At 71.7% G+C, this 55155-nt stretch carries 59 protein-coding genes (2 of these 59 running past the window's edge); 47 read left to right on the top strand and 12 right to left on the bottom strand.

The window, feature by feature from the left end:
• The 15 genes from rplF to truA form a co-directional block, all read left to right on the top strand.
• Positions 1–285, top strand: partial view of a 50S ribosomal protein L6 gene (rplF, locus tag IE308_RS32160; protein WP_110629827.1) — the 3' portion only. Its footprint begins 255 nt before the window's first position; the window shows 285 of its 540 coding nt (coding positions 256–540); its start codon lies beyond the left edge, outside the window; its stop codon occupies positions 283–285.
• A 3-nt stretch (positions 286–288) separates the two neighbouring features.
• A complete protein-coding gene (gene rplR / locus IE308_RS32155; RefSeq protein WP_110629828.1) occupies positions 289–669 on the top strand; it encodes a 50S ribosomal protein L18 in 381 nt (126 codons plus the stop codon).
• 41 nt (positions 670–710) lie between these two features.
• A complete protein-coding gene (gene rpsE, locus IE308_RS32150; RefSeq protein WP_003992370.1) occupies positions 711–1316 on the top strand; it encodes a 30S ribosomal protein S5 in 606 nt (201 codons plus the stop codon).
• 2 nt (positions 1317–1318) lie between these two features.
• Positions 1319–1501 (top strand): 50S ribosomal protein L30, encoded by a 183-nt coding sequence (gene rpmD, locus IE308_RS32145; protein ID WP_003998814.1) that lies wholly within the window; start codon positions 1319–1321, stop codon positions 1499–1501.
• A gap of 2 nt (positions 1502–1503) precedes the next feature.
• Positions 1504–1959 carry a 50S ribosomal protein L15 gene (gene rplO, locus IE308_RS32140; protein ID WP_110629829.1) on the top strand — a complete coding sequence of 152 codons (456 nt, stop codon included), beginning with the start codon at positions 1504–1506 and terminating at the stop codon, positions 1957–1959.
• Positions 1960–2132: 173 nt separating this feature from the next.
• Positions 2133–3446: a preprotein translocase subunit SecY gene (gene secY, locus IE308_RS32135; RefSeq protein ID WP_110629830.1), complete on the top strand. Its 1314-nt coding sequence runs from the start codon at positions 2133–2135 to the stop codon at positions 3444–3446.
• A complete protein-coding gene (locus IE308_RS32130; RefSeq protein WP_190220598.1) occupies positions 3446–4108 on the top strand; it encodes an adenylate kinase in 663 nt (220 codons plus the stop codon). The genes secY and IE308_RS32130 overlap by 1 nt, the downstream gene beginning before the upstream one ends.
• Before the next feature lie 126 nt (positions 4109–4234).
• Positions 4235–5071, top strand: coding sequence for a type I methionyl aminopeptidase (map, locus tag IE308_RS32125; RefSeq protein WP_190220753.1), 837 nt, complete (start codon positions 4235–4237; stop codon positions 5069–5071).
• 151 nt (positions 5072–5222) lie between these two features.
• Entirely contained in the window at positions 5223–5444 is a 222-nt protein-coding gene (infA, locus tag IE308_RS32120) for a translation initiation factor IF-1 (protein WP_003948620.1), read from the top strand.
• 29 nt (positions 5445–5473) lie between these two features.
• Positions 5474–5587 (top strand): 50S ribosomal protein L36, encoded by a 114-nt coding sequence (gene rpmJ / locus IE308_RS32115; protein WP_003998809.1) that lies wholly within the window; start codon positions 5474–5476, stop codon positions 5585–5587.
• 199 nt (positions 5588–5786) lie between these two features.
• Complete coding sequence (rpsM, locus tag IE308_RS32110) at positions 5787–6167, top strand: 30S ribosomal protein S13 (RefSeq protein WP_010036675.1); 381 nt, start codon at positions 5787–5789, stop codon at positions 6165–6167.
• 65 nt (positions 6168–6232) lie between these two features.
• Positions 6233–6637 carry a 30S ribosomal protein S11 gene (gene rpsK / locus IE308_RS32105; RefSeq protein ID WP_003956432.1) on the top strand — a complete coding sequence of 135 codons (405 nt, stop codon included), beginning with the start codon at positions 6233–6235 and terminating at the stop codon, positions 6635–6637.
• Between the two features lie 146 nt (positions 6638–6783).
• Positions 6784–7806: a DNA-directed RNA polymerase subunit alpha gene (locus tag IE308_RS32100; protein WP_003966937.1), complete on the top strand. Its 1023-nt coding sequence runs from the start codon at positions 6784–6786 to the stop codon at positions 7804–7806.
• 84 nt (positions 7807–7890) lie between these two features.
• The gene (gene rplQ, locus IE308_RS32095) at positions 7891–8391 is read left to right on the top strand and encodes a 50S ribosomal protein L17 (RefSeq protein ID WP_110629833.1); all 501 of its coding nucleotides are present in this window, start codon (positions 7891–7893) and stop codon (positions 8389–8391) included.
• A gap of 72 nt (positions 8392–8463) precedes the next feature.
• Positions 8464–9318, top strand: a complete 855-nt coding sequence (gene truA, locus IE308_RS32090; protein ID WP_190220597.1) for a tRNA pseudouridine(38-40) synthase TruA — start codon at positions 8464–8466, stop codon at positions 9316–9318.
• Between the two features lie 36 nt (positions 9319–9354).
• Here truA and IE308_RS32085 read toward each other — a convergent pair whose 3' ends face one another.
• Entirely contained in the window at positions 9355–10227 is an 873-nt protein-coding gene (locus IE308_RS32085) for a hypothetical protein (RefSeq protein WP_190220596.1), read from the bottom strand.
• 256 nt (positions 10228–10483) lie between these two features.
• On the opposite strand from IE308_RS32085, the gene rplM reads away from it, so the two are divergent.
• The 3 genes from rplM to glmM all read left to right on the top strand — a co-directional run bounded on the left by rplM (position 10484) and on the right by glmM (position 13005).
• On the top strand, positions 10484–10927 hold the full coding sequence (rplM, locus tag IE308_RS32080; RefSeq protein WP_110629836.1) for a 50S ribosomal protein L13: 444 nt from the start codon (positions 10484–10486) through the stop codon (positions 10925–10927).
• A 42-nt stretch (positions 10928–10969) separates the two neighbouring features.
• Complete coding sequence (gene rpsI / locus IE308_RS32075) at positions 10970–11482, top strand: 30S ribosomal protein S9 (protein ID WP_110629837.1); 513 nt, start codon at positions 10970–10972, stop codon at positions 11480–11482.
• A 164-nt stretch (positions 11483–11646) separates the two neighbouring features.
• The gene (glmM, locus tag IE308_RS32070; protein WP_190220595.1) at positions 11647–13005 is read left to right on the top strand and encodes a phosphoglucosamine mutase; all 1359 of its coding nucleotides are present in this window, start codon (positions 11647–11649) and stop codon (positions 13003–13005) included.
• A 72-nt stretch (positions 13006–13077) separates the two neighbouring features.
• Here the strand turns inward: glmM and IE308_RS32065 are convergent, their stop codons facing one another.
• On the bottom strand, positions 13078–14007 hold the full coding sequence (locus tag IE308_RS32065) for a DUF389 domain-containing protein (RefSeq protein WP_190220594.1): 930 nt from the start codon (positions 14005–14007) through the stop codon (positions 13078–13080).
• Between the two features lie 46 nt (positions 14008–14053).
• Positions 14054–15022: a type I pantothenate kinase gene (coaA, locus tag IE308_RS32060; RefSeq protein WP_190220593.1), complete on the bottom strand. Its 969-nt coding sequence runs from the start codon at positions 15020–15022 to the stop codon at positions 14054–14056.
• A gap of 169 nt (positions 15023–15191) precedes the next feature.
• On the opposite strand from coaA, the gene glmS reads away from it, so the two are divergent.
• From glmS to IE308_RS32010, 10 genes are all read left to right on the top strand, one after another.
• Positions 15192–17039, top strand: coding sequence for a glutamine--fructose-6-phosphate transaminase (isomerizing) (gene glmS / locus IE308_RS32055; protein WP_110629841.1), 1848 nt, complete (start codon positions 15192–15194; stop codon positions 17037–17039).
• Between the two features lie 255 nt (positions 17040–17294).
• Positions 17295–18383 (top strand): acyltransferase family protein, encoded by a 1089-nt coding sequence (locus IE308_RS32050; RefSeq protein WP_190220592.1) that lies wholly within the window; start codon positions 17295–17297, stop codon positions 18381–18383.
• A 45-nt stretch (positions 18384–18428) separates the two neighbouring features.
• The gene (locus IE308_RS32045) at positions 18429–19967 is read left to right on the top strand and encodes a hypothetical protein (RefSeq protein WP_190220591.1); all 1539 of its coding nucleotides are present in this window, start codon (positions 18429–18431) and stop codon (positions 19965–19967) included.
• A gap of 10 nt (positions 19968–19977) precedes the next feature.
• Complete coding sequence (locus tag IE308_RS32040; protein WP_110629844.1) at positions 19978–20349, top strand: holo-ACP synthase; 372 nt, start codon at positions 19978–19980, stop codon at positions 20347–20349.
• Positions 20350–20365: 16 nt separating this feature from the next.
• The gene (locus IE308_RS32035) at positions 20366–21808 is read left to right on the top strand and encodes an NAD(P)H-hydrate dehydratase (RefSeq protein ID WP_190220590.1); all 1443 of its coding nucleotides are present in this window, start codon (positions 20366–20368) and stop codon (positions 21806–21808) included.
• Positions 21809–21988: 180 nt separating this feature from the next.
• Positions 21989–22867, top strand: a complete 879-nt coding sequence (locus IE308_RS32030; RefSeq protein WP_190220589.1) for a L,D-transpeptidase — start codon at positions 21989–21991, stop codon at positions 22865–22867.
• Positions 22868–22918: 51 nt separating this feature from the next.
• On the top strand, positions 22919–24088 hold the full coding sequence (gene alr, locus IE308_RS32025; RefSeq protein WP_190220588.1) for an alanine racemase: 1170 nt from the start codon (positions 22919–22921) through the stop codon (positions 24086–24088).
• Positions 24089–24180: 92 nt separating this feature from the next.
• A complete protein-coding gene (locus IE308_RS32020; RefSeq protein WP_190220587.1) occupies positions 24181–25422 on the top strand; it encodes an alpha/beta fold hydrolase in 1242 nt (413 codons plus the stop codon).
• Positions 25388–25900: a tRNA (adenosine(37)-N6)-threonylcarbamoyltransferase complex ATPase subunit type 1 TsaE gene (tsaE, locus tag IE308_RS32015; RefSeq protein ID WP_190220586.1), complete on the top strand. Its 513-nt coding sequence runs from the start codon at positions 25388–25390 to the stop codon at positions 25898–25900. Before IE308_RS32020 ends, tsaE begins: the two co-directional genes overlap by 35 nt.
• A gap of 135 nt (positions 25901–26035) precedes the next feature.
• A complete protein-coding gene (locus IE308_RS32010; protein ID WP_190220585.1) occupies positions 26036–26230 on the top strand; it encodes a hypothetical protein in 195 nt (64 codons plus the stop codon).
• A 30-nt stretch (positions 26231–26260) separates the two neighbouring features.
• Here IE308_RS32010 and IE308_RS32005 read toward each other — a convergent pair whose 3' ends face one another.
• Positions 26261–26812, bottom strand: coding sequence for a hypothetical protein (locus IE308_RS32005; protein ID WP_190220584.1), 552 nt, complete (start codon positions 26810–26812; stop codon positions 26261–26263).
• Positions 26813–26969: 157 nt separating this feature from the next.
• Here IE308_RS32005 and tsaB point away from each other — a divergent pair, with 157 nt between their 5' ends.
• From tsaB to IE308_RS31985, 4 genes are read left to right on the top strand one after another with little or no spacing between them, the layout of a single operon-like run.
• Entirely contained in the window at positions 26970–27626 is a 657-nt protein-coding gene (gene tsaB / locus IE308_RS32000; protein WP_110629852.1) for a tRNA (adenosine(37)-N6)-threonylcarbamoyltransferase complex dimerization subunit type 1 TsaB, read from the top strand.
• Between the two features lie 20 nt (positions 27627–27646).
• Positions 27647–28120 (top strand): ribosomal protein S18-alanine N-acetyltransferase, encoded by a 474-nt coding sequence (gene rimI / locus IE308_RS31995; protein WP_110636932.1) that lies wholly within the window; start codon positions 27647–27649, stop codon positions 28118–28120.
• Entirely contained in the window at positions 28113–29198 is a 1086-nt protein-coding gene (gene tsaD, locus IE308_RS31990) for a tRNA (adenosine(37)-N6)-threonylcarbamoyltransferase complex transferase subunit TsaD (protein WP_190220583.1), read from the top strand. Before rimI ends, tsaD begins: the two co-directional genes overlap by 8 nt.
• Entirely contained in the window at positions 29195–29452 is a 258-nt protein-coding gene (locus IE308_RS31985) for a hypothetical protein (protein ID WP_110629854.1), read from the top strand. Before tsaD ends, IE308_RS31985 begins: the two co-directional genes overlap by 4 nt.
• 10 nt (positions 29453–29462) lie before the next feature.
• Here IE308_RS31985 and IE308_RS31980 read toward each other — a convergent pair whose 3' ends face one another.
• Both IE308_RS31980 and IE308_RS31975 read right to left on the bottom strand, forming a co-directional pair.
• Positions 29463–30425 carry a hypothetical protein gene (locus tag IE308_RS31980; protein WP_190220582.1) on the bottom strand — a complete coding sequence of 321 codons (963 nt, stop codon included), beginning with the start codon at positions 30423–30425 and terminating at the stop codon, positions 29463–29465.
• On the bottom strand, positions 30422–31867 hold the full coding sequence (locus IE308_RS31975; protein WP_190220581.1) for a M48 family metalloprotease: 1446 nt from the start codon (positions 31865–31867) through the stop codon (positions 30422–30424). Before IE308_RS31975 ends, IE308_RS31980 begins: the two co-directional genes overlap by 4 nt.
• 195 nt (positions 31868–32062) lie before the next feature.
• On the opposite strand from IE308_RS31975, the gene IE308_RS31970 reads away from it, so the two are divergent.
• From IE308_RS31970 to IE308_RS31955, 4 genes are all read left to right on the top strand, one after another.
• On the top strand, positions 32063–33118 hold the full coding sequence (locus IE308_RS31970) for a LacI family DNA-binding transcriptional regulator (RefSeq protein ID WP_110629857.1): 1056 nt from the start codon (positions 32063–32065) through the stop codon (positions 33116–33118).
• An 83-nt stretch (positions 33119–33201) separates the two neighbouring features.
• Positions 33202–34572, top strand: a complete 1371-nt coding sequence (locus IE308_RS31965; RefSeq protein ID WP_190220580.1) for a glycoside hydrolase family 10 protein — start codon at positions 33202–33204, stop codon at positions 34570–34572.
• 154 nt (positions 34573–34726) lie between these two features.
• Entirely contained in the window at positions 34727–35080 is a 354-nt protein-coding gene (locus tag IE308_RS31960; protein ID WP_110629859.1) for a YciI family protein, read from the top strand.
• Between the two features lie 43 nt (positions 35081–35123).
• Positions 35124–36416 carry an RNA polymerase sigma factor gene (locus tag IE308_RS31955; protein ID WP_190220579.1) on the top strand — a complete coding sequence of 431 codons (1293 nt, stop codon included), beginning with the start codon at positions 35124–35126 and terminating at the stop codon, positions 36414–36416.
• A 15-nt stretch (positions 36417–36431) separates the two neighbouring features.
• On the opposite strand, the gene IE308_RS31950 is transcribed toward IE308_RS31955, so the two are convergent.
• Positions 36432–37607 (bottom strand): class I SAM-dependent methyltransferase, encoded by a 1176-nt coding sequence (locus IE308_RS31950; protein WP_190220578.1) that lies wholly within the window; start codon positions 37605–37607, stop codon positions 36432–36434.
• A gap of 91 nt (positions 37608–37698) precedes the next feature.
• Between IE308_RS31950 and IE308_RS31945 the strand changes: the two genes are divergently transcribed.
• The 4 genes from IE308_RS31945 to groL all read left to right on the top strand — a co-directional run bounded on the left by IE308_RS31945 (position 37699) and on the right by groL (position 41794).
• A complete protein-coding gene (locus IE308_RS31945) occupies positions 37699–38682 on the top strand; it encodes a polysaccharide deacetylase family protein (protein ID WP_190220577.1) in 984 nt (327 codons plus the stop codon).
• Positions 38679–39428, top strand: a complete 750-nt coding sequence (locus tag IE308_RS31940) for a polysaccharide deacetylase family protein (protein WP_110629863.1) — start codon at positions 38679–38681, stop codon at positions 39426–39428. Before IE308_RS31945 ends, IE308_RS31940 begins: the two co-directional genes overlap by 4 nt.
• A 309-nt stretch (positions 39429–39737) precedes the next feature.
• Positions 39738–40046, top strand: coding sequence for a co-chaperone GroES (gene groES / locus IE308_RS31935; protein ID WP_014178834.1), 309 nt, complete (start codon positions 39738–39740; stop codon positions 40044–40046).
• Between the two features lie 122 nt (positions 40047–40168).
• Positions 40169–41794 carry a chaperonin GroEL gene (groL, locus tag IE308_RS31930; protein WP_110629864.1) on the top strand — a complete coding sequence of 542 codons (1626 nt, stop codon included), beginning with the start codon at positions 40169–40171 and terminating at the stop codon, positions 41792–41794.
• Positions 41795–41859: 65 nt separating this feature from the next.
• Here groL and IE308_RS31925 read toward each other — a convergent pair whose 3' ends face one another.
• The 3 genes from IE308_RS31925 to IE308_RS31915 all read right to left on the bottom strand — a co-directional run bounded on the left by IE308_RS31925 (position 41860) and on the right by IE308_RS31915 (position 44143).
• On the bottom strand, positions 41860–42552 hold the full coding sequence (locus IE308_RS31925; protein WP_190220576.1) for an ester cyclase: 693 nt from the start codon (positions 42550–42552) through the stop codon (positions 41860–41862).
• An 85-nt stretch (positions 42553–42637) separates the two neighbouring features.
• The gene (locus tag IE308_RS31920) at positions 42638–43411 is read right to left on the bottom strand and encodes an SDR family NAD(P)-dependent oxidoreductase (RefSeq protein ID WP_110629866.1); all 774 of its coding nucleotides are present in this window, start codon (positions 43409–43411) and stop codon (positions 42638–42640) included.
• A 51-nt stretch (positions 43412–43462) separates the two neighbouring features.
• Positions 43463–44143 (bottom strand): MOSC domain-containing protein, encoded by a 681-nt coding sequence (locus tag IE308_RS31915; RefSeq protein ID WP_110636935.1) that lies wholly within the window; start codon positions 44141–44143, stop codon positions 43463–43465.
• An 80-nt stretch (positions 44144–44223) separates the two neighbouring features.
• Here IE308_RS31915 and IE308_RS31910 point away from each other — a divergent pair, with 80 nt between their 5' ends.
• Positions 44224–45132 (top strand): LysR family transcriptional regulator, encoded by a 909-nt coding sequence (locus tag IE308_RS31910; protein ID WP_110629867.1) that lies wholly within the window; start codon positions 44224–44226, stop codon positions 45130–45132.
• Between the two features lie 71 nt (positions 45133–45203).
• Here IE308_RS31910 and IE308_RS31905 read toward each other — a convergent pair whose 3' ends face one another.
• Positions 45204–45533: a WhiB family transcriptional regulator gene (locus IE308_RS31905; RefSeq protein ID WP_110629868.1), complete on the bottom strand. Its 330-nt coding sequence runs from the start codon at positions 45531–45533 to the stop codon at positions 45204–45206.
• 380 nt (positions 45534–45913) lie between these two features.
• On the opposite strand from IE308_RS31905, the gene IE308_RS31900 reads away from it, so the two are divergent.
• The 4 genes from IE308_RS31900 (at position 45914) to IE308_RS31885 (ending at position 50454) form a co-directional block, all read left to right on the top strand.
• A complete protein-coding gene (locus IE308_RS31900; protein ID WP_003948568.1) occupies positions 45914–46525 on the top strand; it encodes a response regulator transcription factor in 612 nt (203 codons plus the stop codon).
• A gap of 430 nt (positions 46526–46955) precedes the next feature.
• Positions 46956–47546 carry a sigma-70 family RNA polymerase sigma factor gene (locus IE308_RS31895; protein WP_110629869.1) on the top strand — a complete coding sequence of 197 codons (591 nt, stop codon included), beginning with the start codon at positions 46956–46958 and terminating at the stop codon, positions 47544–47546.
• 164 nt (positions 47547–47710) lie between these two features.
• On the top strand, positions 47711–49213 hold the full coding sequence (gene guaB / locus IE308_RS31890) for an IMP dehydrogenase (RefSeq protein WP_190220575.1): 1503 nt from the start codon (positions 47711–47713) through the stop codon (positions 49211–49213).
• Between the two features lie 116 nt (positions 49214–49329).
• Complete coding sequence (locus IE308_RS31885) at positions 49330–50454, top strand: GuaB3 family IMP dehydrogenase-related protein (protein WP_110629871.1); 1125 nt, start codon at positions 49330–49332, stop codon at positions 50452–50454.
• 549 nt (positions 50455–51003) lie between these two features.
• Here the strand turns inward: IE308_RS31885 and IE308_RS31880 are convergent.
• A complete protein-coding gene (locus IE308_RS31880) occupies positions 51004–52212 on the bottom strand; it encodes a nucleotide sugar dehydrogenase (protein ID WP_110629872.1) in 1209 nt (402 codons plus the stop codon).
• 246 nt (positions 52213–52458) lie between these two features.
• On the opposite strand from IE308_RS31880, the gene IE308_RS31875 reads away from it, so the two are divergent.
• Both IE308_RS31875 and IE308_RS31870 read left to right on the top strand, forming a co-directional pair.
• Positions 52459–54165: a glycerol-3-phosphate dehydrogenase/oxidase gene (locus IE308_RS31875; protein ID WP_190220574.1), complete on the top strand. Its 1707-nt coding sequence runs from the start codon at positions 52459–52461 to the stop codon at positions 54163–54165.
• A gap of 195 nt (positions 54166–54360) precedes the next feature.
• Positions 54361–55155, top strand: the 5' end (the start) of a protein-coding gene (locus IE308_RS31870) for a serine/threonine-protein kinase (protein ID WP_190220573.1). It continues 1242 nt past the right edge of the window; the window shows 795 of its 2037 coding nt (coding positions 1–795); its start codon is at positions 54361–54363; the stop codon falls past the right edge of the window.

The following is a 55155-nucleotide window of genomic DNA, read 5'->3' as shown; positions in this document are numbered from 1 at the left end:
AAGAAGCTCGAGATCAGCGGTGTCGGTTACCGAGTGACCGCCAAGGGTGCGAACCTCGAGTTCGCGCTCGGCTACAGCCACCCGATCACCGTCGAGGCCCCCGAGGGCATCACCTTCAAGGTGGAGACCCCGACCCGTTTCTCGGTCGAGGGCATCGACAAGCAGAAGGTCGGCGAGGTTGCGGCCAACATCCGCAAGCTGCGCAAGCCCGACCCGTACAAGGCCAAGGGCGTCAAGTACGAGGGCGAAGTCATCCGCCGCAAGGTCGGAAAGGCGGGTAAGTAAGCCATGGCATACGGGCAGAAGATCCTCAAGGGCGACGCCTACAAGCGCGCCGCGATCAAGCGCCGTCACATCCGGATCCGCAAGAAGGTGTCCGGTACGGCGGAGCGTCCCCGTCTGGTCGTGACCCGCTCCAACCGCCACATCGTGGCGCAGGTGATCGACGACCTGAAGGGCCACACCCTGGCGTCGGCGTCCTCTCTGGACGCGTCGATCCGCGGTGCCGAGGACAAGTCCTCGCAGGCCAAGAAGGTCGGCGCCCTGGTCGCCGAGCGTGCCAAGGCCGCCGGTGTCGAGGCTGTCGTGTTCGACCGTGGTGGCAACCAGTACGCCGGGCGCATCGCCGCCCTGGCGGACGCCGCCCGCGAGGCCGGGCTCAAGTTCTGAGCCGGTTCCGTAGCTAGCGGAAACAGAGAGAGGTAATTCCAATGGCTGGACCCCAGCGCCGCGGTGGCGGTGCCGGTGGCGGCGAGCGGCGGGACCGGAAGGGCCGTGACGGCGGCGCTGCTGCCGCCGAGAAGACCGCGTACGTTGAGCGCGTGGTCGCGATCAACCGCGTCGCCAAGGTTGTGAAGGGTGGTCGTCGCTTCAGCTTCACCGCGCTGGTCGTGGTGGGCGACGGTGACGGCACCGTGGGTGTCGGTTACGGCAAGGCCAAGGAGGTGCCGGCCGCCATCGCCAAGGGCGTTGAGGAGGCCAAGAAGCACTTCTTCAAGGTCCCCCGGATCCAGGGCACCATCCCGCACCCCATCCAGGGTGAGAAGGCTGCCGGCGTCGTCCTGCTCAAGCCCGCGTCCCCCGGTACCGGTGTTATCGCCGGTGGTCCGGTGCGTGCCGTGCTCGAGTGCGCCGGTATCCACGACGTGCTGTCGAAGTCGCTCGGCTCCGACAACGCCATCAACATCGTGCACGCGACCGTGGCGGCCCTGAAGGGCCTGCAGCGTCCCGAGGAGATCGCGGCCCGCCGCGGTCTGCCCCTCGAGGACGTCGCCCCCGCGGCTCTGCTGCGTGCGCGTGCCGGGGCGGGTGCGTAATCATGGCGCAGCTCAAGATCACGCAGGTCAAGTCCTACATCGGCAGCAAGCAGAACCACCGTGACACCCTGCGGTCGCTTGGTCTCAAGGGGATCAACACCGTGGTCGTCAAGGAGGACCGCCCCGAGTTCCGCGGCATGGTGCACACCGTCCGCCACCTCGTGACGGTCGAGGAGGTCGACTGATCATGGCGGAGAACAACCCGCTCAAGATCCACAACCTCCGTCCCGCCCCGGGCGCCAAGACCGCCAAGACCCGTGTGGGTCGTGGTGAGGCGTCGAAGGGTAAGACGGCCGGTCGTGGTACCAAGGGCACCAAGGCCCGCTACCAGGTTCCGGAGCGCTTCGAGGGTGGCCAGATGCCGCTCCACATGCGCCTCCCGAAGCTGAAGGGCTTCAAGAACCCGTTCAAGACCGAGTACCAGGTCGTGAACCTTGACAAGCTGGCCGCGCTCTACCCCGAGGGTGGCGAGGTCACCGTCGAGGGTCTGGTGGCCAAGGGTGCCGTTCGCAAGAACGCGCTCGTCAAGGTGCTCGGCCAGGGCGAGATCTCCGTGGCGCTGCAGGTGACGGTCGACGCCGTCTCCGGCTCCGCCAAGGAGAAGATCACCGCCGCCGGCGGTACGGTCACCGAGCTCGTCTGAGCTCCGATGACGTAGTACGTCAACCGGGGATATCCCACATTTGGGGTATCCCCGGTTGGTCGTTCCTAGGGAGGCAGTGTCGCCGGTAAGGTAGCCTGCACTGCTCTTTTCTGTATTCGTCGAACCTCAAAGACCGCCCTTGACGCAGTTGCGCGGGGGTCGCAGGAGGCACCGTGCTCACCGCGTTCGCCCGGGCGTTCAAGACGCCCGACCTGCGCAAGAAGCTGCTCTTCACGCTCGGCATCATCGTGGTCTACCGGGTCGGTACCCACATCCCGATCCCGGGCGTCGACTACAAGTCCGTCCAGCAGTGCGTGGACGAGGCTTCCGGCAACCAGGGCCTGTTCGGCCTGGTCAACATGTTCAGCGGCGGCGCGCTGCTGCAGATCACGGTCTTCGCGCTGGGCATCATGCCGTACATCACGGCGAGCATCATCCTGCAGCTGCTGACCGTGGTGATCCCGCGCCTGGAGGCCCTGAAGAAGGAGGGCCAGGCCGGCACGGCGAAGATCACGCAGTACACCCGCTACCTGACCGTGGCGCTCGCCATCCTGCAGGGCACCGGCCTGGTGGCCACCGCCCGCAGTGGCACCCTCTTCTCCGGCTGCACCGTGGCGTCCAGCATCGTGCCGGACCGCGCGATCTTCACCACCATCACCATGGTCATCTGCATGACCGCCGGTACGGCCATCGTCATGTGGCTCGGTGAGCTGATCACCGACCGCGGCATCGGCAACGGCATGTCGATCCTGATGTTCATCTCGATCGCCGCCACCTTCCCGTCCGGCCTGTGGGCCATCAAGAAGCAGGGCACCCTGGCCGACGGCTGGATCGAGTTCGGCACCGTCGTCCTCGTCGGCCTGGTCATGGTCGGTCTCGTCGTCTTCGTCGAGCAGGCCCAGCGCCGCATCCCGGTGCAGTACGCCAAGCGCATGATCGGCCGCCGCGCCTACGGCGGGACCTCGACCTACATCCCGCTGAAGGTCAACCAGGCGGGTGTGATCCCCGTCATCTTCGCGTCGTCGCTGCTCTACATCCCGGCACTGATCGTCCAGTTCTCCAACTCCACGGCGGGTTGGGCGACCTGGATCAAGTCGAACCTCGCGAACACGGCGGCCACGCCGCACATCGTGCTGTACTTCCTGCTGATCGTGTTCTTCGCCTTCTTCTACGTCGCCATCTCCTTCAACCCCGAAGAAGTCGCCGACAACATGAAGAAGTATGGTGGCTTCATCCCGGGCATCCGGGCTGGCCGACCGACCGCTGAGTACCTTTCGTACGTGCTCAACCGGATCACCTGGCCGGGCTCGCTGTACTTGGGCCTGATTGCTCTCGTGCCGACGATGGCGTTGGTTGGTTTCGGGGCGAACCAGAACTTCCCCTTCGGCGGGACCAGCATCCTGATCATCGTGGGTGTGGGGCTCGAGACGGTGAAGCAGATCGAGAGCCAGCTCCAGCAGCGCAATTACGAAGGGTTCCTCCGCTGATGCGAATCGTCCTCGTCGGGCCGCCGGGTGCCGGAAAGGGCACGCAGGCCACGCGTCTTGCCGAGCAGCTGCGCGTACCGCACATCTCCACGGGCGACCTGTTCCGCGCCAACATCAGCCAGCAGACGGAGCTCGGGAAGCTCGCGAAGTCCTACATGGACGCCGGCAATCTCGTTCCCGACGAGGTCACCATCGCGATGGCCAAGGACCGCATGGAGCAGCCGGACGCCGAGGGCGGCTTCCTGCTGGACGGCTTCCCGCGCAACGTCTCGCAGGCGGAGGCGCTGGACGAGCTGCTGACCACGGAGAGCATGAAGCTCGACGCGGTGCTCGACCTGGAGGCGCCCGAGGAAGAGGTCGTCAAGCGCATCGCAGGCCGCCGCATCTGCCGCAACGACTCGGCGCACGTCTTCCACGAGACGTACAAGAAGCCGGCCAAGGACGGCGTGTGCGACGTGTGCGGCGGCGAGCTGTACCAGCGCGACGACGACTCCGAGGACACCGTCCGTAAGCGGCTGGAGGTCTACCACACGCAGACCGAGCCGATCATCGACTACTACAAGGCCCAGGGCCTGGTGGTGACGATCTCGGCGATGGGTCCGGTGGACGAGGTCACGCAGCGGGCGCTGGAGGCGCTGAAGCGCGAGGACGACGGCCAGTAAGCGCCGTCTGCTTCCGGCCGTGGCGCCCCCGAGGGCGTCACGGCCGTACTGTTGTGTGTGGCACGTGGCGGGGTACGCGCGTGCCGGTAACCGGTTGACGTGAGTGACGGAGAGCGCAGGCTTCCCATGGTGCAGATCAAGACGCCCGAGCAGATCGCCAAGATGCGGGCGGCGGGCCTGGTCGTCGCCGCCATCCACGCGGCCACCCGCGAGGCCGCGGTGCCCGGCGCCTCGACGAAGGACCTGGACGAGGTCGCCCGCAAGGTCCTCGCCGAGCACGGCGCGAAGTCCAACTTCCTCGGCTACGGCGGCTTCCCCGCGACCATCTGCACCTCCGTGAACGACGTCGTCGTGCACGGCATCCCGTCCGAGGACGTCGTCCTCAAGGACGGCGACATCATCTCCATCGACTGCGGCGCGATCGTCGACGGCTGGCACGGCGACGCCGCGTACACGGCGTTCGTGGGTTCCGGTCACGCCCCCGAGCTGATCGAGCTGTCCCGGGTGACCGAGGAGTCGATGTGGGCCGGCATCGCGGCCATGAGGCAGGGCAACCGGCTCGTCGACATCTCCAAGGCGATCGAGACGTACATCCGCCGCCAGCCCAAGCCGGGCGGCGGCCGCTACGGCATCATCGAGGACTACGGCGGCCACGGCATCGGCACCGAGATGCACATGGACCCGCACCTGCTGAACTACGTCGACCGGCGCCGCGGCAAGGGCCCGAAGCTGGTCCCCGGTTTCTGTCTCGCGATCGAGCCGATGGTCTCGCTGGGCACGCCGAAGACCGAGGTCCTCTCCGACGACTGGACGGTCATCACCACCGACGGCACCTGGTCCTCCCATTGGGAGCACTCCGTCGCCCTCACCGAGCAGGGCCCCCTGGTGCTCACCGCCCCCGACGGAGGCAAGGCGAAGCTCGCCGAGTACGGCGTGACCGCCGCTCCCGATCCGCTGGCATGAGGATCACCCCTGCGGGGCAGACTTCCTCGTTTCGCCTTTCCGGGTGTGCTGACGTAGACTGACTCGTCGGCTCTTGTGCACCCGCATGCCTGCATGCTCACCAACGGTGCACGACAGAGTCGATCAAGGTAGTCGATTCGAAGGGCGAAGCGTGGCCAAGAAGCAAGGTGCCATCGAGATCGAGGGCACTGTCGTCGAGTCTCTGCCGAACGCCATGTTCAAGGTCGAGCTCCAGAACGGCCACCAGGTCCTGGCACACATCAGCGGCAAGATGCGTATGCACTACATCCGCATCCTCCCTGACGACCGGGTCGTGGTGGAGCTGTCTCCTTACGACCTGACGCGTGGCCGGATCGTCTACCGCTACAAGTAGATCCCTCTGACGCGGAGAACCTCAATCCCATGAAGGTCAAGCCGAGCGTCAAGAAGATCTGCGACAAGTGCAGGGTGATCCGCCGTCACGGTCGGGTCATGGTCATCTGCGAGAACCCGCGCCACAAGCAGCGCCAGGGCTGACGCACGACCACACACCCTCTGCACCTCTATCGCAGAGATTCGCGCGACGCGAGCTGAATTTGTTCATACGCAGGGCCCAAGCGACGCGAGCGTCGGCTTGACACCCCCGGTTCGGAGGCCGGGGACCCAGTCCGTACCTGATACGGCGGCTGGGAACCGGTTCTGCGGCAGACCTCCGAAGATCACCAGGAGCCATTGAATGGCACGCGTTTCCGGTGTCGACATCCCGCGCGACAAGCGCGTGGAGATCGCCCTGACCTACGTGTTCGGCATCGGCCGGACCCTTTCCCAGCAGACGCTGGCCGCCACCGGCGTGGACCCGAACACCCGTGTTCGGGACCTCTCCGAGGAGCAGCTGGTCGCGATCCGCGAGTACGTCGACAACAACATCAAGACCGAGGGTGACCTCCGTCGCGAGATCCAGGCCGACATCCGCCGCAAGGTCGAGATCGGCACGTACCAGGGTCTGCGCCACCGCCGCGGTCTGCCTGTCCGTGGTCAGCGCACGAGCACCAACGCCCGCACCCGCAAGGGCCCGCGTCGCGCCATCGCCGGCAAGAAGAAGCCGGGCAAGAAGTAGTCCGCAGCGGACGCCTGTCCACGGTCTTCGCTGTAGGACCGACCACCTCCCGTAGGAGTTAAGAGATGCCCCCCAAGGGTCGTCAGGGCGCTGCCAAGAAGGTGCGCCGCAAGGAAAAGAAGAACGTCGCTCACGGCCACGCGCACATCAAGAGCACGTTCAACAACACGATCGTCTCCATCACGGACCCGTCCGGCAACGTGATCTCCTGGGCCTCCGCCGGCCACGTCGGCTTCAAGGGCTCCCGGAAGTCCACGCCGTTCGCCGCGCAGATGGCCGCCGAGTCGGCTGCCCGCCGCGCCCAGGAGCACGGCATGCGCAAGGTCGACGTGTTCGTGAAGGGCCCGGGTTCCGGTCGTGAGACCGCGATCCGCTCCCTGCAGGCCACGGGCCTCGAGGTCGGCTCCATCCAGGACGTCACCCCGACCCCGCACAACGGCTGCCGTCCGCCGAAGCGCCGCCGCGTCTGACGCACGGCTCCTTCTCGGGCTTCCGGGCGGTACGGCTCCTTCGGGTCGTGCCGCCCGTACCCTTGCAGTACCCGCGCTTCTCACGGGTGCGGTTTCCGTCGGGCGTCATATAGCGGGCGTCCACGAAAGAAGGATCTGATCCACACATGCTGATCGCTCAGCGTCCCTCGTTGACCGAAGAGGTCGTCGACGAGTTCCGCTCCCGGTTCGTGATCGAGCCGCTGGAGCCGGGCTTCGGCTACACCCTCGGCAACTCCCTGCGTCGTACGCTCCTCTCCTCGATCCCGGGTGCGGCGGTCACGTCCATCCGCATCGACGGCGTTCTGCACGAGTTCACCACCGTGCCGGGCGTCAAGGAGGACGTCACCGACCTGATCCTCAACATCAAGCAGCTGGTCGTCTCCTCGGAGCACGACGAGCCGGTCGTGATGTACCTGCGCAAGCAGGGCCCGGGTCTGGTCACCGCCGCCGACATCGCGCCCCCGGCCGGTGTCGAGGTGCACAACCCCGACCTCGTCCTCGCCACGCTCAACGGCAAGGGCAAGCTGGAGATGGAGCTGACCGTCGAGCGCGGTCGCGGCTACGTCTCCGCGGTGCAGAACAAGCAGGTGGGCCAGGAGATCGGCCGTATCCCGGTCGACTCGATCTACTCGCCGGTTCTCAAGGTCACCTACAAGGTCGAGGCGACCCGTGTCGAGCAGCGCACCGACTTCGACAAGCTGATCGTCGACGTCGAGACCAAGCAGGCGATGCGTCCGCGTGACGCCATGGCCTCCGCCGGCAAGACCCTGGTCGAGCTGTTCGGTCTCGCCCGCGAGCTGAACATCGACGCCGAGGGCATCGACATGGGTCCGTCCCCGACGGACGCCGCCCTCGCCGCCGACCTGGCGCTGCCGATCGAGGAGCTGGAGCTCACGGTCCGCTCCTACAACTGCCTCAAGCGTGAGGGCATCCACTCCGTGGGTGAGCTCGTCGCCCGCTCCGAGGCCGACCTCCTGGACATCCGCAACTTCGGTGCGAAGTCCATCGACGAGGTCAAGGCGAAGCTGGCCGGCATGGGCCTGGCCCTGAAGGACAGCCCGCCCGGATTCGACCCGACCGCCGCCGCCGACGCCTTCGGCGCCGACGACGACGCGGACGCGGGTTTCGTGGAGACCGAGCAGTACTGATCGGTCATTGCCGGTGAGCATCCGCTCATCGGGTTCCTGACCCCGGTACCTGATACGGCCGGGGCAGACACACAGGAGAGAGAAATGCCGAAGCCCACCAAGGGTGCCCGTCTGGGCGGCAGCGCCGCGCACGAGAAGCTCCTCCTCGCCAACCTGGCGAAGAGCCTCTTCGAGCACGGCAAGATCACCACGACCGAGGCGAAGGCCCGCCGTCTGCGGCCGTACGCCGAGCGTCTGATCACCAAGGCGAAGAAGGGCGACCTTCACAACCGCCGTCAGGTGCTCCAGGTCATCACGGACAAGAGCGTCGTCCACACGCTCTTCACCGAGATCGGCCCGCGGTACGAGAACCGTCCCGGTGGCTACACCCGCATCACCAAGATCGGCAACCGTCGTGGCGACAACGCGCCCATGGCGGTCATCGAGCTGGTCGAGGCGCTGACGGTGCAGCAGAAGGCCGTGGGCGAGGCCGAGGCCGCCACCAAGCGTGCGGTCAAGGAGGCCGACGAGGCGAAGGCCGAGGAGACCACGGTCGAGGAGACCGAGGCCACCGAGGCTCCCGCCGAGGAGTCCAAGGACGCCTGAGGCTCTGCCTGACGTGAAGCGGGTTCGCCCTTCGGGGCGGGCCCGCTTTCGCGTACCTGAGAGGATTTCCGTGTGAGTGACGAAGTACAGCCCGGGTACGTCCGTGTCCGTCTCGACCTGTCCTACGACGGCACCGACTTCTCCGGGTGGGCCCGGCAGGCCGGTGGGCGGCGGACCGTGCAGGGGGAGATCGAGGACGCGCTGCGTACGGTGACCCGGTCGCGGGAGACGTACGAGCTGACGGTCGCCGGCCGCACCGACGCCGGGGTGCACGCGCGGGGGCAGGTGGCGCACGTGGACCTGCCCGAGGGGGTCTGGCGTGAGCACCACGAGAAGCTGCTGAAGCGGCTCGCGGGACGCCTGCCGAGGGACGTGCGGGTCTGGGCCCTCAGGGAGGCGCCGGCCGGCTTCAACGCCCGTTTCTCCGCGGTCTGGCGCCGGTACGCCTACCGCGTCACCGACAACCCGGGGGGCGTGGACCCGCTGCTGCGGAACCATGTGCTGTGGCACGACTGGCCGCTCGACGTGGACGCCATGAACGAGGCCGCGCGGGGGCTGCTCGGGGAGCACGACTTCGCCGCGTACTGCAAGAAGCGCGAGGGTGCCACGACCATCCGTACGCTGCAGGAGCTGAGCCTGGAGCGGGGCGACGACGGGATCGTCACCGCGACCGTGCGGGCCGACGCCTTCTGCCACAACATGGTGCGCTCGCTGATCGGGGCGCTGCTGTTCGTGGGGGACGGGCACCGCGGCCCCGAGTGGCCGGCGAAGGTGCTGGCCGCGGGTGTCCGCGACTCGGCCGTGCATGTCGTACGGCCGCACGGGCTGACGCTGGAGGAGGTCGGCTACCCCGCCGACGAGCTGCTCGCGGCCCGTAGCCGGGAGGCCCGGAACAAGCGCGTGCTCCCGTCGGCGGGGTGCTGCTGACCTGCGGATTCCGCCGGTTCCGCGGTTCCGCCGGTGCTACTGGTTCGCCGCCGCCGAGGCCTGGACCTCGCCGCGGCGGCGGATCTGCCGGAAGGCGAAGTCGGCCAGATCGTTGCCGGTGCGCATGACCGCCGTGTCCTTCTTGGTGACGTCCTTGCCGGAGGTGAAGCCGGTGAGGGTGAAGTAGGCGTAGCGGCCGTAGGAGTTGGTCGTGGAGAAGCAGACGGCGCCGTTGCAGAAGTTCTTCACGCCCTTGCCGGTGAGGGCCTTCACGATGCTCTTGTCGTCGGCCTGCTTCTTGGCCTTCAGGGCCTGCGCCTCGGTGTCGAAGACGGCCACGCCGACCGTCGAGGCGATGCCGTCGACGGTGTAGGAGACGCGCATCACCAGGGTGCAGCCGTTGGCGGTCAGCACCTTCGGCAGGGTGCCCGCGGAGGCTCCCGCGCAGGACTTCGTGGAGTCCGTCGGGCCCTTCTGGTACACGGCCGAGCCCACGGTCAGCCGGGTGCCGGGGAACATGCCCTCGGGTGTGAGCGGCGCGGTGTCCTTCTGCTTGCTGGAGACGAAGTCCTTCGGGTCCAGCGGCGGAGGCGCGCTGGTCGGGGCGAAGGAGGGCGCCGTCGGGGTCGGGCTGGGCAGGTCGCTCGACGGCAGGGCGGTGGGGTCGCCCTTCGGGCTGCCGTTGGCCGAGACCACGGCGACGGCGACGGCCGCGCCGACCGCGAGGGTGGCGAGCGCGCCACCGCCGACGAACAGCAGCCGGCGGCGCTTGTTGCGCGCCTCCGACGCCTCGGCGAGCGCGGCCCAGTCCGGTGTGTCACCGGTGCCGCCGCTGCTCCACGGCTGCTCGGATTGCGGTTTCCAGGGATCCCACTGGGGCTGCTGAGGTCCCCCCTGCCCAAAGCTCATGGGGCGCATCTTAGACGGGGGACGGGGGTGGTCCGCGGCGGTCCCGTTTTGACCCGTCCGGGTCGCCCCGGTATTCTGCTTGTTCGTTGTGTATTGGCTTGCTCATTCTCACGGGACGGGCCCTTACACCGGTCCACCGGGCCGATGACCAGCGACCCCACGCACGCGGTTTGCGTCGCCGCCGTGGGTCAAGGCTGTCGTGATCGTTTCGGTGACCTTGTCTAGGACCATTCACTCGAAGCGAAGGCTACGAACCGTGCGTACGTACAGCCCCAAGCCCGGCGATGTGACGCGCCAGTGGCACGTCATCGACGCTCAGGACGTTGTCCTGGGTCGTCTCGCCACCACTGCCGCCACGCTCCTCCGGGGCAAGCACAAGCCGATCTACGCGCCGCACGTCGACGCTGGTGACTTCGTCATCATCATCAACGCCGACAAGGTGCACCTCTCCGGCAACAAGCGGACCCAGAAGATGGCGTACCGCCACTCCGGCTACCCGGGTGGTCTGCGCTCCGTCCGCTACGACGAGCTGCTCGAGAAGAACCCCGAGAAGGCCATCGAGAAGGCCGTCAAGGGCATGCTCCCCAAGAACACGCTGGGCCGTCAGATGCTCTCGAAGCTGAAGGTCTACAAGGGTGACCAGCACCCGCACGCTGCCCAGCAGCCGGTGCCGTTCGAGATCACCCAGGTCGCGCAGTAAGTCCGGCCACCCCCTAAGACTGAAGAGAATCTGAGGAGAATCGTGGCCGAGACCACTGCCGAGCAGCCGATCGAAGAGATCGACATCGAGAGCTACACCACCGAGTCCGAGGTCCCCGTCGAGGGCGAGTACACCTCGGAGTCGCTGGCTTCCCGCTTCGGCGAGCCCCAGCCGGCCGCCGGCCTGGGCCGCCGCAAGGAGGCCATCGCCCGTGTCCGGATCGTCCCGGGCACCGGCAAGTGGAAGATCAACGGTCGCACCCTTGAGGACTACTTCCCCAACAAGGTGCACCAGCAGGAAGTGAACGAGCCCTTCAAGGTGCTCGAGCTCGAGGGCCGTTACGACGTCATCGCCCGCATCTCCGGCGGCGGCGTCTCCGGCCAGGCCGGTGCGCTCCGTCTCGGTGTCGCCCGCGCCCTGAACGAGGCCGACGTGGACAACAACCGCGGCCCGCTGAAGAAGGCCGGCTTCCTGCGCCGCGACGACCGCGCGGTCGAGCGGAAGAAGGCCGGTCTGAAGAAGGCCCGCAAGGCCCCGCAGTACAGCAAGCGCTAAGCTTCGCTGCCTCTGCACGCAACGCCCCGGCGGCACGCCATGTGCTGTCGGGGCGTTCGTTTATCACCGGCGTGGGGCGTATAACGGCACAAGACGTTCAAAGGCTTGTGTGATGGGATGCCGCCGCGCCTTTTGCAAGACATGACGCTTCCTCAGGAGGACACGTGGGACGACTCTTCGGCACGGACGGCGTGCGGGGCGTTGCCAACGCGGATCTGACGGCCGAGATGGCACTCGGTCTGTCGGTCGCGGCGGCGCACGTACTGGCCGAGGCGGGCACCTTCGAGGGCCACAGGCCGACCGCCGTGGTCGGACGGGACCCGCGTGCGTCCGGGGAGTTCCTGGAGGCCGCCGTGGTCGCGGGCCTCGCCAGCGCCGGGGTGGACGTCCTCAGGGTCGGCGTGCTGCCGACGCCCGCGGTCGCCTATCTGACCGGGGCGCTCGGGGCGGACCTCGGCGTGATGCTCTCCGCCAGCCACAACGCCATGCCGGACAACGGCATCAAGTTCTTCGCGCGCGGCGGCCACAAACTCGCCGACGAGCTGGAGGACCGTATCGAGGCGGTGTACGACGGCCACCGGCACGGCGAGCCGTGGGACCGGCCGACCGGTGCGGGCGTGGGCCGGGTGCGCGAGTACAAGGAGGGCTTCGACAAGTACGTCGCCCACCTCGTCGGCGTGCTGCCGAACCGGCTCGACGGGCTGAAGATCGTCCTCGACGAGGCGCACGGCGCCGCCGCCCGGGTCTCCCCGGAGGCGTTCGCGCGGGCCGGCGCGGAGATCATCACGATCGGCGCGGAGCCCGACGGCCTGAACATCAACGACGGCTGCGGCTCGACCCACCTGGACCTGCTGAAGTCCGCGGTCGTGCAGCACGGCGCGGACTTCGGCATCGCCCACGACGGCGACGCCGACCGGTGCCTCGCCGTGGACCACACCGGCGCGGAGGTCGACGGCGACCAGATCCTCGCCGTGCTGGCCCTGGCCATGCGGGAGCGGGGCGCGCTGCGCTCCGACACCGTCGTCGCGACCGTCATGTCCAACCTCGGCTTCAAGCTGGCGCTGGAACGGGAGGGGCTGAAGCTCGTCCAGACGGCGGTCGGCGACCGCTATGTGCTGGAGGAGATGAAGCAGCACGGCTACGCGCTCGGCGGCGAGCAGTCCGGCCACGTGATCATCCTCGACCACGCGACGACCGGTGACGGCACGCTGACCGGCCTGATGCTCGCGGCTCGGGTCGCGCAGTCGGGACGGACGCTCCGGGAGCTGGCGTCCGTGATGGAGCGGCTGCCGCAGGTGCTGATCAATGTGCCCGACGTGGACAAGTCGCGGGTGAAGACCTCCGGTGAGCTGGCGGCGGCGGTGGCCGACGCGGAGCGGGAGCTGGGGGAGACCGGGCGGGTGCTGCTGCGCCCTTCGGGGACCGAGCCGCTGGTGCGGGTGATGGTGGAGGCCGCCGACATCGAGCAGGCGCGGTCGGTGGCCGGGCGGCTCGCGGACGTGGTGAAGTCGGCGCTCGGCTGATCGGCTGATCGGTGCCGGGCCGGGGGGTGCGGGGTTCCGCGCCCCCGGCCCTGGGGCCTGTTGCGACAAGTCCTAGGCGCGCTGCCGGTACCGCTTCCAGAAGTACTTCTGCGCCAGCAGGGTCAGCGTCCCCGCCAGGATGATGCCCAGCAGGTTCAGCAGGAGCTGTTCGCTGGATCGCACCGTCTGGTTGGTGTCGCCGTAGATCAGGGCCACCGCCGCGTTCGCCGCGGCGGGGACCGTGGTGACGGAGATGGCGACACCGACCAGCGCGCCGGACTTGGCCGAGGTCAGCGAGAGGGTGCCCGCGGCCCCGGCGAGGACCGCCACGACGAAGGAGAACCAGTCGGGGGCGTAGATGAAGCCGGTGTTCGGGCGGGCCGCCTCCAGCTGCGCCTCGGTGAACAGGCCGACGGCGTCCATGAAGAGGCCGAACGCGGCCGTCAGCGCCATCGCCGCGGCGAAACCGGCGAGCAGCGCGATCAGGGAACGGGCGGCCAGGCGCGGGGTGCGCTGCACGATCGCCGTGCAGATGCCGGCCAGCGGGCCGAACTCGGGGCCGACGGCCATCGCGCCGACGATCAGGATCGCATTGTCCAGGACGACACCGCAGGCCGCGATCATGGTGGCCAGCGTGATGAAGGCGACGTAGGTGACGGAGAGCGTGGACTCCTCGTGCGTGGCGTCGACGAGGTGTTCCCACAGCACGGCGTCCGCGGGCTCGCCGGGGGCTTCCGCCTCGGCCTTGTCGGCCCGCTTGGACAGGGACAGGTCGATGTTCTCGACGGCGATGGAGCCGGTGCGGTCCAGGCCCAGTTCCTGCAGGCCGGTGAGGAGTTCGTCGCCGGCCTCGCGGGCCACGTCGCACAGGACGACGTCGCCGGACGGGTTGCGCGCGGCGCCCGGCAGCACCACGACATGGGTGGTGCCGACCGTCTTCTCGATCAGGCGGACGACCTCGTCGGTGGTGTCCGCCGGGGTGATCAGGCGCAGATGCAGCATGCCGCCTTTCTAACAGGCGTCCCCGCCCCCGGCGCAGCCGCCGTCCCTACAGTTTGCGCAGGCGCAGTCGCTGCACCGTGTGGTCGGGGCCCTTGCGCAGGACGAGGGTGGCGCGGCCGCGGGTGGGGGCGATGTTCTCGATCAGGTTGGGCTTGTTGATCGTGCGCCACAGCGTGCGGGCGTAGTCGAGGGCCTCTTCCTCGGAGACCTGGGTGTACTTGCGGAAGTACGAGTCCGGCTTCTGGAAGGCGGTCTGCCGCAGCTTCTTGAAGCGGTCGAGGTACCAGCGCTCGATGTCCTCGGCGCTCGCGTCGACGTACACGCTGAAGTCGAAGTAGTCGGCGAGGCCGACGCGGGTGCGGCCGTCCTTGCCGGGCAGGGCGGGCTGCAGGACGTTCAGGCCTTCGACGATCAGGATGTCGGGGCGGCGCACGACGAGCTTCTCGCCGGGGACGATGTCGTAGATCAGGTGGGAGTAGACGGGCGCGGTGACCTCGTCCTTGCCTGCCTTGATGTCGGCGACGAAGCGGGTGAGGGCGCGGCGGTCGTAGGACTCGGGGAAGCCCTTGCGGGACATCAGGCCGCGGGCCTGGAGTTCCTTGGTGGGGAGCAGGAAGCCGTCGGTGGTGACCAGCTCGACGCGCGGGTGCTCAGGCCAGCGGGAGAGCAGCGCGCGCAGCAGGCGGGCGACCGTGGACTTCCCCACGGCGACCGAGCCGGCGACGCCTATGACGAACGGGGTGCCGGACTGGGAGCCCTGCTCGCCGAGGAAGGTGTTGAGCGCTCCTCTGAGGCCGTCCGTGGCGCCGACATAGAGGTTGAGCAGGCGGGAGAGCGGGAGGTAGATGTCCCGCACCTCGTCGAGGTCGATGACGTCACCGAGGCCGCGCAGCTTCTCGACCTCCTCGGCGGTGAGCGGCAGCGGCGTCTTGTCGCGCAGCGCGCTCCACTCGGCACGGGTGAGATCGACGAAAGGAGTCGCCTCCGGCCGCTGCCGGTGGGCGCTCCGGGGCATCGAGGAGACCGGAGAGATCACATTCCATTGTTAACGGAGTTTGAACGGGATGGGAGGTGGGGTCGGTCACGCCGGCCGGCCGCGGTGGCGTTCGTACCACGGTGGGAATTTCCGAATTCGGGCACGCGAAGGCCTTTTCCGGCGGCGGAGGGGCCGTAGGCTGCCGCGCATGTGCGGAATCGTGGGATACGTGGGATCGCAGTCGGCACTGGAGGTCGTGACGGCCGGGCTGAAGCGGCTGGAGTACCGGGGGTACGACTCGGCGGGTGTCGCCGTGCTCGCGGATGGCGGGCTGGCGGCGGCGAAGAAGGCCGGGAAGCTGGTCAACCTGGAGAAGGAGCTGGTCGACCGGCCGCTGCCGACGGGGACGACCGGGATCGGGCACACGCGGTGGGCGACGCACGGCGGGCCGACCGACGCCAACGCCCATCCGCACCTGGACAACGCGGGCCGCGTGGCCGTGGTGCACAACGGCATCATCGAGAACTTCGCCGCACTGCGGGCCGAGCTGGCCGAGCGCGGGCACGAGCTGACGTCCGAGACGGACACCGAGGTCGTGGCGCATCTGCTGGCGGAGGAGTTCTCCGCGACGGCGGACCTCGCGGAGGCGATGCGGCTGGTGTGCCGGCGGCTGGAGGGCGCGTTCACGCTGGTCGCGGTGCACGCGGACGAGCCGGACGTGGTCGTCGGCGCGCGCCGGAACTCGCCGCTGGTGGTGGGCGTTGGAGAGGGTGAGGCCTTTCTCGCCTCGGACGTCGCCGCGTTCATCGCCCACACGCGGTCGGCGATCGAGCTGGGTCAGGACCAGGTGGTGGAGCTGCGCCGGGACGGCGTCACGGTGACCGGTTTCGACGGCAGCCCGGCCGAGGTGCGGTCGTACCACGTCGACTGGGACGCGTCGGCCGCGGAAAAGGGGGGCTATGACTACTTCATGCTCAAGGAGATCGCCGAACAGCCCAAGGCGGTCGCCGATACGCTGCTGGGGCGGATCGACGCGTCCGGCTCGCTGACCCTGGACGAGGTCCGTATCGCGCCGGAGGTGCTGCGCGAGGTCGACAAGGTCGTCATCGTCGCCTGCGGTACGGCGTTCCACGCCGGCCTGATCGCCAAGTACGCCATCGAGCACTGGACGCGGATCCCCTGCGAGGTGGAGCTGGCCAGCGAGTTCCGCTACCGGGATCCGATCCTCGACCAGCAGACCCTCGTCATCGCGATCTCGCAGTCCGGCGAGACGATGGACACGCTGATGGCGCTGCGGCACGCCCGGGAGCAGGGCGCGAAGGTGCTGGCGATCTGCAACACCAACGGCTCGACCATCCCGCGCGAGTCGGACGCGGTGCTGTACACGCACGCCGGGCCGGAGGTCGCGGTCGCCTCGACCAAGGCGTTCCTGACGCAGCTCGTCGCCTGCTACCTGGTGGCGCTGTATCTGGGCCAGGTCCGCGGCACCAAGTGGGGCGACGAGATCCGGGCCGTGATCCGGGACCTGGCGCAGATCTCCGGCGAGGTCGAGCGGGTGCTGGAGACGATGGAGCCGGTGCGGGCGCTGGCGCGCTCGCTGGCGGAGAAGAACACCGTCCTCTTCCTCGGCCGGCACGTCGGCTACCCGGTGGCGCTGGAGGGCGCGCTGAAGCTGAAGGAGCTGGCCTACATGCACGCCGAGGGCTTCGCCGCCGGTGAGCTGAAGCACGGGCCGATCGCGCTGATCGAGGAGGACCTGCCGGTGGTGGTCGTGGTGCCGTCACCGCGCGGCCGCTCGGTCCTGCACGACAAGATCGTCTCCAACATCCAGGAGATCCGGGCCCGTGGCGCCCGCACGATCGTCATCGCGGAGGAGGGCGACGAGGCGGTGGAGCCGTACGCCGACCACCTCATCCGCATCCCCGCCACGCCGGTCCTGCTCCAGCCGCTGGTCGCGACGGTGCCGCTGCAGGTGTTCGCCTGCGAGCTGGCGACGGCCCGGGGCAACGAGGTGGACCAGCCGCGGAACCTGGCGAAGTCGGTGACGGTGGAGTAGCGGCGGCCCGGTGACGGCAGATCTGCCCGGACGGACGCCACCACAAGTGTGGCGTCCGTTCGCAGATGCGACCAAAGTGGGACAGTCGCTCTTGCGTGGCCTGTGGTGTCCATGGCTAGGCTGTGCGGATTGCCCCCGACATTGGTGGACCTCTCCATGACCACAACCCCCGAAGTGGCTGCGCGCCAGGCCCAGGTCGACTCCCCGCCGAGCCGTGCCTCACCTGTGACGCCGCTTCCTACCAGGCTGGCCTCTTTGACCAGTTTGCGCTTCTTCGCGGCGTTTGCTGTGTTCACCCACCACTTCAACGGGATCAGTGCCGGCGGCGGTGTCTGGCACGTACCGATGATCTTCCCCTATTCGAAGATCGGCGTGCACGGGGTGACGTTCTTCTTCGTCCTCTCCGGCTTCCTCCTCACCTGGAGCCATAAACCGGGCGCCGCGAAGAAGGTCTTCTACTGGCGTCGCGTCGGGCGCATCTACCCCGCCCACTTCGTCGCCGCGGGCCTCGCCCTCCTCGTCTTCTACGGCATGGGCACCGACCGCACCGACCTGTTCAGCGTCGTCACCTCCCTGCTGCTGGTGCAGACGTGGTTCCCGCACGTGGTGCCGAACCTGCCCGGCAACCCCGTCACCTGGACCCTCAGCGTCGAGCTGCTCTTCTACGCGCTGTTCCCGCTGTGCATCGGCCGGCTGCGCCGGATGCGGACCCGCGGCCTGGCGCTGCTGACCTTCGCGGGCCTGGCCGGCATGTGGGCCGTGAACTGCTTCGCCGACCACTACCTGAACCACCACGACGCCTTCTGGGTCATGCGGCACCCGATCGTCTACCTGCCGCAGTTCCTCATCGGCGTCACCTTCGCCATCGCGCTGCGCCGCGGCCACCGCGTCCCGCTGCGGCCGTTCGCCGCGGTGCTGCTGATCCTGGCCTACACGGTGGTGTACACCCGCGCCGACGACTGGGCCGGCAAGTTCGTCGCCCACCAGATGGAGACCACGGTCCGTCCCGTCGTCGCCATCCTCTCGGTGCTGCTGATCGCCGCGTGCGTGCAGAACGAGGCCGCGGGCCGCTCCCGGCTGCTGACCAAGCGCTACCTGATCCTGCTGGGCGCCAGCTCCTACGCCTTCTACCTGGTCCACCAGACCGTGAACCAGTTCATCCGCCTGTACTGGCGCGGCCACCCCGACGCCAACGAGGCGATCGTCTACCTCCTGGGCGTGTTCCTGATCTCCCAGGCGCTGGCGTGGCTGCTGTACCGGTACGTGGAGGAGCCCGCCCAGGTGTGGTGGTCGAAGCGGGGGCCGAAGTCCCGGCCGCGGCCGGCGGTCACCACGGCCGCGTAGACAGCTCTCGTACAACCCTCCGGCGGCTCGCGGGTCTGAGATGACATGAGCGGACGCGCGGGCAAGCCGGGGCCGAAGCGGGCGTACGTCGCCGTGGTGTGCGCGGTGCTGCTGGTGGCCGCGATGGCGGGCGCGGTCGTCGCGCTGCGGGGCGACGGCGGCCCGGCGCCCCGGTCGGCCCCGGCCCCGCTGCCCTCCGGTTCCCTCCCGGTCGTCGGCGACGTGCCGGGCACGCGGCCCGCGCCGACGCCCACGGACAAGGGCACCCCGGACCCGAACGGCGTCCTGAGCTTCCGGGACGCCCCGCCGGACACCTTCTACCTGCCCCGGACGGTCGGCTCCGACGACCCGGACGACGCCCCGCCCTACCCCTTCTCGCTGCTGGCCGCCGCGGCCTCCGGCCCCCGGGGTCGCGGCGCGGTCAAGGACGTGACGGTCGACTTCGACCTGACGGCGCTCCGCGGACTGGCCGACATCGCCTGGAACGAGCCCCAGCACCGCTGCGCTCTCTCCGGCTACCGCGTCACCTGCGACCTGCGCACCATCACCTACGGCGAGACCGTCTCCTTCGACCGCCCGTTCCGGGTCCGGCCCAGGCCCGGCCTCGCCCTCGGCGGCGCCGGAACCGTCCAGGTGACCGTCCGCGCCGCCAACGCCGCCACGCTCCGGCACACCACCCGTGTCGTGGTCGGATGGCCGTACCTGGCGGCCGGACCGGACCGGACGGCCACCCAGGTGGCCCCCGGCAGCGAGGTGAGCCTGACGCCCGCCTTCGCCAACCGGGGCGACACCGACGTGGCCGGCGGGGTCACCCTCGCCATCTCCGTCGACAGGACGCCGTACCCCGAACAGCAGTCCTTCCTGCGGACGCGGTACGGCAACTGCCGCTACGACAAGCCCGTCGACGCCACCAAGGCCCTGTGCGCGTTCCCCGGCCCACTGCGGGCGGGGGAGGCCTTCGAGACCGACGGCCCCTTCACCGCGACGGTCGGCGCGCAGGCGCAGACCGGGCAGCTGAGCTACCGGGTGGTGCGCAGCGACGACGTCCCCGTCTACGACACGCTGCCCGACACCGCCGTACGCGGCACCGGCCCACCGCTCGGCCTCAAACGCGCGGCGCCCGGCGAGAAGTTCACCGGCGGCGGACGGCCCCTGGGCCGCTGGGGTGACGCGTCGCTGGACTTCCGGACCCCCGTCGTCCACGACGCGCGGGCCGCGGGCTTCGTCATCAGGGGCAGGGTCGGACAGGTGCTCACCGTGGAGCTGCCCCACCCGAGAGGCGCCCCGGGGCTCGACGGCAGCGACATGACCGTCGAGGGGGTCACCCTCCCCGAGGGCGTGAGCCTCGTCCCCTTCGGGCCGGAGGGCACCGGCAAGGTGAGCGAGTACGCCGCCTGCGCGTACCAGCCGTCGCCCGAAGGCCCCATCACCTGCCCGATGCTCTCCTACGGCGCCGCGCTGCTCCGCGTCCGCATCGACGAGCGCGTCGACGGCGCCCGGGGCACGGTCCGGGTGCGGACCTGGCCGGACGACGCGGACCGGACGAACGACGCCGCGCCGATCCTCGTCGAGTACACCTCTTAGGCTGCCCGTCATGAGCATCATCGGGGTCGGCATCGACGTGGCCGAGATCGACCGGTTCCAGGAGTCGCTGGAGCGGACACCGCAGCTCGCCCAGCGGCTGTTCGTGCGGAGCGAGTTGCTGCTGCCCAGCGGTGAGCGGCGCGGGGTCGCCTCGCTCGCCGCGCGGTTCGCCGCGAAGGAGGCGCTGGCCAAGGCGCTGGGCGCGCCCGCCGGACTGCACTGGACCGACGCCGAGGTGTACGTCGAGGACAGCGGGCAGCCCCGGCTGCGGGTGACCGGCACGGTCGCCGCGCGGGCCGCGGAACTGGGCGTGCGGACCTGGCATGTGTCGCTCAGTCATGACGCCGGGGTGGCCTCGGCGGTGGTGATCGCGGAGGGCTGACGGCAGACTCGACGGCATGCGTACCGCGTACAGCGTTGAGACGGTCAGGACAGCCGAACGGGAACTGATGGGGCGCCTCCCCGAGGGCGCGCTGATGCAACGGGCCGCCGCCGGGCTCGCCGCCGCCTGCGCCGACCTGCTCGGGCGGGTCTACGGCAGCCGGGTGGTGCTGCTCGTCGGCAGCGGCGACAACGGGGGCGACGCCCTGTACGCCGGGGCCCGGCTGGCGCGGCGGGGCGCCGGGGTGACGGCGGTGCTGCTCAACCCGGAGCGGGCGCACGCCGGAGGCCTCGCGGCGCTGCGGCGGGCCGGCGGGACCGTCGCCGGGGCCGGGCAGGGCGAGGGGCTGATCGCGCGCGCCGATCTGGTCGTCGACGGGATCGTCGGCATCGGCGGCAAGGGCGGGCTGCGGCCCGAGGCGGTGCCGCTGGCGGTCGCCGCCGAGCGGTCGCGGGCCGCGGTCGTCGCCGTGGACCTGCCGAGCGGGGTGGACGCGGACACGGGCGAGGTGCGCGGGGCGGCCGTACGGGCCGATCTGACCGTCACGTTCGGCACGCACAAGCCGGGGCTGCTGATCGATCCGGCGCGGGAGTACGCCGGTTCGGTGCGGCTCGTCGACATCGGGCTGGAGCTGGAGGCGGTGCCGGCGGAGCTGGAGGCGTTGCAGCACGCGGACGTGGCGCGGCTGCTGCCGGTGCCGGGGGTGGAGAGCGACAAGTACCGGCGCGGGGTCGTCGGGATCGCGGCCGGGTCCGCGCGCTATCCCGGCGCCGCGGTGCTCGCCGTGTCCGGGGCGCTGCGGGGCGGGGCGGGGGCCGTGCGGTACGTCGGGCCGGCCGGGGACGCGGTGATCGCGCGGTTCCCCGAGACGCTCGTGTCCGACCAGGGGCCCAGGAAGGCGGGGCGGGTGCAGGCCTGGGTGGTCGGGCCGGGGGCCGGGGACGACGCGGCGACCGTGGCGGAGGTGGTGGCGGCGGACGTGCCGGTGCTGATCGACGCGGACGGGCTGCGGCTGGCGGAGCCCGCGGCGGTGCGGGGGCGTACGGCGCCGACGCTGATGACGCCGCATGCGGGGGAGGCGGCGGCGCTGCTGGGCGTGTCCCGCGAGGAGGTCGAGGGGGGTCGGCTGGCGGCGGTGCGGGAGCTGGCGGGGCGGTACGGGGCGGCGGTGCTGCTGAAGGGGTCCACGACGCTGGTCGCCTCCGCGGGTGGGCAGGGGGCGGTGCGGGTGAATGCCACGGGGACGTCGTGGCTGGCCACCGCCGGGAGCGGGGATGTGCTGTCCGGGCTCGCGGGGTCCTTGCTGGCGGCGGGGTTGTCGGCGGTGGACGCGGGGAGCTGCGCGGCGTATCTGCACGGGCTCGCCGGGCGGTTGACGGCGGACGGGGCGCCGGTGGGGGCGCATGACGTGGCGGCGGGCGTGCCTGCGGCATGGCGGGACGTGGTGCGGGGCGGGTGAGTTGGCGCCCGGCGCTGGTGCCGGGCGGGGGTGGTCGCGCAGCCCGGCGCTACGGGGTGCCGCTGCGCCCACCCGTGCCGCCCCAGCGGCACGACTGCCCGCAGCTACGCGGACATGCGGCCGGGTGACTCCCCGGCGTGTTGTCCTCCTTGTCGTGGTTGGGGGCGTTTGTCTGATCGCATGATCAGTGCAGCCGTGCGCCCCCGAACCCTCGCCCTTCTCCTCCTAGCCCTTCTCCTCCCCGTCACCACCGCCCAAGCCGCCCCCGCACCCCCCTCCCCCGTGCCGGAGGCTCTCCTGGTGCCGGGGGTCGGGCCGTATCAGCGGGGGCCGGGGGACACGCCCGATCAGGTGCTCGCGCCGAAGGTGTACGCGCCCAGCGTCCGGGAGGAGGCCGTCGAGCCGCGGGAGGCCGCGCGGGGGACGTACGACCTCGTCGAGTACGTGCCGTTGGGGGAGGCCGTCGCCCGCGTCTCGTGCAGCAAGCAGGCCGGGCCCTATCAGCGGCAGGTCGAGCGGTGGCTGCGGCTGAAGGTGGACGGGAAGCAGTCCGCCGCCGACTGCAGGGCGATCCGCGCCTTCCAGGTCAAGGAGAAGATCAAGCCCGCCATCGGGTTCGCCGGGCCCGTCACCTGGGCGCGGATGCAGTACCTGTCGGCCAGGAAGAACCCCAACGCCGCGAAGAAGTGCCCGGTGCGGACCTACCGCGTCGCCTGCGTCGACCTCGACCGGCAGCTGACCTGGGTGCAGAAGGGGACCAAGGTCCTCTTCGGGCCCGTGAACATGCGCAGCGGGCGGGCGCAGTACCCGACGCGCAAGGGGTGGCACACGATCTACTGGCGGCACAAGAACCACGTCTCGACGCTGTACGACCAGCCCATGCCGTACAGCCAGTTCTTCAGCGGCGGACAGGCCTTCCACGCCGTCTACGGCACCATCTTCACCACCGTCGGCTCCATGGGCTGCGTCAACCTCCGCCTCGCCGACGCCCGCAAGCTGTGGGACGTCCTGAGGAAGGGCGACCGGGTGTACGTCTGGGGGAAGCGGCCCGGCGCTTGAGGCGGCCGTCACGCCGGGGCCGCCGACGGGCTCTGAGAGACTGGGGGCGCGATGAGTGAGACAGCAAGCCGGCCGACCGCCCCCCTGCGGGCCCGCGCCGAGATCGATCTGGCCGCCCTGCGGGCCAACGTGCGCACCCTGCGCGCACGGACGCCCGGCGCGGCCTTCATGGCCGTGGTGAAGGCCGACGCGTACGGCCACGGCGCGCTCCCGTGCGCCCGCGCGGCGATCGAGGCCGGTGCCGGCTGGGTGGGCACGGCCACGCCCGAGGAGGCCCTCGCCGTACGGGCCGACGCCGGCGTCCCCGCCGACGTACGCGTCATGTGCTGGCTGTGGACGCCGGGCGGGCCATGGCGGGAGGCGATCGACGCCGACATCGACATCTCGGTCAGCGGCATGTGGGCGCTGCGCGAGCTGACCGACGCCGCCCGCACCGCCGCGCGGCCCGCGCGCGTACAGCTCAAGGCCGACACCGGCCTCGGCCGCAACGGCAGCCAGCCCGACGACTGGCCCGAACTCGTCGCCGAGGCGCTGCGCGCGCAGGCCGAGGGACTGCTCACCGTCACCGGGCTGTGGTCGCACTTCGCGTGTGCCGACGAGCCCGGCCATCCGTCCATCGCCGCCCAGCTCGCCCTCTTCCGCGAGATGGTCGCGTACGCCGAACAGCAGGGCGTGCGCCCCGAGGTGCGGCACATCGCCAACTCCCCGGCCGCGCTGACCCTCCCCGAGAGCCACTTCGACCTGGTCCGCCCGGGCATCGCCATGTACGGCGTCTCGCCCAGCCCCGAGCTGGGCACCCCCGCGGACTTCGGACTGCGCCCGGTGATGACGCTGTCCGCCTCCCTCGCCCTGGTCAAGCACGTCCCCGGCGGCCACGGCGTCTCCTACGGCCACCACTACGTCACCCCCGGCGAGACCACCCTCGGCCTCGTCCCCCTCGGATACGGCGACGGCGTCCCCCGGCACGCCTCCGGCACCGCGCCCGTCCTCGTCGACGGCAAGTGGCGTACCGTCGCGGGGCGGATCGCGATGGACCAGTTCGTCGTCGACCTCGGCGGCGACGAGCCCGAACCGGGCGCCGAGGCCGTCCTGTTCGGGCCCGGCGACCGCGGCGAGCCCACCGCCGAGGACTGGGCGCAGGCCGCGGGCACCATCGCGTACGAGATCGTCACGCGCATCGGATCGCGCGTCCCCCGCGTCTATCTCGACGAGGGTGAGTGACCACACTCCCGCCCCTTGGGTGAAGGAAGAACGAAGCGGGTAACCGCTTCCGGTGGCAGCAGGCCCCGCAGTACGGCGAGAAGGAGCGGTACGTGAGCGAGAGCAGTGCGGAGGCCGTCGTGGCCGCGGCCGTGGCCTCCGCCGCGGCGGCGCCCGGCGGCTGGCGCAGGGCGACCGGTCTCGCCGGTGCCGCCATAGGCGTGATAGCGGCGGGCGCCGCGGCCGGTGTCGCCATCGAGCGGATGACCGTCGGCCGCGGCATGCGCCGCAAGGCCCGCCTCGCCCTGGACTCCGCCGGGCCCTACGGCGCGCTGCGCGGCACACCCGGCCGGGCCGTCGCCGACGACGGCACCGAGCTGTACTACGAGGTCGACGACGTCGAGCCGGAGGGCGGCTCCGCGCCCCGCAGACGCCGGCTGTTCGGCCGTAAGGCGCCGCTGCCCGTCACCGTCGTGTTCAGCCACGGCTACTGCCTCAGCCAGGACTCCTGGCACTTCCAGCGCGCGGCCCTGCGCGGCGTCGTACGGACCGTGCACTGGGACCAGCGCAGCCACGGCCGCTCCGGGCGCGGCGCGGCGCAGACCCGGGACCGGGTGCCCGTCACCATCGACCAGCTCGGCCAGGACCTGAAGGCCGTCATCGACGCGGCCGTGCCCGAGGGGCCGATCGTGCTGGTCGGGCACTCCATGGGCGGCATGACGGTGATGGCGCTGGCCGCCCGGTACCCCGAGCTGATCCGCGACCGGGTGGTCGCCACCGCCTTCGTCGGGACGTCCTCCGGGCGGCTCGGCGAGGTGAACTTCGGGCTGCCCGTCGCCGGGGTCAACGCCGTCCGCCGCATCCTGCCCGGCGTGCTCAGCGCGCTGGGCCGACAGGCCGAGCTGGTGGAGAAGGGCCGCCGGGCCACCGCCGACCTGTTCACCGGGATCATCAAGCGGTACTCGTTCGCGTCCCGGGACATCGACCCGGCCGTCGCCCGGTTCGCCGAGCGGATGATCGAGGGCACGCCCATCGACGTAGTCGCCGAGTTCTACCCGGCCTTCACCGACCACGACAAGACCGAGGCGCTGGCCTGCTTCCGGGACATGCCGGTGCTGGTGCTGGCCGGCGTCGACGACCTGGTCACGCCGAGCGAGCACAGCGAGGCCATCGCCGACCTGCTGCCCGACGCCGAGCTGGTCCTCGTCCCGGACGCCGGGCACCTGGTGATGCTGGAACACCCGGAAGTGGTCACCGACCGCCTCGCCGACCTGCTCACCCGCGCGGGTGCCGTGCCCGCAGGGGCTACCGTGGGTGGCTATGGAAGCACCAGCAGCACCGCCCCGTCGGGCTGAGACCCGGCTGACCGTCACCTCGCCCGAGCAGATGCGGGAGCTGGGCCGCCGGCTCGCCGGGCTGCTGCGCGCCGGCGACCTGGTGATGCTCAGCGGGGAACTCGGCGCCGGCAAGACCACGCTCACCCGCGGCCTCGGCGAGGGCCTCGGCGTGCGCGGCGCCGTCACCTCCCCGACCTTCGTGATCGCCCGCGTCCACCCCTCCCTGAACGACGGGCCGCCCCTCGTCCACGTCGACGCCTACCGGCTCGGCGGCGGCCTGGACGAGATGGAGGACCTGGACCTGGACGTGTCGCTGCCGGAGTCGGTCGTCGTCGTGGAGTGGGGCGAGGGCAAGGTCGAGGAGCTGACCGAGGACCGGCTCCAGGTCGTCATCCACCGGGCCGTCGGCGACACCACGGACGAGGTGCGCCAGGTGACGCTGACCGGGCTGGGCGAGCGGTGGGCCACCGCCGACCTGGGCGCGCTGGCGGCCTGACCCGTCCGGGCTACCCGCGTTCCGACAGGCTGTCGGGAAGATATTGCGCCGGGCGTCCCCTGCGTGGTCACATGGTAGGGCACTCGTAGTTAGGTGTACCTAAGTACGTCCGCCCCCGGCCCCCAGGAGGCGTCCATGCCGGCCACCGACAGCCAGCCCCCGCCGCACCGCCCGTACGCGATCTCCGGGCTGTCCATGCGGGACCTGCTGGCCTCGTGCGCGGCGGCGGACGCCGTCTCCCTGCCGCCACGGACACCCGACCCGGGCACCGGCACCAGCACCGGCACCGGCACCCGCGAGGTACGGGAGGAACGCCCTCAGGCCGCCTGAGCCGTCCCGCCGCCCCGCCGGTCCGCCGTCTCAGCGGATCACCACGACCTTCCGGCCGATCGTCGCGAACCGCCACATCGCGTCGCCGTCCTCGCGCGTCTCCCTGATCCCGCCCGTGCGCGGCGCCTCCTCCGGCGCCGGGGCCGCCGACCCGACGGCCGCGCTGAACCCGATGGCCACCCCGTCGACGCTGGTGAACCGCACGACGTGCTCGATGGGGGTGCCGTCGGTGCCGGTGACCGCGTTGGAGCGGGAGGTCACGTGGTAGACGCCGGGCGCCGGGTCCACCGTGCCGGGCGTCACCTCGAAGGTGCGCCGCACCGCGTTGCCGGCGCCGACCAGCCAGACCCGGTCGTCGTCCACCGAGTACACGACCCGCTCGCCGGTGCCCGAGCCCGCCGGCAGCGCCGCCGGGTTGCGCTTGTCCCGGGGCGCCTTGGTGGCGACGGGGGAAGCGCTCGGCACCGGCTTGCCGGTCAGCCCGGCGGGGACGGTCGCCGAGGCCTGCCAGGCGAGGAAACCGACCGTGGCGAGGGCCGCCGCGGTGAGCCCGGCCACGATTCCGGAGCTGCTGCTTGCCACCGTTGCCCACCTCTGGCGCTCGCGTCGTACGTCGTGCCGGGGCCGGTCGCCGGGGCGCGCGGGGCCGCCCGGGACAGGTCCCGCGCCGACCGTAGCAGCAGCGGGGCGCTCCTCCGGCCCGTCCGACACGGACCCCGCGGCGCCGTAGGCTGTTTGCGTGCTCTTGCTCGCTCTGGATACCGCCACCCCTGCCGTCACCGTCGCCCTGCACGACGGGACGGACGTCATCGCCTCCTCCGGACAGGTGGACGCACGCCGGCACGGCGAGCTGCTGCTGCCGGCCGTGGACCGCGTGCTCGCCGAGGCCGGACTGAAGCTGGACGCCGTCACCGCGATCGTCGCCGGCACCGGGCCCGGCCCCTACACCGGCCTGCGGGTCGGCCTGATGACCGCCGACACCTTCGGGCTCGCCCTCGGCGTCCCCGTGTACGGCGTGTGCACCCTGGACGGCCTCGCCTACGCCGCCGACATCGACCGGGGCCCCTTCGTCGTGGCGACCGACGCCCGCCGCAAGGAGGTCTACTGGGCGACGTACGCCGACTCCCGCACCCGGCTGACCGGCCCCGCCGTCGACCGGCCCGCCGACATCGCCGACCAGGTCAAGGGCATGCCGGCGGTCGGCGCGGGCGCGCTGCTGTACCCGGAGACCTTCCCGCAGGCGCACGAGCCCGAGCACGTCTCCGCCGCCGCCCTCGCCCGGCTGGCCGCCGAGCGGCTAGCGGCCGGCGAGGAGCTGCCCGCGCCCCGGCCGCTGTACCTGCGCCGGCCCGACGCCCAGGTCCCCAAGAACTACAAGGTGGTCACCCCCAAGTGACGGGCACCGTGCTGCGCGAGATGCGCTGGTGGGACATCGATCCCGTGCTGGAGCTGGAACGCGAGCTGTTCCCCGAGGACGCCTGGTCGCGCGGGATGTTCTGGTCCGAGCTGGCCCACTCCCGGGGACCCGACGCGACCCGCCGCTACGTGGTCGCCGAGAACGGCGAGCGGATCGTCGGGTACGCGGGCCTCGCCTCCTCCGGCGACCAGGCCGACGTCCAGACCATCGCCGTCGCCCGCGACCAGTGGGGCACCGGGCTCGGCTCCCGGCTGCTCACCGACCTGCTGAGGGCGGCGACCGCCTTCGAGTGCGCCGAGGTGATGCTGGAGTGCCGCGTCGACAACGTCCGCGCGCAGAAGCTGTACGAGCGGTTCGGCTTCGAACCCATCGGCTTCCGGCGCGGCTACTACCAGCCCGGCAACGTGGACGCCCTGGTCATGCGCCTGACCGACCCTTCGACCTCCGTACAAGGAACCGACACCCATGGCTGACGAACCCCTCGTCCTCGGCATCGAGACCTCCTGCGACGAGACCGGCGTCGGCATCGTCCGCGGCACCACCCTGCTGGCCGACGCCGTCGCCTCCAGCGTCGACGAGCACGCCCGCTTCGGCGGTGTGGTGCCCGAGGTCGCCTCCCGCGCCCACCTGGAGGCGATGGTCCCGACCATCGACCGCGCGCTGAAGGAGGCCGGGGTCGGCGCGAAGGACCTCGACGGCATCGCGGTCACCGCCGGACCCGGCCTCGCGGGCGCGCTGCTGGTCGGTGTGTCGGCGGCCAAGGCGTACGCCTACGCGCTCGGCAAACCCCTCTACGGCGTCAACCACCTCGCCTCGCACATCTGCGTCGACCAGCTGGAGCACGGGCCGCTGCCCGAGCCGACGATGGCGCTGCTGGTCTCCGGCGGGCACTCCTCGCTGCTGCTGTCCTCCGACATCACCTCCGACGTCCGCCCGATGGGCGCGACCATCGACGACGCGGCCGGCGAGGCCTTCGACAAGATCGCCCGCGTGCTGAACCTGGGCTTCCCCGGCGGCCCGGTCATCGACCGGTACGCGCGCGAGGGCGACCCGGACGCGATCGCCTTCCCGCGGGGGCTGACCGGGCCGCGCGACCCGGCGTACGACTTCTCCTTCTCCGGTCTGAAGACGGCGGTCGCCCGCTGGATCGAGGCCAAGCGCGCCGCCGGCGAGGAGGTGCCGGTCCGCGATGTGGCCGCCTCCTTCCAGGAGGCCGTCGTGGACGTGCTGACCCGCAAGGCCGTCCGCGCCTGCAAGGACGAGGGCGTCGACCACCTGATGATCGGCGGCGGCGTGGCCGCCAACTCGCGGCTGCGGGCGCTCGCCCAGGAGCGCTGCGAGAAGGCCGGCATCCGGCTGCGCGTGCCGCGGCCCAAGCTGTGCACGGACAACGGCGCGATGGTCGCCGCCCTCGGCGCGGAGATGGTCGCCCGGAACCGGGCCGCCTCCAGCTGGGACCTGTCGGCCGACTCCTCGCTGCCGGTGACCGACCCGCACGTCCCCGGGCACGACCACGTGCACGAGGTCAGCAAGGAGAACCTGTACTCGTGACGGTCGCCCTGATGTGGGAGGCGCGGGCGGCGCAGGGCCGGGGCGCGGAGCTGCTGGCCTGGGCGCGGGCGCAGGAACTGGACGCCGAGCCCCTGCGCCGGGAGACGTTCCGCGCCCCTGAAGACCGGGTCCTGGTCATCACCTGGTGGGACGCCCCCTACGACGCCGACCTGCCCGAACTGCCCGAGCCCGGCCCGGAGTTGGTGACGCGGGCGGTGCACCGGTGGCGTTTCGAGTCGGTGGCCGCGTCCTGAGGTCGCCCGGTCACGGCTGAGGGGCGGACAGGATCCACACCGACGGCAGCAGGGCACCCATCGCCAGCACGAAGCCGACGGTCCCGGTCAGGCCGCCCTCGGCCAGGGCGAGGCTCATGACCAGCCCCACCACCGCACCGCCCCCGGTGAGCAGCAGGACCTGCCGCCACCAGGCCCGGGCGGGGCGTACGACGGTGCCGGCCGGGATCACGAACGCGTCCCGCAGGCCGCCGGCGGCGGAGCGCGGCCGGTCGAGCAGCTCGTGCAGCGGAGCGCCGCGGCGCAGCCGGCCCAGCGGCACCAGACGGGTGCCGTCGGGGAGTTCCACCACGACGGGACGGCGGGTGTCCGTCCGGCCGTGCACGGTCACCTCGACCGGCTCGTGGTCGTGGCCGTCCAGCGCCGGGTGGCCCATCACCCGCTGCCAGACCGTGCGGCCGTCGCCGTCGGTGAGGGCGAGCCACGTCGTCTCCGGCGCCCGCCAGCCCTGCGGGCGCTCACCCGCCCGGACCACGGCCGTCATCGGGCGGCCCGGCCGGCGTCCCGTCAGCCGGAACCGCACGCCCCGCCACGCCCACACCCCGGTCATCGCGAGCGCGACCGACCCCGCCAGGGCCAGCGGGACTAGCAGGTCGTCCTCGGCCGCCGTCTCCTCCGGGTCGGCCGGGAAGCCGCTCGGGTCGGCCGCGTCCGGGTCGTAGGCGACGGGGAATCGGCGGCCCTCGGCGTAGCGGCCGGTGTCGTAGACGCCGAAGCGCTCGACATGGGTGTGCCCGGACCGGTCGGTCCAGCGCACCCGGATGTCCTCGTCGTCGCCGACGCCGTCCTCGACGACCGTGCCGGACGCGGTCGCGGTGGCCCGGTCACGGGCGGTCGTGTACGCGTACGCGTGGCCGCCGAGCCACGCGGCGAGCAGGGCGTAACCGGCGACGATCACCGTCACGCCGAGCAGGGCGACGCGGGAGGGCTTCACGCGCGCGCTCCTTCCTTGTCCGCGAGCGGGCCGAGCAGCGCCCGCACCGGGCCGGTGTCGCCGCTGTCCACCGCCTCGCCCACCAGGGCGTGCAGATCGACGACCCGCCCGTCCGGCGCGGTCAGGACGGAGGTCAGCCAGCGTCCGGCGTACGTCCAGCCGGCGGCGTGCAGGACGGCGGTCAGGGCGGTCGTCCCGGCACCGGTCAGCACCTCCCGCGCCAGCGCCGCGCGCGCCTCGGCGTCCAGCCACCTCAGGCCCGGTTCCAGACGCCGGGCCAGCTGCTGTCCTGTCCCGTCGGCCACGGCGTCCAGGACCGCGGTCAGGGCGTGAACCGGCAGCTCCTCGCCGGTGACGCGCAGCAGGAGGTCCAGGCCGGGGGTGCCGCCGAGTTCGTGCAGGCGGTCGTCGGGCAGGTCGAGCAGCCGTACCCGGGCCGCCTCCCCGTCGATCACCTCGACCTCCTCCAGCTCGGCCAGCTCACGCACGCACCAGCGGGCGAGCGCTGCCGAGGTGCGCAGCGGCAGGGGAGCGGTGCCGTACGTCCCGGCCGCCTCCGGCGCGTCCGCCAGGGCCTCGATCCGCCGGGCGAAGGGGGGATGCCCGGCCGACGCGTACGGGTCGACGGCGTCGTCCGCGGCGGCGGTGCGGGCCGCGCGCGCGACGACGTGCGGGTCGGCGAGGGCGGCGTCCAGGGCGTCGTAGAAGTCCTCGGGGAAGGCGTCCTCCTCCGCCAGGGCCGACCACCAGGCCTCGCCCAGCCCCTCGTACACGGCATGCAGCACCGCCGTGCGGCGCAGCGCGTCCATCGCCGCCTTGCCGCCCGCGATCCGCGCGGCCTGCGCGTCGGCGGCCAGTTCCGCCCGCCACACCAGCGGCTGGGAGGCCCGCAGCAGCGGCGCGGCCAGCGGGGCGAGCGGGCGCAGAAACCCCGCCAGACGCTCCGCGAGCAGTTCGCGGGCGAAGCCCAGCAGGGCCGTGCCGCGGGCGCGTGCCTGCTGTTCGTGCGCCAGTTCGTGCGCCACGACCGACGCCAGCTCGGCCTCGGTGAGCGTGCGCAGCAGGGGCAGCCCGAGCAGCAGGACGTAGCTGGGCGTCCCGTCGACGCGCGCGGGGCCGAGGGAGGCCTGGACGTCCGGGACCACCCGGACGAGCAGCGGCCTGCGCAGGCCGACCCGGTCGGCCACGTCCCGTACCAGCGCGGCCAGTTCCGGCTCGTCGGCGGGGCGGAGCGCCCGGCCGGGGAGCGGGCCCCGGCCGAAGGCCGCCCGGACCGGCCCGGCCAGCAGCGCCACCGCGGGTGCCAGGAGCAGCCACTCCGCCCGCCACACCAGCGCCGCGCCGACCAGGGCCACCACGAGCACGGCCTGCGGCAGCCAGGCGACGGACAGCAGGGTGGCGGTGAGGGACCAGGTGCGCAGGGGGGACGGGCGTATGTCCATGGCGTTCGCTGTCCTGTCCCCTCATGTCTCGGGTGCACGTCTTCGCGTCGGCGGATTGTGGCATGACAAGGTGGCCGGAGCGGGGGCCGATTATCCGAATCGCTCGAATATTTCGGGAGCCCGCGCGAATCTTCCGGAAGATCGATGCGCCCCAAGGGGTTCGTCCGTCGGCCCGCCGAGGATACGATCGCCGCCATGACAGCTCCGGACTCCGCCGAAACCCCGCACCGGGGGCGGTCCAGCCAGACCGCCACCCTCGCCGAGATCGCCCGTGAGGCCGGTGTCTCGGCCCCGACTGTTTCGAAGGTCCTCAACGGCCGCGCCGACGTCGCCCCGGCGACCCGCAGCCGTGTCGAGGAGCTGCTGCGCGCCCACGGCTACCGGCGCCGCCGCGCCGAGGCCAGCCGCTCGCCGCTGATCGACCTCGTCTTCCACGAGCTGGAGAGCGCCTGGGCGATGGAGGTCATCCGGGGCGTGGAGAACGTGGCCCGCGACGCCGGGCTCAGCGTCGTCCTCAGCGAGAGCGCGGGCCGGCTCACCCCCGGCCGCACCTGGGCCGACCAGGTCGCCGCCCGCCGCCCGCACGGCGTCATCCTCGTCCTGTCCGACCTCGACGAGTCCCAGCGGGCGCTGCTGACCAGCCGCTCCATCCCGTTCGTGGTGATGGACCCGGCCGGCGACCCGGGCGCCGACGTGCCGTCCATCGGAGCCACCAACTGGCAGGGTGGTCTCGCCGCCACCCGGCACCTGGTCGACCTCGGCCACCGCAGGATCGCCGCGATCAGCGGCCCGCAGCGGATGATGTGCAGCCGGGCCCGCGTCGACGGCTACCGCGCCGCCCTGGAGACCGCCGGACTGCCGGTCGACCCCGACCTGGTCCGCACCGGCGACTTCCACCACGACGCCGGCTACCGCCTCGGCCGCGAACTGCTCAGCCTGCCCGACCGGCCCACCGCCGTCTTCGCCGGCAACGACCTCCAGGCGCTCGGCCTGTACGAGGCCGCGCGCGAACTGGGGCTGCGCATCCCCGAGGACCTGAGCGTGGTCGGCTTCGACGACCTGCCGGTGGCCCGTTGGGTGGGCCCGCCGCTGACGACCGTACGGCAGCCGCTGACCGAGATGGCCGAGGCGGCGGCCCGGCTCGTCCTCGAACTGGGCCGGGGCGACGAGGCGCCGGTGGCCACCCGCGTGGAACTGGCGACGAGCCTGGTGGTGCGGGCGAGCACCGGGGCACCCGTGGCCGGAAGTTGACGTATTGACGGGTGGGACGGGCGCCTCCACACTCTGCCGCAGCCAATCGGTGGAACGACCGAATCTTTCGGAGGCACCCGCCCATGAGAACCTCCAGAGCGCTGTCCTCAACCGCCCGCCTGACCGCCCTGGCCGCCGGCGCCGCCGCCGCGCTGACCCTCGCCGCGCCCGCCGCCCACGCCGCCGACCCGCCGCTGCGCGACCTCGCCGCGGCCCAGGGCAAGGTCATCGGCACGGCCGTCACCGGCTCCAAGCTCACCGGCACCTACGGCGACACCGCCGCCCGCGAGTTCTCCTCCCTCACCCCCGGCAACGCCATGAAGTGGGAGTCGGTCGAGCCGACCCGCGGCACCTACAACTGGGCCGAGGCCGACCAGATCGTCGACTTCGCCGAGGCCCACGGCCAGCAGGTGCGCGGCCACACCCTGGTCTGGCACAGCCAGAACCCCGGCTGGCTCGCCAACGGCAGCTGGACCGCCGCTCAGCTCGGGCAGCTCCTCGACGACCACATCGCCACCGAGGTCGGCCGCTACAAGGGCCGCCTCGCCGCCTGGGACGTCGTCAACGAGCCCTTCAACGAGGACGGCACCTACCGGCAGACCCTCTGGTACAACGGCCTCGGCACCGACTACATCGCCCGCGCCCTCACCGACGCCCGCGCCGCCGACCCGGCCGCGAAGCTCTACATCAACGACTACAACGTCGAGGGCGTGAACGCGAAGAGCACCGCCCTGTACAACCTGGTCAAGTCGCTGAAGGAGCGCGGCGTCCCGATCGACGGCGTCGGCCTCCAGGCCCATCTGATCCTCGGTCAGGTGCCCTCCACGCTCCAGCAGAACATCCAGCGCTTCGCCGACCTCGGCGTGGACGTCGCCCTCACCGAGCTGGACATCCGCATGCAGCTGCCCGCGGACACCACCAAGCTCGCCCAGCAGAAGGCCGACTACCAGGCCGTGGTGGCCGCCTGCGCCGCCGTCACCCGCTGCGCCGGCGTCACCGTCTGGGGCTTCACCGACTCCGACTCCTGGATCCCGGACGTCTTCCAAGGCTACGGCGCGGCGACGCCGTACGACGAGAACTACCGGCCCAAGCCCGCCTACTACGGCATCGCGAAGGCGCTCGGCGGCAGCGGCGACGGGGGCACGCCTCCGGCCGGCGCGTGCACCGCCTCGTACAGCGTCGTCAACCAGTGGAACACCGGCTTCACCGGGCAGGTGCGGATCTCCTGCTCCGGGGCGGCGCTGGCGAACTGGAAGGCGAGCTGGACCTTCGGGGCGGGCCAGCGGATCAGCCAGGCGTGGAACGCGACCTGTGCGCAGACGGGGGCGGCCGTCACCTGTTCCAGCGCCTCGTACAACGGGACGGTTCCCGACGGGGGCTCGGTGACGTTCGGCTTCAACGCCGCGTGGAGCGGCAGCGGGGAGAACCCGGTGCCGGTGGTGACGCTGGGCTGAGGGCCGTCCGAGGAGGGCCGCCCGGTCGCGGCCATCCAGGGCCGGAAAAAATCTTCGGAGATTTCCCGCTCCTGTGTCGATCCGGCCGTCCGCCGGTCGACGCAGGAGTGAGAGGCCGGGACGGACCCGGCCCGTGGACCACCGAGGAGTCACCATGCCGCGCTACCTCTCCCTCATCCGCATCGACGAGAACGACAACCCCGGCGGCCCCAGCGACGCCCTCATGCAGCGGATGGGCGAGCTGATCGAGGAGATGACCAAGGCCGGCGTCCTCCTCGACACCGCCGGGCTCACCCCCAGCGCGCAGGGCAGCCGCGTGCACTACGAGGGCGGGCAGATCTCCGTCACCGACGGGCCCTTCACCGAGACCAAGGAGGTCATCGGCGGGTACGCGCTCATGCAGGCCAAGGACAAGGCCGAGGCCCTGGAGTGGACCCAGCGGTTCCTGCGGATCCACGAGCCGGAGTGGACCGTGACGTGTGAGCTGCGCGAGGTCATGGAGGGCTGAGCCTGCTTGGCCGTACGGCCGCACGGGTGTCTGATGGTGGGCTGTGACACCGCAGCCCACCGCCGGCCCCGATCCCGCAGCCGGCGAGCAGCCCGCCGCCGCCGAGACACACCGCGCCATCGAGACCGTCTTCCGGCTGGAGTCGCCGCGCGTCATCGCCGCGGCCGCCCGGCTCGTGCGGGACATCGGCGTCGCCGAGGAGCTGGCCCAGGACGCCCTGGTCGCCGCGCTGGAGCAGTGGCCCCGCGACGGGGTGCCCGACAACCCGGGCGCCTGGCTGACGACCACAGCCCGGCGCCGCGCCGTCGACCTGATCCGGCGCCGCGAGAACCACGCCCGCAAGCTCCAGGAGATCGGCCGCGACCTGCCCGACAGCGTCCCGCCCGAGGACGTCGCCGACCCCGACGCCATCGACGACGACCTGCTCCGGCTCGTCTTCACCGCCTGCCACCCGGTGCTGTCCGCCGACGCCCGGATCGCCCTCACCCTGCGCCTCCTCGGCGGCCTCACCACCGGCGAGATCGCCCGCGCCTTCCTCGTGCCCGAGGCGACGGTCGCGCAGCGCATCGTCCGTGCGAAACGCACCCTCGCCGCGAAGAAGGTCCCCTTCGAGGTGCCCTACGGCCCCGACCGCGCCGCCCGCCTCGGCTCCGTCCTCGACGTCATCTACCTGGTCTTCAACGAGGGATACGCGGCCACCGCCGGCGACGACTGGCTGCGCCCGGCGCTGTGCGAGGACGCGCTGCGGCTCGCCCGCCAGCTCGCCCAGCTGATGCCGAAGGAACCCGAGGTGCACGGCCTGGCCGCGCTGCTGGAGTTCCAGGCCTCCCGCACCGCCGCCCGCACCGGCCCCGACGGCACGCCCGTCCTGCTCCGCGACCAGAACCGCAGCCGCTGGAACCGCATGCTCATCGCCCGCGGCGTCGCCGCCCTGGAACGCGCCGACGCGCTGGCCACGGGCGCGCCCGGCCCGTACGCCCTCCAGGCCGCCATCGCCGCCTGCCACGCGCGCGCGTACACCTACGAGGAGACCGACTGGTCCGCCATCGCCGCCCTGTACGGCCTGCTGGCCGCCCGCTCCCCGTCGCCGGTCGTGGAGCTGAACCGGGCGGTGGCGGTGTCCATGGCCGAGGGACCCGGCCCCGCGCTGGACCTCGTTGACGCCGTCGCCGACCGGCTGGGCGACTACCACCTCCTGCCCAGCGTCCGCGGCGACCTGCTGCTGCGGCTGGGCCGTACGGCCGAGGCGCGGGCGGAGTTCGAGCGGGCGGCGGCTCTGACGGCGAACGAGCGGGAACGGGAACTGCTGCTGCGGCGGGCGGAGGAGTGCGGCTAGGGCCTGTCTTTCGGATCAGCCCGACGCCGGGTGCCCGAGCAGCATGGTCGGTGCGCCGGCCACGCGGGTGAGGAAGACCGTCACCGCGTGCGGGCCGTGCTGCTTCGGCAGCACCTTGCGGCGCAGTTCCTCCGGCTCGACCGCCGACCCGCGCTTCTTCACGGTGAGCACCCCGACCTCCCGCTCCCGCAGCAGCGCCTTCAGCTTCTTGACGTTGAAGGGGAGCCGGTCGGTGATCTCATAGGCGTGGGCGTACGGCGTCGCGTGCAGCTCGTCCGCGGTGACGTACGCGATCGTCGCGTCCAGCAGCCCGCCGCCGACCTGCTCGGCCACCTCGGCCACCAGATGGGCGCGGATGACGGCACCGTCGGGCTCGTACAGGTACCGGCCCACCGGGCGCACCGGCGGGTCGGGCAGGCCGCGGCCGGGGAGGGTGTGCGGACCCGGCAGCAGCGTGGCCCGTACGGTGCCCGGCCGGTCCGTGCCGAACCACAGCACCGCCTCCTTCACGTCCCCGCCGTCCGAGATCCACTCGGCCTCCGCGTCGTCGGGCACCGCCTCGTGCGGGATGCCCGGCGCCACCTTCAGCGCGGCGTACGGGCGCTTGCGGGCCGCCTCCACCGCCCAGGACAGCGGCGGTGAGTAGGCCTCCGGGTCGAAGATCCGGCCGCGCCCGCCGCGCCGGGCCGGGTCGGCGAACACGGCGTCGTACGCGGCCGTGTCCACCTCCGTGACGTCCGCCTCCCGCACCTCGATCAGACCGGCGAGGCCCAGCGCCTCGGCGTTGGCCCGGGCCGTCGCGGCGGTCAGCGGATCCCGGTCGACGGCCAGCACCCGGATGCCGGCCCGGGCCAGCGCGATCGCGTCGCCGCCGATGCCGCAGCACAGGTCGGCGACGGAGGTCACGCCGAGTGCGGCGAACCGCCGGGCCCGGTACGCGGCCACGCTCGCCCGCGTCGCCTGCTCGACCCCGTTCGGGGTGAAGAACATCCGCCCCGCGTCCTGCGCCCCGAACTTCGCCACCGCCCGCTGCCGCAGCCGCGCCTGGCCGAGCGCCGCGGACACCAGCTCGGCCGGGTGGCTGCGGCGCAGCCGTGTGGCGACGGCGAGTTCGTCGGCCGGGTCGGTGCCGCGGACCTCGTCGAGGAGGGCGCGGCCTTCGGGGGAGAGGAGGCGTTCGAGGTCGTTCACCGGGTCATTGTGGGCCAGTCGGTGGATGGTGTGCCGTTCGGCGGCGCGGCCGGGGCGGGTCGGGGGCAGTGGGCTGCGAGGATCCGGCGCCATGCGAGTAGTCGTACAAAACGATGAAAATGGGGCGGCTGTCGGGTGGCGCGGGCGGGGACCGGGCCGGCGTCCGCGGGGTGCGGTGCGGGGCGGGCTCGGGCTGCTGGTCGCCGCCGCGCTCGCCTCCGGCTGTGTGCAGGGCGGTGGGTCCGACGCGGACGTGCGGCCGGCCTTGGGGCAGCAGCAGTCGTCGTCCGCGCCGCCGGCCGCGGGGGCGCACGCCGAGCTGCTGGGCGCCGGGACGGCCGAGAAGGCCGCGAAGGCCGCGCGGGTCGCCGCCGCCAAGCGGTGGGGGCTGGACCGGGTGCCGCTCGTCGCCCCGGCGCCGCCCGCGAAGAAGCCGCGGATCACCACCCGGGACGGCTTCGAGGTCGACGACCACGAGGAGCTGGGGCTGCCGCCCGTCTTCACGACGATCCCGACCAAGAAGAAGATCGTCTTCCTCACGATCGACGACGGCGCCGAGAAGGACCCGGCGTTCCTGCGGATGATGAGGGACCTGAAGATCCCCTACTCGGCGTTCCTCAGCAACTACCTCGTCAAGGACGACTACGGCTACTTCCGGAAGATGCAGGACACCGGGGTCGTCCTGAACAACCACACCCTCCACCACCCCTATCTGCCCGGGCTGTCCTACGCCGAGCAGAAGCGCGAGATCTGCGGCATGCAGGACGTGATCGAGAAGCGCTACGGCCGGCGTCCGACCCTCTTCCGGCCGCCGTACGGGAACTACAACCAGGACACGCTGCGTGCCGCGAAGGCCTGCGGGATCAAGTACGCCCCACTCTGGGACGAGGAGGTCTTCGTCGACCACTGGGAGTACCGCGAGTGGGACCAGGACCTCCACCCCGGCGACATCGTCCTCAGCCACTTCCGGGGGCGGGACGACTGGAAGGGCACGATGCCCGACATGATCCGCCGGTTCCTGAAGAAGGTGACGGACAAGGGGTACGCCGTGGCACGCCTGGAGGACTACCTGTGAGAGCGAGGGGGCTCGCGGCCGCGCTGCTGGCGCTGGTCGCGCTGGTGCCGCTGGCGGGGTGCGCGCAGTCGGTGGATCCCATCGAGAGGCTGGGGAAGAAGGCGGCGGAGCGGGTGCGGTCGCAGGGGCCGGTTCCCGCGGCGGGGCCGCGGGCGCCGGCGCTGCCCCGGGTCGTCGACCGGGTGCGCACCCGGGAGCGGGTGGTCTTCCTGACCTACGACGACGGGGTCGAGCGGGACCCGCGCTTCGTGGACATGGTGCGCGAGCTGCGGCTGCCGGTGGCGATGTTCCTCACGGACAGTGTGGTGGGGCCGGGGTACGGGCACTTCGCGCGGCTGCGCGCGGTGGGGGCGAGCATCGAGAACCACACGCTGGACCACTCGGCGCTGCGGGGGCTGCCGTACGCCGGGCAGCGGGCGGAGATCTGCGGCCAGCAGGAGAAGCTGCGGGCGCGCTTCGGGGTGCGGCCGCGGTTGTTCCGCCCGCCGTACGGCACGTACGACGCGACGACGCTGCGGGCGGCGGGGGGCTGCGGGATCTCGGCGGTGGTGCTGTGGCGGGTGTCGGTGGACGGCGACGGGGGTCTGTCGTACGCCCGTGGCGCGCATCGCCTGCTGCCGGGGGACATCGTGGCGGTGGACCCGGACGAGACGACGGGGACGCCGCTGCGGGAACGGACGGCGCGGCTGCTGGAGGAGGTCAGGGGGCGGGGGCTTCGGGTGGCCCGCCTGGAGGACTACGTGTAGCCGCGGGTGGGTGGGTGGTTGCCCGCGCAGTTCCCCGCGCCCCTGAATGCCTGCGGCGGCCCGTTTCTGCCCGTGGGTGGCTGCGGCGGCGCGGCCGCGATTCTCACCCCCCGTCCCGCGCCGCGCCGCACGGCAATTGGCACTCCGCTTGACCGAGTGCTAATCGCGGTCATAGTCTCGGCTCTGGCACTCCCCCCAGGAGAGTGCCAACAACGCGACGGGCAGGTCCGGCACCCGCGACGACGGATCGACCTGGTCGCCACCTCAGACAGTTAACCCCGTGAGATCTCCGAAGGGGGAGGTCGGATCGTGACGACCGCCAGCTCCAAGGTTGCCATCAAGCCGCTCGAGGACCGCATCGTGGTCCAGCCGCTGGACGCCGAGCAGACCACGGCCTCTGGCCTGGTCATTCCGGACACCGCCAAGGAGAAGCCCCAGGAGGGCGTCGTCCTGGCCGTGGGCCCGGGCCGCTTCGAGGACGGCAACCGCCTTCCGCTCGACGTCTCCGTCGGCGACGTCGTGCTCTACAGCAAGTACGGCGGTACCGAGGTGAAGTACAACGGCGAGGAGTACCTCGTCCTCTCGGCCCGCGACGTCCTCGCGATCATCGAGAAGTAAGCACACTTCACCCGAAGTTTTGCTTTTGAGCTGCGCCCCCGGCCCCCGCGCCCGATAACAAGCCGGGCGCCCGGGGCGCAGTTGTTTTCACCCACAGACTTTCGGAGAGGGCTCCCGCTGTCATGGCGAAGATCCTGAAGTTCGACGAGGACGCCCGTCGCGCCCTCGAGCGCGGCGTCAACAAGCTGGCCGACACGGTCAAGGTGACGATCGGCCCCAAGGGCCGCAACGTCGTCATCGACAAGAAGTTCGGCGCCCCGACCATCACCAACGACGGCGTGACCATCGCCCGTGAGGTGGAGATCGAGGACCCGTACGAGAACCTCGGCGCCCAGCTGGTGAAGGAGGTGGCGACCAAGACCAACGACATCGCGGGTGACGGTACGACCACCGCCACCGTGCTGGCCCAGGCGCTCGTCCGCGAGGGTCTGAAGAACGTCGCCGCCGGCGCCTCCCCGGCCGCCCTGAAGAAGGGCATCGACGCCGCCGTCAAGGCCGTGTCGGAGGACCTGCTCGCCTCGGCCCGCCCGATCGACGAGAAGTCCGACATCGCCGCCGTCGCCGCGCTGTCCGCCCAGGACCAGCAGGTCGGCGAGCTGATCGCCGAGGCGATGGACAAGGTCGGCAAGGACGGTGTCATCACCGTCGAGGAGTCCAACACCTTCGGTCTGGAGCTGGACTTCACCGAGGGCATGGCCTTCGACAAGGGCTACCTGTCGCCGTACTTCGTGACGGACCAGGAGCGCATGGAGGCCGTCCTGGAGGACCCGTACATCCTCATCAACCAGGGCAAGATCTCCGCGATCGCCGACCTGCTGCCGCTGCTGGAGAAGGTCATCCAGGCCGGCTCCTCCAAGCCGCTGCTGATCATCGCCGAGGACGTCGAGGGCGAGGCCCTGTCCACCCTCGTCGTGAACAAGATCCGCGGCACCTTCAACGCCGTCGCCGTCAAGGCGCCCGGCTTCGGTGACCGCCGCAAGGCGATGCTGCAGGACATGGCCGTCCTCACCGGCGCCACCGTCATCTCCGAGGAGGTCGGCCTCAAGCTCGACCAGGTCGGCATCGACGTGCTCGGCTCCGCCCGCCGCGTCACCGTCACCAAGGACGACACCACGATCGTCGACGGCGCCGGCAAGTCCGAGGACGTCCAGGGCCGCGTCGCGCAGATCAAGGCCGAGATCGAGAACACGGACTCCGACTGGGACCGCGAGAAGCTCCAGGAGCGCCTCGCGAAGCTGGCCGGCGGCGTGTGCGTGATCAAGGTCGGCGCCGCCACCGAGGTGGAGCTGAAGGAGAAGAAGCACCGTCTGGAGGACGCCATCTCCGCGACCCGCGCCGCGGTCGAGGAGGGCATCGTCTCCGGTGGTGGCTCCGCGCTCGTCCACGCCGCGAAGGTGCTGGACGGCGGCCTCGGCAAGACCGGCGACGAGGCCACCGGTGTCTCCGTCGTCCGCCGCGCGGTCGTCGAGCCGCTGCGCTGGATCGCCGAGAACGCCGGCCTGGAGGGCTACGTCATCACCTCCAAGGTCGCCGAGCTCGACAAGGGCCAGGGCTTCAACGCCGCCACCGGCGAGTACGGCGACCTGGTCAAGGCCGGCGTCATCGACCCGGTCAAGGTCACCCGCTCCGCCCTGGAGAACGCCGCCTCCATCGCCTCCCTGCTGCTCACGACCGAGACCCTGGTCGTCGAGAAGAAGGAAGAGGAGGAGCCCGCCGCCGCCGGTCACGGCCACGGCCACGCTCACTGAGCCCACGCGCTCGCAGGAAGGCCCCGGCACCGTTCAGGTGCCGGGGCCTTCCCCCTTCGCGGGTGTCACTCGCCGAGTACCCCCAACTGCTCCATCAGGCCCGCGCGGTCGTAGCTCCACCAGCCCTCGCAGATCCGGCCGTCCCGGAAGCGCTGCCAGGTCGTGCCCTCCATGGACACCTCCTGGCCGCTCGCCGGGATGCCCAGGTACTCGCCCTTGTGGCGGCCCAGCCACATCCAGCGCGTGCACACCCGGTCGTCCTGCGCGATCTGGTCGTCCACGCGGAAGCCGAAGTCGAAGGCCGCACGCCAGCCCGCGTACTGGTCGCGCACCGCGGCCACGCCCTGTACCGGGTGCGGATAGGACGGGTCGTGGTCGACGTAGTCGTCCGTGACGTGCTCGCCGATGCGGTCCGGTTCCATCGAGCCCATCGCCGCGAAGAACGTCCGAGCCGCGAGCAGGTTCAGCTGTTCGTCGCGGACCACGTCGAGGTCCGTGAAGGTCGGCATCTCGTCGCAGAGCGCGACCATCTCCCGGAAGATCTTGTCCGTCTCGGGCAGGTTCGAGTTCCGCATCGCCTCCTCGTACGACGGGAACTCCACGATCTCGATCACATGTGCGGCGTCCGAGCGGTCCTTGCCGACCAGCGCGTGCGTCGCCGTGCGCTTGCCGCGGGTCGCCTCGACCCACGCGTCCATCAGCCGGTTCATCTCGTCGAGCCGGCTGGTCCTGCAGTCGATGAGCTGTACGAAGGTCATGGTGCCGCCGCCTTCCGGTCCCCCGTGGGTTTCCGGTCATCCGCCCGGTCCATTTTCCCACCGGAGGCGCCGGGCCACCTGTCCGCTACCGCGGCCCGTACTTGCGGCCCGTCTTCGAGGTGATCCCGCCCAGCATGCCCCGCGGCACCAGCTTCGCCGCGCCCATCAGCACCTTGTAGCGGGGGTCCGGGATGGAGAGGGTCTTGCCCCGCGCGAGGTCGGCGAGGGCCGACGCCACCAGCTTGTCCGCGTCCAGCCACATCCAGCCGGGGATGTTGTCCGTGCCCATGCCGGCCCGCTGGTGGAACTCCGTGCGCACGAAGCCCGGGCACAGCGCCATCAGACGGACGCCGCTCCCGGCCAGGTCCTTCGCCGCGCCCTGGGTGAACTGCACGACCCACGCCTTGGAGGCGCCGTACGTGCCGCGCGGCACGAACGCGGCGACCGACGCCACGTTCACCACACCGCCCCGGCCGCGCTCGCGCATCGCCTCCGCCGCCGCCGACGTCAGCCGGAGCACCGCCTCGCAGTGCACCTTCAGCATCCGCAGCTCGTCGGCCATGGACACGTCCAGATAGCGGCCCTTGTTGCCGAAGCCGGCGTTGTTCACCAGCAGGTCGACGGGGTTGCGGCGGTCGCCGACCCGTTCGGCCACCGCCTCGATGCCCTTGTCCTCGGCGAGGTCGGCCGTGAGGACCTCCGCCTCGATGCCGTGCCGGTCGTGCAGCTCGGTCGCCTGCTCGCGCAGCCGGGCGGTGTCCCGTGCCACCAGCACCAGGTCGTGTCCGTCCGCCGCCAGCCGCCGCGCGAACGCGGCACCGATCCCCGCGGTCGATCCCGTAATCAGAGCCGTTGTCATGGGCCAAGCGTAGGTGCCCGGACCGACGGCGTCCGCTGCGCTGAGCCCCGGTCAGACGCCCTGCGGCTCCCCGTACTTCTCCACGTACGCGCGGGCCGCCGCCAGCGCCTCCGGGTGCAGCGCCGTACCCGCCGCCAGCAGCCGCGGCAGCAGCGTGCGCTCCGTGGTCGTCGCGCGGAACTCCAGCGCGGCCGTGATGCCGTGGTCCGGGCGGTGCACGATCTCGATGCTGTCGCCCGCGCGGATCTCGCCGGGCTCGATCACCCGCAGATAGGCCCCCGTCGCGCCCTTGCGCGTGAACCGCTTCACCCAGCCCGGCTCCCCCAGATGGCCCTGGAAGGTACGGCAGGGGATGCGCCCCGAGGTCACCTCCAGCAGCACCGCGCCGCCGATCAGCCACCGCTCGCCGATCAGCGCATCCGACACGTCGAGGCCCTCGGTGGTGAGGTTCTCGCCGAAGCTGCCGTTGCGCAGGGTCCGACCCAGCTCGCGTTCCCAGTCGTCGAGGTCCTCGCGGGCGAACGCGTACACCGCCTGGTCGTCGCCGCCGTGGTGGCGGGTGTCGCACACCGCGTCCCCGGCCAGCCCGCTCGCCCCGACGCCCTTGGGTCCGGGCGCCGCCACCCGCACCGGGCCCTCCACCGGGCGCTTGTCGATGCCGGTCAGGCCCTGCGGCTGGTCCGTGTAGGGGACGGCCTGCGCCTGTCCGACATTCACCGAGAGAAGCTTCATGCCCGCACGGTAGGCCACCCCGGCTCAAAGTGTCGACGCATTATTGGCCACCGTGTCCAAGAATCACTTATGCTCAGAGGGTGATCGAGGCCCGCCATCTCCGCGTCCTGCGCGCCGTCGCCGCCACCGGCTCCTTCTCGGCGGCGGGGCGGGAGCTCGGGTGCACCCAGCCCGCCGTCAGCCAGCAGATGAAGGCCCTGGAGGCCTCGGTCGGCACCCCGCTGCTGGTGCGCAGCGGCCGCGAGATGCGGCTGACCCAGGCGGGGGAGGCGCTGGTCCGGCACGCGGCCGGGATCCTCGCCGGGCTGACCGCCGCCGAGGAGGAGGTCGCCGCCATCGCGGGCCTGCGCGCGGGCCGGGTCCGGCTGGTGTCCTTCCCCAGCGGCAGCTCCACCCTGGTCCCGACCGCGCTGGCCGCCCTGCGCGCCGCGCACCCCGGCACCCGGGTCTCCCTGGAGGAGGCCGAGCCGCCGCAGTCCGTGGACAAGCTGCGGGCCGGCGACTGCGACATCGCCCTGGCCTTCCGCTACGAGGGCGCGGCCGTCGCCGACGAGTGGGACGACCTCGTCGTACGGCCCCTGCTGCGCGACCCGCTGATCGCCCTCGTGCCGGAGCGGCACCCCCTCGCGCGCTCCGCCGCCCCGGCGGGGTCCGTCGCCATCGGCGCGCTGGCCGGCGAGCCGTGGATCGCCGGGTGCCCACGCTGCCGCGGGCAGTTGGTGGAGGTCTGCGAGGCCGCGGGATTCACCCCGCGCATCGACTTCGCCACCGACGACTACCCGGCCGTGGTCGGCCTGGTCGGCGCCGGCCTCGGGGTGGCCGTGCTGCCCCAGCTCGCGGTGGAGTCCGTACGGCCTCGCGGCGTACGCATGTTGACGCTTGAACCGTCAGTGCGCCGTGAGGTCGTGGCCCTCACGCTCCCCGACCTCGCCCAGGTGCCGGCGGTGGCGGCGACGCTGGAGCAGCTGGCCCGGGCCGCGGCCCGCTAGGCCCCTTTGTGCGCGGGTGCACGAAGTGAGGGCACGCGTGTGCGTGCCCTCTGTTTCGAAGAAACGTTCCTTCAGTTGTTCGAAGCGACGTCGCCGCCTGCTGCCGACGCCGACACCAGCCGGTTGCGCGCCCGCCCCATCAGTTCCTCGCGCTCGTCCTCCGTCAACCCGCCCCACACGCCGTACGGTTCCCGTACCGCCAGCGCGTGTGCCGCGCACTGGGCGCGGACCGGGCACCTCATGCAGACCTCCTTGGCCGAGTTCTCGCGAGCGCTGCGAGCGGCACCTCGCTCGCCCTCCGGATGGAAGAACAGCGAGCTGTCCACCCCGCGGCATGCAGCCAGGAGCTGCCAGTCCCACAGGTCCGCGTTCGGTCCGGGAAGGCGGGAGAAATCTGCCATTGCGTGACCCCTTGCAGCCGTTTCGAGCGGATACGGTGCCCACGACCGTACATCTACGATCTAAGGAGATGAAAATATGACTCATTGCGAATCTAGCCTCAGACACTGGTAGATGGGAAGAAATAGGGCCGAATGGGGCACGGTTGTGATGAAAGCTTGAGGGTCTGCCGCGCGCATCTCCGCTGTATCCGCCCCCTCACGTAGAGTGCTCAAGATGGCACACGGCCCCGTAACTCTTTCGAGTGACCGTCGTTGAGAGTGCGGAGGCGGTTGAAAACACAAGCGCTCGGGCAGGCGTCCGAGACGGTCGACCGCACAGGTGACGATTTCGTACCAGCCTGGAGGCACAAGGTGACGCGCATCAGCTGCGGAGGGCGGCCATGACTTCCGTCCTCGTCTGCGACGACTCCCCGCTTGCCCGAGAGGCGCTCCGCCGCGCGGTCGCGACCGTGCCCGGCGTCGAGCGCGTGACGACGGCGGCCAACGGCGAGGAAGTCCTCCGCCGCTGGGGCGCCGACCGTTCCGACCTGATCCTGATGGACGTCCGCATGCCCGGTCTGGGCGGCGTGGAAACCGTCCGCCGGCTGCTGTCCGCGGACCCCGGCGCGCGCATCATCATGCTCACCGTCGCCGAGGACCTCGACGGCGTCGCCCTCGCGGTGGCCGCCGGCGCCCGCGGCTACCTGCACAAGGACGCCTCCCGCGCCGAGCTGCGGGCCACGGTCACCCAGGCGCTCGCCGACCCGACCTGGCGGCTGGCCCCGCGCAGGCTGCGCTCGGCCGAGATGGGCGCCGCGCCCACCCTCACCGCCCGCGAGATCCAGGTCCTGGAGGGCATGAGCCACGGCCGGTCCAACGCCGAGATCGGCCGTGAGCTGTTCCTCTCCGAGGACACGGTCAAGACGCACGCCCGGCGCCTGTTCAAGAAGCTCGGCGCCTCGGACCGCGCGCACGCCGTGGCGCTCGGCTTCCGGTGGGGCCTGGTGCGCTAGGCCGTGTCCGTCGCGGACACGACCCGGGGCGCTCCACGGATCGCAGCGGGGGCGGGGCTGCCCCCGCCCGCCGTGGAGCGGCGGTCCCGGCGACGGCCGCGGGCCGTACCGGTGGCGCACGGCGCACGCGCGGCACGCGCGCGTGGGCCGTGTCCTTCCGGGCTGTCCACGTGGTCCGACCTGGGTGTGCGCCCCCCGCAGTGCCCCGTTCCGCCCGCCGCCGGCGGGGTGTGTGACGAGGCCCGCCGACGGCCCGCTGCTCGTTTCGGCGCGGATGCCGCATCCTTGAGGTGTGGAGTTCCTCGGGGAGTCGGTCGAGCGGAAGGGGAGGGCGCAGGGGATGAGTTCCGGCGCACCTGCTCATAACGCTTCGGTGCACAACGACGGGCACGGTGCCGCGGACCCTTCGGCCGCAGGGCACCATGGACCGATGCGTGACGACGAGGCGGCCACTCCTGCCCAGGGGGCGATCGGCTCCCTCGTGCACCGCGCCGTCGACGGGGACGAGCAGGCCACGCACGATCTGCTCGCCCATGTCCACCCCCTCGCCCTGCGCTACTGCCGTACGCGGCTGTCCCGGCTGCCCGGCGACGCCCGCCACTTCGTCGAGGACCTCGCACAGGAGGTCTGCGTCGCCGTCCTGCTCGCGCTGCCCCGCTACAAGGACACCGGCCGTCCCTTCGAGGCGTTCGTCTTCGCCATCGCCGCCCACAAGGTCGCCGACCTGCAGCGGGCCGCGATGCGTCACCCCGGCTCGACGGCCGTGCCGTCCGACGAGATGCCCGAGCGGCCCGACGACTCCCTCGGCCCCGAGGAGCGCGCCCTGCTCAGCAGCGACGCCGAATGGGCCAAGAAACTGCTGGCCAACCTGCCCGAGAACCAGCGCGAGCTGCTCCTGCTGCGCATCGCCGTGGGCCTCACCGCGGAGGAGACCGGGCAGATGTTGGGAATGTCACCCGGCGCCGTCCGGGTCGCCCAGCACCGCGCGCTGAGCCGGCTCCGGGCGCTCGCCGAGCAGTAACTGGGCCTGGCCCCGGCCGGATCGGCACCTTGGTCGAACAGGCGACCACTGGATTCCGTACGAACATACGAAGCCGGATGCGGTCGCGGACCGTGGAATGAGACGGGTCCATCTCCCGTTAGCATGGACATCCGCACCGATCAAGGCCATTTGGGGAAGGTGTCATGACTGCCAACGTCGACGGAGTGCCCGACAAATTCGCGACCCTCGGGCTGACCTACGACGACGTGCTGCTGCTGCCGGGTGCATCCGAGGTGCTCCCCAACGCGGTCGACACCTCGTCCCGTATCTCCCGCAATGTCCGGGTCAACATTCCGCTCCTGTCCGCCGCCATGGACAAGGTCACCGAGTCGCGCATGGCGATCGCGATGGCCCGCCTCGGCGGCGTCGGTGTCCTGCACCGCAACCTGTCCATCGAGGACCAGGTCAACCAGGTCGACCTGGTGAAGCGGTCCGAGTCCGGCATGGTCACCGACCCGATCACCGTGCACCCGGAGGCCACGCTCGCCGAGGCTGACGCGCTGTGCGCCAAGTTCCGGATCAGCGGTGTCCCGGTCACCGACCCGGCGGGCAAGCTGCTGGGCATCGTCACCAACCGTGACATGGCCTTCGAGACCGACCGCAGCCGCCGCGTGCACGAGGTCATGACCCCGATGCCGCTGGTCACCGGCAAGGTCGGGATCTCCCGCCCGGACGCCATGGAGCTGCTGCGCAAGCACAAGATCGAGAAGCTGCCGCTCGTCGACGACGAGGGCGTCCTCAAGGGCCTGATCACCGTCAAGGACTTCGTCAAGGCGGAGAAGTACCCGAACGCCGCCAAGGACGCCGAGGGCCGTCTGCTCGTCGGCGCCGCCGTCGGCGCCAGCCCCGAGGCGCTGGAGCGCGCCCAGGCGCTCGCCGCGGCCGGCGTGGACTTCCTGGTCGTCGACACCTCCCACGGCCACAACAGCAACGCCCTGAGCTGGATGGCGAAGATCAAGTCGGCGGTGAACGTCGACGTGATCGGCGGCAACATCGCCACCCGTGACGGCGCCCAGGCGCTGATCGACGCCGGTGTCGACGGCATCAAGGTCGGTGTCGGCCCGGGCTCGATCTGTACGACCCGGGTGGTCGCCGGCATCGGTGTCCCGCAGGTCACCGCCATCTACGAGGCCGCCCTCGCGGCCCGGCCCGCGGGCATCCCCGTCATCGGCGACGGCGGCCTGCAGTACTCCGGCGACATCGGCAAGGCGCTCGCCGCCGGTGCCGACACGGTGATGCTGGGCAGCCTCCTCGCGGGCTGCGAGGAGTCGCCGGGCGAGCTGATGTTCATCAACGGCAAGCAGTTCAAGTCGTACCGCGGCATGGGCTCGCTGGGCGCCATGCAGTCCCGCGGCCAGGGCCGGTCGTACTCCAAGGACCGCTACTTCCAGGCGGAGGTCGCCTCCGACGACAAGCTCGTCCCCGAGGGCGTCGAGGGCCAGGTGCCCTACCGCGGCCCGCTCGCCAACGTCCTGCACCAGCTGGTCGGCGGCCTGCGCCAGACCATGGGGTACGTGGGGGCCGCCACCATCGCGGAGATGGAGTCCAAGGGCCGCTTCGTGCGCATCACCGCGGCGGGCCTGAAGGAGAGCCACCCGCACGACATCCAGATGACGGTCGAGGCGCCGAACTACAGCAAGAAGTGAGCCACGCGCACGCGTGCCGCGCATGAGGGCGGCCCCGGGATGCTCCGGGGCCGCCCTTGCTGTACCCGTCGGCGATACTGGTAGACGCTGCAACGCATCAGGGAAAGGCCACCAACGTGACTGAGATCGAGATCGGGCGCGGCAAGCGCGGCCGCCGGGCGTACGCCTTCGACGACATCGCCGTCGTCCCCAGCCGCCGTACGCGGGACCCGAAGGAGGTCTCGATCGCCTGGCAGATCGACGCCTACCGCTTCGAGCTGCCCTTCCTGGCGGCCCCGATGGACTCCGTCGTCTCCCCGGCGACCGCGATCCGCATCGGCGAGCTGGGCGGCCTCGGCGTGCTCAACCTCGAAGGCCTGTGGACGCGGTACGAGGACCCGCAGCCGCTGCTCGACGAGATCGCCGGGCTGCCGGTCGAGACGGCGACCCGCCGCATCCAGGAGATCTACGCCGCTCCCATCAAGGAGGAGCTGATCGGCCGGCGCATCAAGGAGGTGCGCGACGCGGGCGTGGTCACCGCCGCCGCGCTCTCCCCGCAGCGCACGGCCCAGTTCTCCAAGGCCGTCGTGGACGCGGGCGTGGACATCTTCGTCATCCGCGGTACGACGGTGTCGGCGGAGCACGTGTCGTCCTCGCACGAGCCGCTGAACCTGAAGCAGTTCATCTACGAGCTGGACGTCCCGGTGATCGTCGGCGGCTGCGCCACCTACACCGCGGCCCTGCACCTGATGCGCACGGGTGCCGCGGGCGTGCTCGTCGGCTTCGGCGGCGGCGCCGCGCACACCACGCGCAACGTGCTCGGCATCCAGGTCCCGATGGCCACGGCCGTGGCGGACGTGGCCGCCGCCCGCCGCGACTACATGGACGAGTCCGGCGGCCGGTACGTGCACGTGATCGCGGACGGCGGCGTCGGCTGGTCCGGCGACCTGCCCAAGGCGATCGCCTGCGGCGCCGACGCGGTGATGATGGGCTCGCCGCTCGCCCGCGCGACGGACGCGCCGGGCCAGGGCCACCACTGGGGCATGGAGGCCGTCAACGAGGAGCTGCCGCGCGGCAAGAAGGTCGACCTCGGCACGGTCGGCACGATCGAGGAGGTCCTCACCGGCCCCTCGCACACGCCGGACGGCTCGATGAACTTCTTCGGCGCCCTGCGCCGCGCGATGGCCACCACCGGCTACAGCGAGCTGAAGGAGTTCCAGCGCGTCGAGGTGACGGTCGCGGACTCCCAGCACCGCCGGTAGGCAGTACGCAGCACGGCCGAGGGCCGGTCACTCCCGAGAGGAGTGACCGGCCCTTTCGCATGCCCTGTTGTACCTGGTCAGGGGGCGCATTGCGGGGGAGGGGGCGCGCGGTTGCGTTCGGGGCGAATGGGGGCCGAACGGGCGTAGGGCGGCGGTAGTGTCCGTGATCGGCGACCCAAGCTCTCTGGGCCGCCCCCTTCCAAGGACATGGTTCCGGACCCCCGCCCGCGGGGCCCGGCCCGCGTTCCGAAACGGACCGTCCACCCGGGCTATTGGGCGGTGTCGTGGAAGGGGGCGCCCATGGGACGCCATCGCAAGCCCACTCGCTGGGATGGGATCCGGCTTCGGCTGGTGAAGTTCCGGAGGAGGTGGATCTTGCGACTTTTCGGATGGTGAGCGGCCGTCCCTATGAAAGCTAGGGACGGACACCCGTGATCCATCAGGAGCCTGCTGCAGTAACCGGCTGCGGTGGGCTCCACCTCCCAAGTTACCGGGGGGCGATTCCCCACGCCACCAGTCCCGGCCCCCCACGCCCCCACGCGCCCCCAGTCACAACCGATGCGCCGCCCCCGTAGGCGTCGCCCCCCGCGTGTCCAGGAGGAGCTGGGCCTTTACCGACAGGCCCTGGAGGTCGTAGGTGCGGTGTTGCTGGAGGAGGATCGTGAGGTCCGCGTCGGCCGCCGCCTCGTAGAGGGAGTCCGCGCGGGGGACCGGGCGGTCCAGGACGCTCCAGGTCGGGACGTGCGGGTCGTGGTAGCTGACGGCGGCGCCGAGCCGCATCAGGCCCGTGGCGATCTCCTCGGCGGGGGTGTTCTGCTGGTCGGCGAGGTCGGCCTTGTAGGTGACGCCCAGCAGCAGCACGCGCGCGCCGCGCGCCGACTTGCCGTGCTCGTTGAGCAGGGCGGCGGCGCGCTGGACGACGTACCGGGGCATACGGGCGTTGACCTGCTGGGCCAGTTCCACCATGCGCAGGCCGCGGCCGCCCTGCGCGGTCAGGTCCTGCGGGACGGAGTGGCCGCCGACGCCGGGGCCGGGGCGGAAGGCCTGGAAGCCGAACGGCTTGGTCTCCGCGCAGCGCACGACGTCCCACAGGTCGACGCCCAACTCGTGGCACAGCACGGCCATCTCGTTGACCAGGGCGATGTTGACGTGCCGGTAGTTGGTCTCCAGCAGCTGCACGGCCTCCGCCTCGCGCAGCCCGCGCGCGCGGACCACCTTGTCGGTGATCCGGCCGTAGAACGCGGCGGCGGACTCGGTGCAGGCGGGGGTGAGGCCGCCGATGACCTTCGGGGTGTTGGCCGGGGTGAAGGCGCGGTTTCCGGGATCCACCCGGCTGGGCGAATGGGCGAGGTGGAAGTCGCGGCCCGCGCGCAGGCCGGACACCTCTTCGAGGAGGGGCCGCAGGAAGTCCTCGGTGGTGCCGGGGTGGACCGGCGATTCCAGGATGACGGTGGTGTGCGGGCGCATGTGCCCGGCGAGGGTGCGGGCCGCCGACTCCAGCTGGGACAGGTCGAGGCCGCCGTCGGGGGCGCGCGGTGTGGGCACGCACAGGACGGCCGTGCGGACCCGGCCGAGTTCGGCGGGGCCGGTGGCCTGGCGGAAGCCGAGGGCGAGCATCCGGCGCAGTTCGGCGGGGCTGAGGGAGCCGGCCTCCGGGCCCGTGCGGTAGCCGACCGTGGGGATGCCGGCGGCGACGGCTGCCTGGGCCAGGGGCAGGCCGAGCGGGCCGAGTCCGATGACGGCGAGATCTGCGGGCATGGCGTGGGCCGTCCTTCCCAGTAACCGAAGCGGGACAGGCGCGCAAGCCCGGTGGACACAACGGGCGAGCGCACTGTCAGACTAGGAGTAAATATGACCGTTATGTGGGATTGATCCGCCTCGTTTCGGAAGGTGTTTCCGCGCGCGTTCCCGCACGTTGTCCACAGGCTGGGGGTGCGTGGTGGCTGAAGTGGGGCAAGACGGTCAGACTCTGGGTAGGAGCCAGCCGACGATCGGGAGGCAGCGGTGAGGACAGCGACACTGGGGCCGGCACAGCGCGCGGAGTCACTCGCGGCGATGGCGGAGCGGGAACTGGACGTGCTGGTGGTCGGCGGCGGTGTCGTCGGCGCCGGCAGCGCCCTGGACGCCGTGACGCGCGGTCTGTCCACCGGGCTGGTCGAGGCGCGCGACTGGGCGTCGGGCACCTCCAGCCGGTCCAGCAAGCTGATCCACGGCGGCCTGCGCTATCTGGAGATGCTCGACTTCGCGCTCGTCCGCGAGGCGCTGAAGGAGCGCGGCCTGCTGCTGGAGCGCCTCGCCCCGCACCTGGTGAAGCCGGTGCCGTTCCTGTACCCGCTCCAGCACAAGGGCTGGGAGCGGCTGTACGCCGGGTCGGGCGTCGCGCTCTACGACGCGATGTCGATGGCCCGCGGGCACGGCCGCGGCCTGCCGGTGCACCGTCATCTGACCCGCCGTCACGCCCTGCGTGTGGCGCCCTGCCTGAAGAAGGACGCCCTGGTCGGGGCGCTGCAGTACTACGACGCCCAGATGGACGACGCCCGCTTCGTGGCCACGCTGGTGCGCACGGCCGCGGCGTACGGCGCCAAGGCCGCCAACCGCGCGCGGGTGACCGGGTTCCTGCGCGAGGGCGAGCGGGTGGTCGGCGCCCGGGTGCAGGACGTGGAGGCGGGCGGGGAGTACGAGATCCGCGCCAAGCAGATCGTCAACGCCACGGGCGTGTGGACCGACGACACGCAGGCCATGGTGGGGGAGCGGGGGCAGTTCCACGTCCGCGCCTCCAAGGGCATCCACCTCGTCGTGCCCCGCGACCGCATCAGCTCCTCCACCGGGCTGATCCTGCGCACCGAGAAGTCCGTGCTGTTCGTCATCCCCTGGGGCCGGCACTGGATCGTCGGCACGACCGACACCGAGTGGAACCTGGACAAGGCCCACCCGGCCGCCTCCAGCGCCGACATCGACTACCTGCTGGAGCACGTGAACTCCGTCCTCGCGGTGCCGCTCACCCGCGACGACGTCGAGGGCGTGTACGCCGGTCTGCGCCCGCTGCTGGCCGGCGAGTCCGACGCCACCAGCAAGCTGTCGCGCGAGCACACCGTCGCCCACCCGGCGCCGGGCCTGGTCGTGGTCGCGGGCGGCAAGTACACGACGTACCGGGTGATGGCCAAGGACGCCGTCGACGAGGCCGTCCGCGGGCTCGACCTGCGCGTCGCCGACTGCGTCACGGAGGACGTGCCGCTGCTCGGCGCGGAGGGCTACCGCGCGCTGTGGAACGCGCGGGCGCGGATAGCGGCCCGCACGGGGCTGCACGTGGTGCGCGTCGAGCATCTGCTGAACCGTTACGGCTCGATGGCCGAGGAGGTCCTGGACCTCGTCGTCGCCGACCCCTCGCTCGGCGCGCCCCTGCAGGCCGCCGACGACTACCTGCGCGCCGAGATCGTCTACGCCGCCTCGCACGAGGGCGCCCGGCACCTGGACGACGTCCTGACCCGGCGTACCCGCATCTCCATCGAGACCTTCGACCGGGGCACCCGCAGCGCCCGCGAGGCCGCCGAGCTGATGGCCCCTGTGCTCGGCTGGGACAAGGAGCAGGTCGAACGCGAGGTCGAGCACTACGAGAAGCGCGTCGAGGCCGAGCGCGAGTCGCAGCTGCAGCCCGACGACCGGACGGCGGACGCGGCACGGCTGGGGGCGCCGGACATCGTCCCGTTGTGACGCGGCCGCCGGTCCCGCTGTCCCCCGCCCTCTTGGCGGTCCGTCATCCACCCTTTCGGAACGTTCCGTTCCGGCCCACCGTGCACGGAACGGAAGGTTCCGGGTGCGGTGCGTCGGGGGGACCCTCGGTGCGTCGGGCACTTGTCGGGTGAGGGACAATGGAGGCTCTGTCAGGGCGGGTTGCAGAGGGGACGCATGTCGGAGGCGGAGCGGGCGGGGACATCCCGTCAGGACAAGAGCGCACGTCTCCTCGCCGGGCGCTACCGGCTGGGAGACGTACTCGGCCGCGGCGGCATGGGCACGGTGTGGCGCGCCGAGGACGAGACCCTCGGCCGCACGGTCGCCGTCAAGGAGCTGCGGTTCCCTTCGAACATCGACGAGGAGGAGAAGCGCCGGCTCATCACGCGCACCCTGCGTGAGGCCAAGGCAATCGCGCGGATCCGGAACACCAGCGCGGTCACGGTGTACGACGTCGTCCAGGAGGACGACCGGCCCTGGATCGTGATGGAACTCGTCGAGGGCAAGTCCCTCGCCGAGGTCATCCGCGAGGACGGGCTGCTGGAGCCCCGGCGCGCGGCGGAGGTCGGCCTCGCCGTCCTCGACGTGCTGCGCTCGGCCCACCGCGAGGGCATCCTGCACCGCGATGTGAAGCCGTCCAACGTGCTGATCGCCGAGGACGGCCGGGTCGTGCTCACCGACTTCGGCATCGCGCAGGTCGAGGGCGACCCGTCCATCACCTCCACCGGCATGCTCGTCGGCGCCCCCTCCTACATCTCCCCCGAGCGCGCCCGCGGCCACAAGCCCGGACCGGCCGCCGACCTGTGGTCGCTGGGCGGCCTGCTGTACGCGGCGGTCGAGGGCGTCCCGCCGTACGACAAGGGCTCCGCGATCGCCACGCTCACCGCGGTGATGACCGAGCCGCTGGACGAGCCGAAGAACGCCGGCCCGCTCAGGGACGTCATCTACGGCCTGCTCACCAAGGACCCGGAC

The organism is Streptomyces griseosporeus, assembly GCF_014656055.1.
In the GTDB taxonomy this organism is placed as follows: Bacteria; Actinomycetota; Actinomycetes; order Streptomycetales; family Streptomycetaceae; genus Streptomyces; species Streptomyces griseosporeus.
This window is presented reverse-complemented; position numbering and strand designations above follow the sequence as displayed.

Bases quoted from the DNA above. Each gene is read 5' to 3' on its own strand.
- rplR (WP_110629828.1), top strand. From the start codon at position 289: ATGGCATACGGGCAGAAGATCCTCAAGGGCGACGCCTACAAGCGCGCC.
- rpsE (WP_003992370.1), top strand. From the start codon at position 711: ATGGCTGGACCCCAGCGCCGCGGTGGCGGTGCCGGTGGCGGCGAGCGG.
- rpmD (WP_003998814.1), top strand. From the start codon at position 1,319: ATGGCGCAGCTCAAGATCACGCAGGTCAAGTCCTACATCGGCAGCAAG.
- rplO (WP_110629829.1), top strand. From the start codon at position 1,504: ATGGCGGAGAACAACCCGCTCAAGATCCACAACCTCCGTCCCGCCCCG.
- IE308_RS32130 (WP_190220598.1), top strand. From the start codon at position 3,446: ATGCGAATCGTCCTCGTCGGGCCGCCGGGTGCCGGAAAGGGCACGCAG.
- map (WP_190220753.1), top strand. From the start codon at position 4,235: ATGGTGCAGATCAAGACGCCCGAGCAGATCGCCAAGATGCGGGCGGCG.
- rpmJ (WP_003998809.1), top strand. From the start codon at position 5,474: ATGAAGGTCAAGCCGAGCGTCAAGAAGATCTGCGACAAGTGCAGGGTG.
- rpsM (WP_010036675.1), top strand. From the start codon at position 5,787: ATGGCACGCGTTTCCGGTGTCGACATCCCGCGCGACAAGCGCGTGGAG.
- rpsK (WP_003956432.1), top strand. From the start codon at position 6,233: ATGCCCCCCAAGGGTCGTCAGGGCGCTGCCAAGAAGGTGCGCCGCAAG.
- IE308_RS32100 (WP_003966937.1), top strand. From the start codon at position 6,784: ATGCTGATCGCTCAGCGTCCCTCGTTGACCGAAGAGGTCGTCGACGAG.
- rplQ (WP_110629833.1), top strand. From the start codon at position 7,891: ATGCCGAAGCCCACCAAGGGTGCCCGTCTGGGCGGCAGCGCCGCGCAC.
- IE308_RS32085 (WP_190220596.1), bottom strand. From the start codon at position 10,227: ATGAGCTTTGGGCAGGGGGGACCTCAGCAGCCCCAGTGGGATCCCTGG.
- IE308_RS32065 (WP_190220594.1), bottom strand. From the start codon at position 14,007: ATGCTGCATCTGCGCCTGATCACCCCGGCGGACACCACCGACGAGGTC.
- coaA (WP_190220593.1), bottom strand. From the start codon at position 15,022: ATGCCCCGGAGCGCCCACCGGCAGCGGCCGGAGGCGACTCCTTTCGTC.
- glmS (WP_110629841.1), top strand. From the start codon at position 15,192: ATGTGCGGAATCGTGGGATACGTGGGATCGCAGTCGGCACTGGAGGTC.
- IE308_RS32045 (WP_190220591.1), top strand. From the start codon at position 18,429: ATGAGCGGACGCGCGGGCAAGCCGGGGCCGAAGCGGGCGTACGTCGCC.
- IE308_RS32040 (WP_110629844.1), top strand. From the start codon at position 19,978: ATGAGCATCATCGGGGTCGGCATCGACGTGGCCGAGATCGACCGGTTC.
- IE308_RS32035 (WP_190220590.1), top strand. From the start codon at position 20,366: ATGCGTACCGCGTACAGCGTTGAGACGGTCAGGACAGCCGAACGGGAA.
- IE308_RS32030 (WP_190220589.1), top strand. From the start codon at position 21,989: ATGATCAGTGCAGCCGTGCGCCCCCGAACCCTCGCCCTTCTCCTCCTA.
- alr (WP_190220588.1), top strand. From the start codon at position 22,919: ATGAGTGAGACAGCAAGCCGGCCGACCGCCCCCCTGCGGGCCCGCGCC.
- tsaE (WP_190220586.1), top strand. From the start codon at position 25,388: ATGGAAGCACCAGCAGCACCGCCCCGTCGGGCTGAGACCCGGCTGACC.
- IE308_RS32010 (WP_190220585.1), top strand. From the start codon at position 26,036: ATGCCGGCCACCGACAGCCAGCCCCCGCCGCACCGCCCGTACGCGATC.
- rimI (WP_110636932.1), top strand. From the start codon at position 27,647: ATGCGCTGGTGGGACATCGATCCCGTGCTGGAGCTGGAACGCGAGCTG.
- tsaD (WP_190220583.1), top strand. From the start codon at position 28,113: ATGGCTGACGAACCCCTCGTCCTCGGCATCGAGACCTCCTGCGACGAG.
- IE308_RS31975 (WP_190220581.1), bottom strand. From the start codon at position 31,867: ATGGACATACGCCCGTCCCCCCTGCGCACCTGGTCCCTCACCGCCACC.
- IE308_RS31970 (WP_110629857.1), top strand. From the start codon at position 32,063: ATGACAGCTCCGGACTCCGCCGAAACCCCGCACCGGGGGCGGTCCAGC.
- IE308_RS31965 (WP_190220580.1), top strand. From the start codon at position 33,202: ATGAGAACCTCCAGAGCGCTGTCCTCAACCGCCCGCCTGACCGCCCTG.
- IE308_RS31960 (WP_110629859.1), top strand. From the start codon at position 34,727: ATGCCGCGCTACCTCTCCCTCATCCGCATCGACGAGAACGACAACCCC.
- IE308_RS31945 (WP_190220577.1), top strand. From the start codon at position 37,699: ATGCGAGTAGTCGTACAAAACGATGAAAATGGGGCGGCTGTCGGGTGG.
- groL (WP_110629864.1), top strand. From the start codon at position 40,169: ATGGCGAAGATCCTGAAGTTCGACGAGGACGCCCGTCGCGCCCTCGAG.
- IE308_RS31925 (WP_190220576.1), bottom strand. From the start codon at position 42,552: ATGACCTTCGTACAGCTCATCGACTGCAGGACCAGCCGGCTCGACGAG.
- IE308_RS31920 (WP_110629866.1), bottom strand. From the start codon at position 43,411: ATGACAACGGCTCTGATTACGGGATCGACCGCGGGGATCGGTGCCGCG.
- IE308_RS31915 (WP_110636935.1), bottom strand. From the start codon at position 44,143: ATGAAGCTTCTCTCGGTGAATGTCGGACAGGCGCAGGCCGTCCCCTAC.
- IE308_RS31905 (WP_110629868.1), bottom strand. From the start codon at position 45,533: ATGGCAGATTTCTCCCGCCTTCCCGGACCGAACGCGGACCTGTGGGAC.
- IE308_RS31900 (WP_003948568.1), top strand. From the start codon at position 45,914: ATGACTTCCGTCCTCGTCTGCGACGACTCCCCGCTTGCCCGAGAGGCG.
- IE308_RS31895 (WP_110629869.1), top strand. From the start codon at position 46,956: ATGCGTGACGACGAGGCGGCCACTCCTGCCCAGGGGGCGATCGGCTCC.
- guaB (WP_190220575.1), top strand. From the start codon at position 47,711: ATGACTGCCAACGTCGACGGAGTGCCCGACAAATTCGCGACCCTCGGG.
- IE308_RS31880 (WP_110629872.1), bottom strand. From the start codon at position 52,212: ATGCCCGCAGATCTCGCCGTCATCGGACTCGGCCCGCTCGGCCTGCCC.